The 47,811-nt window shown below is 48.3% G+C and carries 38 protein-coding genes and 2 pseudogenes; 25 read left to right on the top strand and 15 right to left on the bottom strand.

Annotation, left to right across the window (positions count from 1 at the left end):
• Positions 1–743: IS982 family transposase (locus EII32_RS09040; RefSeq protein ID WP_233582360.1), on the bottom strand; the 743-nt coding region annotated here is incomplete at its 3' end.
• Positions 744–1,496: 753 nt separating this feature from the next.
• On the opposite strand from EII32_RS09040, the gene EII32_RS09035 reads away from it, so the two are divergent.
• The 5 genes from EII32_RS09035 (at position 1,497) to EII32_RS09015 (ending at position 6,144) form a co-directional block, all read left to right on the top strand.
• Positions 1,497–2,192, top strand: a complete 696-nt coding sequence (locus EII32_RS09035) for an SIR2 family NAD-dependent protein deacylase (RefSeq protein ID WP_125235102.1) — start codon at positions 1,497–1,499, stop codon at positions 2,190–2,192.
• Between the two features lie 29 nt (positions 2,193–2,221).
• A complete protein-coding gene (locus tag EII32_RS09030) occupies positions 2,222–4,225 on the top strand; it encodes an OPT family oligopeptide transporter (protein WP_125235101.1) in 2,004 nt (667 codons plus the stop codon).
• A gap of 90 nt (positions 4,226–4,315) precedes the next feature.
• Positions 4,316–4,765: a Fur family transcriptional regulator gene (locus tag EII32_RS09025; RefSeq protein WP_125235100.1), complete on the top strand. Its 450-nt coding sequence runs from the start codon at positions 4,316–4,318 to the stop codon at positions 4,763–4,765.
• 189 nt (positions 4,766–4,954) lie between these two features.
• On the top strand, positions 4,955–5,488 hold the full coding sequence (locus EII32_RS09020) for a hypothetical protein (RefSeq protein ID WP_125235099.1): 534 nt from the start codon (positions 4,955–4,957) through the stop codon (positions 5,486–5,488).
• A 236-nt stretch (positions 5,489–5,724) separates the two neighbouring features.
• Complete coding sequence (locus EII32_RS09015; RefSeq protein ID WP_125235098.1) at positions 5,725–6,144, top strand: FMN-binding protein; 420 nt, start codon at positions 5,725–5,727, stop codon at positions 6,142–6,144.
• 73 nt (positions 6,145–6,217) lie between these two features.
• Here the strand turns inward: EII32_RS09015 and serB are convergent, their stop codons facing one another.
• Positions 6,218–7,447, bottom strand: coding sequence for a phosphoserine phosphatase SerB (gene serB / locus EII32_RS09010; protein WP_125235097.1), 1,230 nt, complete (start codon positions 7,445–7,447; stop codon positions 6,218–6,220).
• Positions 7,448–7,590: 143 nt separating this feature from the next.
• On the opposite strand from serB, the gene EII32_RS09005 reads away from it, so the two are divergent.
• Complete coding sequence (locus EII32_RS09005; RefSeq protein WP_125235096.1) at positions 7,591–8,859, top strand: THUMP-like domain-containing protein; 1,269 nt, start codon at positions 7,591–7,593, stop codon at positions 8,857–8,859.
• A 44-nt stretch (positions 8,860–8,903) separates the two neighbouring features.
• On the opposite strand, the gene EII32_RS09000 is transcribed toward EII32_RS09005, so the two are convergent.
• Positions 8,904–10,769 carry a DEAD/DEAH box helicase gene (locus EII32_RS09000; RefSeq protein WP_125235095.1) on the bottom strand — a complete coding sequence of 622 codons (1,866 nt, stop codon included), beginning with the start codon at positions 10,767–10,769 and terminating at the stop codon, positions 8,904–8,906.
• 235 nt (positions 10,770–11,004) lie between these two features.
• Here EII32_RS09000 and EII32_RS08995 point away from each other — a divergent pair, with 235 nt between their 5' ends.
• Positions 11,005–11,535, top strand: a complete 531-nt coding sequence (locus EII32_RS08995) for a TIGR00730 family Rossman fold protein (protein ID WP_125235094.1) — start codon at positions 11,005–11,007, stop codon at positions 11,533–11,535.
• Positions 11,536–11,575: 40 nt separating this feature from the next.
• On the opposite strand, the gene EII32_RS08990 is transcribed toward EII32_RS08995, so the two are convergent.
• From EII32_RS08990 to dapB, 4 genes are all read right to left on the bottom strand, one after another.
• Positions 11,576–12,181: a WbqC family protein gene (locus tag EII32_RS08990; protein WP_125235093.1), complete on the bottom strand. Its 606-nt coding sequence runs from the start codon at positions 12,179–12,181 to the stop codon at positions 11,576–11,578.
• Complete coding sequence (gene lepB / locus EII32_RS08985; protein WP_125235092.1) at positions 12,178–12,588, bottom strand: signal peptidase I; 411 nt, start codon at positions 12,586–12,588, stop codon at positions 12,178–12,180. Before lepB (EII32_RS08985) ends, EII32_RS08990 begins: the two co-directional genes overlap by 4 nt.
• Positions 12,589–12,695: 107 nt before the next feature.
• Positions 12,696–14,132 (bottom strand): signal peptidase I, encoded by a 1,437-nt coding sequence (lepB, locus tag EII32_RS08980; RefSeq protein WP_125235091.1) that lies wholly within the window; start codon positions 14,130–14,132, stop codon positions 12,696–12,698.
• A gap of 49 nt (positions 14,133–14,181) precedes the next feature.
• Entirely contained in the window at positions 14,182–14,949 is a 768-nt protein-coding gene (gene dapB, locus EII32_RS08975; RefSeq protein ID WP_125235090.1) for a 4-hydroxy-tetrahydrodipicolinate reductase, read from the bottom strand.
• Between the two features lie 811 nt (positions 14,950–15,760).
• Here dapB and pflB point away from each other — a divergent pair.
• From pflB to EII32_RS08945, 6 genes are all read left to right on the top strand, one after another.
• Positions 15,761–18,010, top strand: a complete 2,250-nt coding sequence (pflB, locus tag EII32_RS08970) for a formate C-acetyltransferase (protein ID WP_125235089.1) — start codon at positions 15,761–15,763, stop codon at positions 18,008–18,010.
• Between the two features lie 230 nt (positions 18,011–18,240).
• Positions 18,241–18,966, top strand: a complete 726-nt coding sequence (gene pflA / locus EII32_RS08965) for a pyruvate formate-lyase-activating protein (RefSeq protein WP_125235088.1) — start codon at positions 18,241–18,243, stop codon at positions 18,964–18,966.
• A 500-nt stretch (positions 18,967–19,466) separates the two neighbouring features.
• Entirely contained in the window at positions 19,467–20,699 is a 1,233-nt protein-coding gene (locus EII32_RS08960) for a nucleoside recognition domain-containing protein (protein WP_125235087.1), read from the top strand.
• Positions 20,700–20,735: 36 nt separating this feature from the next.
• Positions 20,736–22,226 carry a lipopolysaccharide biosynthesis protein gene (locus tag EII32_RS08955; protein ID WP_125235086.1) on the top strand — a complete coding sequence of 497 codons (1,491 nt, stop codon included), beginning with the start codon at positions 20,736–20,738 and terminating at the stop codon, positions 22,224–22,226.
• 100 nt (positions 22,227–22,326) lie between these two features.
• Positions 22,327–24,453 carry a S46 family peptidase gene (locus EII32_RS08950; protein ID WP_125235085.1) on the top strand — a complete coding sequence of 709 codons (2,127 nt, stop codon included), beginning with the start codon at positions 22,327–22,329 and terminating at the stop codon, positions 24,451–24,453.
• 331 nt (positions 24,454–24,784) lie between these two features.
• Positions 24,785–25,435 (top strand): hypothetical protein, encoded by a 651-nt coding sequence (locus EII32_RS08945; protein ID WP_125235084.1) that lies wholly within the window; start codon positions 24,785–24,787, stop codon positions 25,433–25,435.
• Positions 25,436–25,705: 270 nt separating this feature from the next.
• On the opposite strand, the gene EII32_RS08940 is transcribed toward EII32_RS08945, so the two are convergent.
• Together EII32_RS08940 and EII32_RS08935 are read right to left on the bottom strand one after the other, a co-directional pair.
• Positions 25,706–26,782, bottom strand: coding sequence for a galactofuranosyltransferase (locus EII32_RS08940; protein ID WP_233582359.1), 1,077 nt, complete (start codon positions 26,780–26,782; stop codon positions 25,706–25,708).
• Between the two features lie 35 nt (positions 26,783–26,817).
• Positions 26,818–27,057: a hypothetical protein gene (locus tag EII32_RS08935; protein ID WP_148096822.1), complete on the bottom strand. Its 240-nt coding sequence runs from the start codon at positions 27,055–27,057 to the stop codon at positions 26,818–26,820.
• Between the two features lie 276 nt (positions 27,058–27,333).
• Here EII32_RS08935 and EII32_RS08930 point away from each other — a divergent pair, with 276 nt between their 5' ends.
• The 8 genes from EII32_RS08930 (at position 27,334) to EII32_RS08895 (ending at position 35,187) form a co-directional block, all read left to right on the top strand.
• A complete protein-coding gene (locus EII32_RS08930) occupies positions 27,334–27,984 on the top strand; it encodes a hypothetical protein (protein ID WP_125235082.1) in 651 nt (216 codons plus the stop codon).
• A 5-nt stretch (positions 27,985–27,989) separates the two neighbouring features.
• Positions 27,990–28,289 (top strand): winged helix-turn-helix domain-containing protein, encoded by a 300-nt coding sequence (locus EII32_RS08925; protein ID WP_125235081.1) that lies wholly within the window; start codon positions 27,990–27,992, stop codon positions 28,287–28,289.
• 86 nt (positions 28,290–28,375) lie between these two features.
• On the top strand, positions 28,376–29,458 hold the full coding sequence (locus EII32_RS08920; protein ID WP_125235080.1) for a 4Fe-4S binding protein: 1,083 nt from the start codon (positions 28,376–28,378) through the stop codon (positions 29,456–29,458).
• A gap of 164 nt (positions 29,459–29,622) precedes the next feature.
• Positions 29,623–30,840: a uracil-xanthine permease family protein gene (locus tag EII32_RS08915; protein WP_125235079.1), complete on the top strand. Its 1,218-nt coding sequence runs from the start codon at positions 29,623–29,625 to the stop codon at positions 30,838–30,840.
• 196 nt (positions 30,841–31,036) lie between these two features.
• Positions 31,037–31,780 carry a DUF5020 family protein gene (locus EII32_RS08910; protein ID WP_125235078.1) on the top strand — a complete coding sequence of 248 codons (744 nt, stop codon included), beginning with the start codon at positions 31,037–31,039 and terminating at the stop codon, positions 31,778–31,780.
• Between the two features lie 21 nt (positions 31,781–31,801).
• Positions 31,802–33,097 carry an NCS2 family permease gene (locus tag EII32_RS08905; protein ID WP_199741421.1) on the top strand — a complete coding sequence of 432 codons (1,296 nt, stop codon included), beginning with the start codon at positions 31,802–31,804 and terminating at the stop codon, positions 33,095–33,097.
• Between the two features lie 472 nt (positions 33,098–33,569).
• Complete coding sequence (locus tag EII32_RS08900; RefSeq protein WP_125235076.1) at positions 33,570–34,805, top strand: site-specific integrase; 1,236 nt, start codon at positions 33,570–33,572, stop codon at positions 34,803–34,805.
• Between the two features lie 16 nt (positions 34,806–34,821).
• Complete coding sequence (locus EII32_RS08895; protein WP_125235075.1) at positions 34,822–35,187, top strand: hypothetical protein; 366 nt, start codon at positions 34,822–34,824, stop codon at positions 35,185–35,187.
• Between the two features lie 49 nt (positions 35,188–35,236).
• Here EII32_RS08895 and EII32_RS08890 read toward each other — a convergent pair whose 3' ends face one another.
• Together EII32_RS08890 and EII32_RS08885 are read right to left on the bottom strand one after the other, a co-directional pair.
• Positions 35,237–35,539: a helix-turn-helix domain-containing protein gene (locus EII32_RS08890; RefSeq protein ID WP_004341615.1), complete on the bottom strand. Its 303-nt coding sequence runs from the start codon at positions 35,537–35,539 to the stop codon at positions 35,237–35,239.
• Between the two features lie 37 nt (positions 35,540–35,576).
• Positions 35,577–35,855, bottom strand: coding sequence for a helix-turn-helix domain-containing protein (locus tag EII32_RS08885; RefSeq protein ID WP_008564112.1), 279 nt, complete (start codon positions 35,853–35,855; stop codon positions 35,577–35,579).
• 221 nt (positions 35,856–36,076) lie between these two features.
• On the opposite strand from EII32_RS08885, the gene EII32_RS08880 reads away from it, so the two are divergent.
• Both EII32_RS08880 and EII32_RS08875 read left to right on the top strand, forming a co-directional pair.
• Entirely contained in the window at positions 36,077–36,430 is a 354-nt protein-coding gene (locus tag EII32_RS08880; protein ID WP_125235074.1) for a helix-turn-helix transcriptional regulator, read from the top strand.
• A complete protein-coding gene (locus EII32_RS08875) occupies positions 36,414–36,734 on the top strand; it encodes a helix-turn-helix domain-containing protein (protein WP_125235073.1) in 321 nt (106 codons plus the stop codon). Before EII32_RS08880 ends, EII32_RS08875 begins: the two co-directional genes overlap by 17 nt.
• A 90-nt stretch (positions 36,735–36,824) precedes the next feature.
• On the opposite strand, the pseudogene EII32_RS08870 reads toward EII32_RS08875, so the two are convergent.
• The 4 genes and pseudogenes from EII32_RS08870 to EII32_RS08855 form a co-directional block, all read right to left on the bottom strand.
• A pseudogene (locus tag EII32_RS08870) lies at positions 36,825–42,314 on the bottom strand (helicase-related protein).
• Positions 42,301–42,732, bottom strand: a complete 432-nt coding sequence (locus tag EII32_RS08865) for a DUF1896 family protein (RefSeq protein WP_125235072.1) — start codon at positions 42,730–42,732, stop codon at positions 42,301–42,303. Before EII32_RS08865 ends, EII32_RS08870 begins: the two are co-directional and overlap by 14 nt.
• A 137-nt stretch (positions 42,733–42,869) precedes the next feature.
• Entirely contained in the window at positions 42,870–44,999 is a 2,130-nt protein-coding gene (locus EII32_RS08860) for a type IA DNA topoisomerase (RefSeq protein ID WP_125235071.1), read from the bottom strand.
• Positions 45,000–45,033: 34 nt separating this feature from the next.
• The gene (locus EII32_RS08855; RefSeq protein ID WP_125235070.1) at positions 45,034–46,428 is read right to left on the bottom strand and encodes a DUF3945 domain-containing protein; all 1,395 of its coding nucleotides are present in this window, start codon (positions 46,426–46,428) and stop codon (positions 45,034–45,036) included.
• A 283-nt stretch (positions 46,429–46,711) separates the two neighbouring features.
• Between EII32_RS08855 and EII32_RS08850 the strand changes: the two genes are divergently transcribed.
• Both EII32_RS08850 and EII32_RS08845 read left to right on the top strand, forming a co-directional pair.
• A complete protein-coding gene (locus tag EII32_RS08850) occupies positions 46,712–47,560 on the top strand; it encodes an AraC family transcriptional regulator (RefSeq protein WP_125235069.1) in 849 nt (282 codons plus the stop codon).
• Between the two features lie 96 nt (positions 47,561–47,656).
• Positions 47,657–47,811, top strand: a pseudogene (locus tag EII32_RS08845) (MATE family efflux transporter); the annotation flags it as partial.

Genomic DNA, 47,811 nt, shown 5'->3' with positions numbered 1-47,811 from the left:
CTCATGATGAAATTGTTGACCGACCTGTGCCTTGAGTGTACCAGTTGTGCGGTATTCTTGAGCATGTCATTGATGGTCTCGATGATGCACCTTCTTCTCAGCATCACCTTGTCCCACATGGGCATGAGCCTGTTCTTCATGTTCGTTCTGATGCCCGTGACCAGATGTATTCCATCCTCAAAGAGCATGTCGAAGAGCCTTGGTGATATGTATCCCCTGTCTGCAAAGAGCTTTCCGTAGAGCTTCTTTGCCAGTACAGCCCATACTTTGGGATCCCTGTCATCGACGTTGGCTCCTGTGAAACAGAACGTGATGATCTCTCCCCTGTCGTTGCAGACCGGATGCAGCTTGAAGCCGTGACACCATCCCATCGTTCCTTTCCCGTCGGTAGCCGGGCCTTTGAAGACCTTGTTGGCATAACGTCTGAGATTATGGCAGACCGGAACCATTGCAGAGTCCGCGAAGCTGATGCCTGTACAGCGCCCGAAGGCAGAGAGGTTCAGGAAGAACATCATCCGGAAGAACACGCGGCTCTCGAGTTCCACGAAGCGGTTGTAGGATACGGCATGGGGGAAGGATGTTTTCATGTGCTCCCTGATGAAGAAGAGGTAGTAATGCTTGAAATTGCGGAACGAGCCGAACTGGAACACTATCAAGATGGTCATAATCTCACTGTCGGAGAGGGATGCCTTTCGGAAGCGGCGCGCCTTACCATTAGAGGACATCAGAGACCTTTTATCCATCTGCTTATCAAATTCTTTGCAAAATTCATCCACGGCACAGAAAATTTCCGTAATTTTGTAGTCGGTAATCTGCGGAAATTATTGTATCTTTATAGTCTTCAAAACCAATAAAATACAAACAAAATCCGCTATGATTACCTAGGACAAAGTTTTTCACTTCGTTAAAGGAAACTCCTGACATTTTCTGTTTTATCAATTAATTTAACAAGAATTTTAATGCCGAACTCGCGTAGTTATTACATCTTGAACGACGTGATAAATCGAACGGCAAACCAATTCCGCCGATTTTGCATCGCAATTTCGGCGGAATTACTTTATAAAATCGGTGAAATTGTTGCACGAAAGGATACCAAATTCGGACAAGTTAAAATTTAAGCATATTGCAAAAAGACATTGATCAATGTTGTTGTCGGATAAAAAATGCTTTCATGCGTGTCAAAATCTTATTGCTATGCTTTATTTATCATCAAAATGTTGAAATGTAAACCTTTAAACAAGTATGTGGTAAATGTTACATCGCAAACAGAATTTATGGTGTATTTTTCTTATTGTCTTATCCCCGAAACGGTGTAATGTAATGTCTGATCGCTGTAAATACATGACTTTGTTTTTCCCTGCCGATGAGAAATAAAGCGAGTGTTTGTTTGCTACTAATAAATTTTATCGTTATTTTTGCAAACGGAAAAACATACGGCAGGACTTCCAAATGTTAAGTAGGAAGTGTTGCTGACAAAACAACTTAATTCTGATGATATGAAAAAGATAGTCGTATTGACGGGTGCGGGAATGTCGGTGGAAAGCGGATTGAGTACTTTCCGTGCCGACGACGGACTATGGGAGAACAATCCGGTGTCTCGTGTGGCCACCCACGAGGCATGGGAGAGCGACCCTGAATATGTGAATGCTTTTTATAACATGCTGCGAACGAAATACAACGGTGTCAGTCCCAATAACGGACATCTGCTCGTGGCAAGGCTCGAGGAGAAATATGATGTGACGGTAGTTACGCAGAATGTGGATAATCTTCACGAGGCGGCGGGCAGCACAAAGGTAATTCATCTGCATGGCGAACTTATGAAAGCATGCTCGAGCCGCGATGTGGAAGACACCCGATGCCATGTGCAGCTTGGCGGAGAACGATTGGAGATAAAGCCCGGCGAACTTGCCGCCGACGGTTCGCTGCTACGTCCTTACATAGTGTTTTTCGGCGAGGCGGTACCCAACATCAGTGTGGCTGCAGATTGTGTTGCCGATGCCGACATCGTGATAATAATAGGCACATCGATGGTGGTGTATCCTGCTGCCGGTCTTGTGCGCTACGCACGTAACGGCGTTCCGGTCTATCTGATAGACCCCAACGATGTAATCGGAAACGGGAAAAGTTCCGTCACCCATATTAAGAAAGGTGCATCGGCAGGAATGGAACAACTTTTTGCAGAATTGATGTAATAAAAAGAAACGATAACAAAATAAAAACCATGAACGAAAAAGAAAAAACACAACTTCCCGATAATGCTTTCCGGGAACTGAAAGAGGGTGAAGAGTACACACCGGTTATGAACCCTGACCGACAATATCCGGAGGTAAACGCGTGGAGCGTGACGTGGGGCATAGTGATGGCGGTATTATTCTCGGCAGCCGCAGCATATCTCGGACTTAAGGTAGGACAGGTGTTCGAGGCGGCAATACCCATCGCAATCATTGCCGTGGGCGTGAGTACGGCGGCCAAACGCAAGCAAGGTTTGGGCGAGAATGTCATCATTCAGAGCATCGGGGCATGCTCGGGAGCGGTAGTGGCCGGTGCAATATTCACGCTGCCTGCCATTTATATCTTGCAGGCCAAGTACGGAGACGCTATGAGTGCATCGTTCTTCAAGGTGTTCTTTGCTTCGCTCCTCGGTGGAATTTTGGGAATATTGTTCCTCATACCGTTCCGCAAATACTTCGTTAAAGACATGCACGGAAAATATCCTTTCCCCGAAGCCACGGCGACAACGCAGGTTCTCGTGAGCGGAGAGAAAGGCGGTTCGCAAGCCAAGCCGTTGCTTCTTGCGGGCATCATCGGCGGTCTTTACGACTTCATCGTAAGCACTTTCGGCTGGTGGAACGAGAATTTCACCACCCGTGTCATGGGCTTTGGCGAGACGTTGGCAGACAAGGCAAAACTCGTTTTCAAGGTCAACACCGGCGCGGCAGTACTCGGATTGGGTTTCATCATCGGTCTTAAATACTCGTTTATAATATGTCTCGGCTCGCTGGCAGTGTGGTGGATCATTGTACCGGGCATGGCACTGCTGTTTCCGGACACCGTGCTCAACCAGTGGGATCCGTCGATAACCACCGCCGTGGGCGGCATGTCGCCCGAGGATATATTCAAGGCATACGGCAAGAGCATAGGTATCGGAGGCATTGCGATGTCGGGCGTGATAGGAATAATTAAGAGTTGGCCAATAATAAAGGCTGCTATAATGCGTCTCGGTCCGCAAAAAGCCGCAGCCGCAGCATCGCATGACGAGGGTGCCAAAACTGATGCTGTCGTGGCAGAACGTCGCACAGACAGGGATCTTCCGTTCAAGATAATTGCCGTGGGCACGGCGATAACGCTAATACTGACGTTCATCTTCTTTTGGTTCGGCGTCATGGACAACCTCCTTTTCGCCGTGGTGGGCATCCTGCTCGTTGCCGTAATAGCATTCCTCTTCACCACGGTGGCAGCCAACGCCATTGCAATCGTAGGCTCGAACCCCGTGTCCGGAATGACGCTTATGACTCTCATTCTCGCTTCGGTGGTAATGGTTGCCGTGGGAATGAAAGGTCCCGGCGGCATGCTTGCGGCTCTGATAATGGGCGGTGTGGTATGTACTGCGCTTTCGGTGGCAGGTTCTTTCATTACCGATCTCAAGATAGGTTACTGGCTTGGAACAACTCCGAGAAAACAAGAGACGTGGAAATTTCTCGGCACGCTGGTGTCGGCAGCCACGGTGGGCGGTGTGATGATAGTACTCAACCAGACTTATAATTTCGCATCGGGCGAACTCGCGGCACCGCAGGCCAATGCCATGGCGGCAGTGATAGAGCCTTTGATGAGCGGCGTGGGCGCACCGTGGGTGCTTTATGCCATAGGTGCGGCAATAGCCATAGTGCTCACTTTTTGCAAAATACCGGCTCTGCCGTTTGCACTCGGAATGTTCATACCCATACAACTCAACATTCCGCTGCTCGTGGGCGGTGCGGTAAACTGGTTCGTTACGTCACGCTCAAAGAATGCCGAAGTAAACAGAGAACGCGGCGAAAAAGGAACACTCATCGCTTCGGGTTTCATCGCAGGTGGTGCCCTTATGGGCGTGGTGAGTGCACTGATGCGCTTTGGTGGTGTCAATCTGCTCAACGATGCGTGGCTGCAGAACTCTCTCTCGGAGGTTTGCTCGCTCGTGGCATACGTCTGCTTGATAACCTATTTTATCAAGGCAACGAAGAAATAAAAAGACATTTTTCTGCGGCATAATCCATAAGTCCTCGTACGGGCGAGAGACTTATGGTATTGCCGCAGAAAAGAAAACGAAGATATAATAATGGATAAAAAAGGAGGAAGGCAGTACATCTTGAACGTATTGCTGCATCGCAACATAACTCCGACACCAACTCGTATCCTCATATTGCGACAGATGTACCGCGGAGACGAGATGGTGTCGTTGCCGGAATTGGAGCGATTGCTGCCATCGGTTGACAAGAGTACCATTTCTCGTGCGCTAAACTTATTCCTTGCCCACGGACTGATACATGCCGTTGACGACGGCAGCGGCTCGGTAAAGTATAACGTTTGTCCGGAGGACTGCGAATGTGAAGATATTATCGAGGACGAACACACGCATTTCTACTGCACCGAATGTCATCGCGCATTCTGTCTCACCAATATCCATGTGCCGGTGGTAGAACTCCCGGACGGTTTCCACCTGCACAGTATCAACTATGTGCTGAAAGGCATCTGTCCCGAATGCAGCATGAAAACGGAACACCGCTAACCGTTTTTACGTCTCGTAATGCGATGCTTAATTGCATGTCTCTGCGGTATTTATGGTATTTTGTCGGCAATTATTTTTTGACATTTATTTTGTACTTACGATTTTATTTTATATATTTGCCGAAACAATACCTCGCAAAGTTTGTTTGTGAGAGTAGTATAATGGAATGTGGTTTTAATTTTTTGAGACATGAAGAAATACCTGATTCTTATTGTATGTGCGTTGCTCATGTCAAGTTGCATAGACCGGGACAACCCCATTATTAAGTTTCTCAAGAGCGAGTTCGGACAAAGCGGCGAGGGAGAAAACAAGCGAGCCGCCGAGTCTGTATGGGATTTCTATCTCATAGGAGAATGGAAATACACACAGGAAAACGAGAACGGCGAAACTACGGGAGAATATGCCAAAGGCATCGAGACTTTTGCCGGCGACGGAACATACACCAACACCACCATAGATGCCTACGATGAGAAGGTGGTGCTGAAAGGCACTTGGGCACTGGATGCCGATGAAGACTACACCATAAACATAAAAATCGACAAGCGGATTACTTCCGACGGCGACGAGGACGATGTTGACCTGAAAATGGTATATACCCTCGTGTCGCTCGAACCGGAGGTTTCTTTCAACTACATTACCGACGGTAAGAACCGCTCGGCAGAATGGGTTGCGGGAGAAGGAGGCTCGAATGCTGTTGAAGACGATTCGTACATGTACGAATAACTACCGTAGGATTGTGGGCAACGATAAATGTTTTCCTCTGTAAATGTATCTTTCTGTCACGACAATGGCAGAAAGAATGTCCTTGTGTTGATGTTTTTGTGGTTTCCCGCTCATTATTTGTAGGTATTATGGGTGCAAAAAAGTTTTAAACGCTTTGTCGTGACTTTTATTTCGATTATTTTTGCAACCATGAACAAACCACGCATTGCAACATGCGTAGAAAAAACAAAACTTGTATGAAGAAGAAAGTAATGAACATGGCAATGGCGGCGGCCGTACTGCTGTCATCGGCAACAGTGATGCAGAATGTGCGTGCAGCAGCGTCGCAAGACAAGGTTATGACGAAAATGGCAGACGGTACATTCGTTGTTAACACCACCTCGTTGGCAAAGGACGTGAAAGGCTATAAAGGCACCACACCTCTGAATATACACATCAAGAACGGAAAGGTAGTGAAAGTAGAGGCGCTCGGAAATATGGAGACACCGAAATATTTCGCCATCGTAAAGACAAAGATAATGACGAAATGGGATGGCCAGACGATATCCAAGGCGCGCAAGATGGAGGTAGATACCAAAACCGGTGCCACCTACTCTTCGAAATCTGTGGTTGAGAATGTTCGCCGCGGACTAGATTATTACAACGCACACAAGTAATTTACGTATGTTTAAACGCCGGCCGGGTGTGTCATTATGCAGTTTGCAATCGACACACCCGGCCGGCGTTTTTTCAACTGTCGAGGTACGAATCCTTGAATCCGAGGAAATACAGCACTCCGTCCAGCCCGATGGTATTGATGCTCTGCTCGGCATTTGCCACAACCCTCGGCTTGGCATGGAAAGCGATTCCCAATCCCGACTCGGTGAGCATGGGCAGATCGTTGGCACCGTCGCCAACGGCAATTGTCTGCGCAATGTTCACTTTCTCTACCTGCGCTATGATACGCAGCAGTTCGCGTTTGCGCTGTCCGTCGACAATGTCGCCGGTGTATCGTCCCGTTAGTTTCCCGTCGTTGTCAATTTCAAGTTCGTTGGCATACACATAATCCACTCCCCACCGTTTCTGCAGGTATTCCCCGAAATATGTGAATCCTCCGCTTAGTATGGCAATTTTGTATCCGCAACGTTTCAGCACACTCATCAATCGGTCGGCTCCCTCGGTTATCGGCATGTTCTCCGCAATCTCTTTCATAACGTTTGCATCAAGCCCTTTCAGCAATGCCACGCGTTCGGTGAAACTCTGTATGAAATCAATCTCGCCCCTCATGGCACGCGCCGTTATCTCCTTTACTTCGTTTCCCACTCCCGCACGAATTGCAAGTTCGTCGATGCACTCGGTCTGAATCAGCGTCGAGTCCATGTCGAAACAAATTAATCTGCGCATGCGTCGGAACATGTTGTCCTCTTGGAAGGAGAAATCCATCTCCATGGTATTCGACAGTTCCATTAGTTTTGCCTGCATTGCGTTTCGGTCATTGGCATTACCGCGCAGCGAGAACTCTATGCATGCACGTGCATCTTTGCGCGGATTGCGTATCGAAGGGCGACCTGTCAGTCGGCGGATATAATCGATGTTGAAGCCTTGTTCGGATATGACCCGCGTTGCAGCCTCTATCTTTCGTGCTTCGAGTTGTTTCCCGAGAATTGTAAGTACGAATCGGTTCTTGCCTTGTCTGTTGACCCATTCCTCGTACTGATCATCGTTGATGGGCGTAAACCCGATGTTAACACCGAGTTCGGTGGCTTTGAAGAGCAGTTCCTTCATTACGTTTCCGGAGTTCTGTTCGTCTATGCGGAACATCACGCCGAGCGACAAAGAGTTGTGAATGTCTGCCTGACCGATGTCGAGAACAGTTGCGTTGTATTTTGCCAAAATGCTCATCACCGAGGCTGTAAGACCGGGGAGATCGCTGCCGGTGATGTTTGCCACTATCTGTTCTTTACGTCTTTTTTCTTCCATTATTCCTTAATTTAAGTGGTTGTTTTCAATTTACAAAGATATTAAAAAATGTGTATATGCCCATATTGACACATCATCGTTTAACAATTTTTTATTCTCTGTCGCCATGTTTTATTTCTTGAAATAACTATCTTTGTGCCTGAATGATAAATCAATCGACCATAGATTTTGCACTGCGCCACCGTCTCGACGACCCGAGGAAACTTGCGCTTACGGCAAAACCCGGAGACGGCATAGACCTTATCGCAGCCTTGCAGCAGATTGCGGGTTGGCAGGCGGCACGCCGCAAACTGCCTTCTTGGGCAGCCGTTGACGGCATAATATACCCTCCGCATCTTGCAATGGAGCAGTGTTCGTCGGAAAATACGGCTCGTTATAAGGCACGGGTTGCGGCACGACTGTTGGGACAGGCAGCGGGAAATGGCATCATGTACGACCTTACGGGCGGTTTCGGTGTGGATTTTTCGTTTCTTTCGCCTCTTTTTGCAAAGGCTGTATATGTGGAGCAACAGGAGGATTTGGCAGAAATCGCACGACATAACTTTGCCGTACTCGGGCTTAAAAATGCCGAGGTTCATTGTTCCACGGCTGCCGAAATACTCCATTCCATCGATCATGCGGCAATGATTTATCTCGATCCGGCACGTCGCGACACCCACGGCGGACGCACTTTCGCACTCGCCGACTGCACTCCCGATGTGCTGTCCATGATGAACGAACTGATGACAAAGACCGACCTGCTTATGATAAAACTCTCGCCGATGCTCGACCGGCACGAGGTGACAAGACAGTTGAATGATGTCCGCGAACTGCATATTGTGTCGGTAAGGAACGAGTGCAAAGAGATTGTTCCGGTATTATTGTCGTCTGCCCGCGACCTTTCGCGCGACCGCGACCGCCGCGACTGCTCAGTACCCGCCGTTCATTGTGTCAACGATGACAACGAGTTTGTTTTCACGGCAACGAGCGAAGTCGCACACATTGCCGGACAGGTGCAGGTCGATGCGCCGAACACCGTGGCTGGCAGTTTTCTGTACGTCCCTAATGCGTCCGTAATGAAAGCCGGCTGCTTCGACGAGATAGCGTCTCGATATTGCATAAGACCGCTTTCCGCCAACAGTCATCTTTTCATTTCACCCCGTTTCATCAAGGATTTCCCCGGGAGAACATTCCGTATAACTGCCGTATCGTCCATGAACAAACGCGAGTTGAGGAAAACATTGGGCGGCATAAGGCAGGCCAACATCGCCGTCAGGAACTTTCCGATGACCGTGGAGCAACTGCGGCGCAGGCTCGGGTTGGCAGACGGTGGCGACAACTATCTCTTCGCAACCACGAACGACAACGGAGAACATATTGTTTTACTATGTAGGAAAAACTTTCCGCCCGCGAAAGACACCAATGAAACATAATCTTTTTAGTGCCTTTCGCGAGCGGTAAATATATAAGGTGTTGCCTATTTCTTCTTTTTTGGTCTGCGACGTGCCCATCCCTCTTCCTCGAAATCGGCATCATGTCCCTTCGCAAAATCGGGGTTAAGGAATTTCATCCAGTCTTCTTTGCCGAATTTGGTTTGTTTCTCGCGTTTCGGTTGCGCTCTTTCTTCACGTCTGTTGCTTGGTCTGAAATCACGTTTCTTTCCGTGTGGCTCAAACTGTTTTCTCGACGAAGAGGCTTGTCTGCCTTGTTCGTCGGCATTGTTACAGCGCACTTCGCGTCCCTTATATATAACTCCCGACAGTCCTCTCATTACGCGGTCGGCATCTTCGCCGTCCACCTCGATGAACGAGAATGTGTTTTGCAGGTCGATATGCCCAACTGCCACATGTCCTTTCACGTTGCGGTTTATGAACTGCATCACTTCGCCGGGGAAGAAACCGTCTTTTTTTCCGAGGTTAATGAACAGACGGCAGTAGCCCTCCTCGGTCTGTCTGCGACCTCCTCTGCCTCGTTCCTTGCGCTCCTTTCGTGTCTCGTCCTTGCTCTTCTTTCCCGTCTCTATGCGCACTTCCGGAGCGTTGGCATAATAGGCGAGGAACTTTCCGAACTCCACGCTTACTATTTTCTTTATCAAGTCGTCTTTTTCCACGAACTCGAAGAAACGGTTGATGTCCTGCATGAAGGGTTCGATTTGTCCTTCATCCACGTCTGTTTTGACTATTTGGTCCATCACCTTGAAGAGTTGTTTCTTGCAAATCTCCTGTGGCGAGGGCATCTCTCCTATTTGGAAGTTCTTCCCAATCTGGCGTTCCACCTGCCGTATTTTTCCTTTTTCGCGTGTATGTACTATTGCGATGCTCGTACCTTTCTTTCCTGCGCGTCCCGTTCTGCCCGATCGGTGTATGTAGTTCTCTATGTCATCGGGCATTCCGTAGTTGATGACGTGTGTCAGGTCGTCAACGTCGAGACCTCTCGCAGCGACGTCTGTTGCTACGAGAAGTTGCGTCAGGTGCTGTCTGAATTTCTGCATCGTGAGGTCTCTCTGCTGTTGCGAGAGGTCTCCGTGCAGCGACTCGGCATTGTATCCGTCCTTTATCAGTTTGTCGGCAATGTCCTGTGTCTCCACCTTTGTCCTGCAGAATATTATTGCGAAGATGCGCGGGTGAAAGTCAACTATGCGTTTCAGTGCGAGATATTTGTCTTTTGCACTTACCATATAATATATATGGTTTACGTTTTCCGCCCCTTCGTTACGGCTTCCCACCACTATTTCTTTCGGTTCGTGCAGGTAAGTGCGTGCAATTTTCTCTATCTCTTTGCTCATCGTTGCAGAGAACAGCAGAGTGTTTCGTTCCTCCGGCACTCCGGCGAGAATGGTGTTCAGGTCTTCCGAGAATCCCATGTTGAGCATTTCGTCGGCCTCGTCGAGCACCACGTTACCCACGGCTCCGAGTTTTGCCACACCCCTTTTCATGAGGTCTATGAGTCGTCCCGGCGTTGCCACGATGATGTGTACTCCTTTATTTAGAGCCTTGATCTGTGTCTCTATGTTTGCACCTCCGTACACGGGAATTATGTGTACGTCGGGTATGTACTTTGAGAAATCTTTCAAGTCGTCTGCTATTTGCAGACATAGTTCGCGTGTCGGCGACAGCACTATTGCCTGTGTCTGCCGGATGCGGGTGTCGATGCGTTGGATCAACGGTATGCCGAAGGCTGCGGTCTTTCCCGTACCGGTCTGCGCGAGGGCAATGACGTCGTTTCTTGTTCCTAACAAATAGGGGATAACTTCTTCTTGGACGGGCATCGGTTTTTCAAAACCCATCTCTTCAATGGCGCGGCGAATCTCTTCGCTGACGCCTAATTCTTCAAATGTCTTCATTTATAAATATTACGTAATCATTAGAAGTTTAGGAGTAAAGAACTGCAATAGTAAAGACACCGCCATGCCACACCACCACGGGGAATGCCCTCCCCCGTTGATGCAAAAATTGCCTAAACTTCTGCTCTTCTTAAATCCCGAACATATAATTTGCGGTTGCAAAGTTACTGTTTTTTTTGTATTTATGCTATTAATAATGAATTATTTTGTATTTTTGCGGTATATTTTCACGATTATGAACATAGGAATATTCTGCAGCGCGAATAATAACATCGACAAAATTTATTTTGAAAAGACTCGAGAACTCGGAGAGTGGATGGGTAAAAACGGGCACACTCTGGTGTTCGGCGGCTGCGACATGGGACTTATGGAACACGTTGCGCATGCCTGTCACGATGCCGGAGGAAAAACTGTCGGTGTGGTTCCGTTGATAATAGAGGAACACGGGCATGTCAGCGAGTATGTGGATGTTTTGATACACTGCGACCAACTAAGCGACCGCAAGGAGCTTCTTGTTGCCAAAAGCGATGTTGTCGTGGCTCTACCCGGCGGCATCGGTACGCTCGACGAGATTTTCACGGTGGCTGCCGCCGCTACAATAGGTTATCATCGCAAGCGTGTGGTGCTTTACAACATCAATGGCTTTTGGGACAAACTCATTGCATGCCTCGACGATTTGCAGGCAAACGGCATGATACGCGGAGATTATCGCATGCAGATAAGAGAGGCAAAGAGTATCGAGGAGGTTGTTTCCGAATTGTCTTGACACATCTTTTTTGCGGTTTTCCGGTCTGTCTCCGACTTTCCTAAAGATAAAAAATGCCCTCGTTGCCCATGTTGAACAGCAGGTCGAGTACGCTCAGGTTCGGAATGAAGCCATACCTGCGACTGTAAACCTGATAGTATTGCCGTGGTGCGAAATCATCGTCGGGCATAGGATGTTTCGGTCGGATAACATCGCGGAAATCATCGGTTGTCGCTGTGTCATATCCCGATGTTAGTGCAATGTGCGGTCGCACATCGAGCAGTTCGCACAGCAGTTCGGTCATCTCCATATTGAAATCCAGCAGAAAATCGCGCTTTTTATCGAACATCGGGTGCAAATCGTCGGCGTAATAATCAAAGAACGGACTGTCTCCGTATGCCGTAGCCAGTGCGTTCCAGTGCAGCCGTCTCCAATTGCCGTGGTCGCTTATGCGCACGTCTCGCATCAGACACTTGTCTCCCGGAGCCTTTTCCACCGGTATTGTCAGAGCCTGCGTGCCGTTAGCGGTTGCTATAACACACCGGTTCCGGTATGTCTGTTTTTGGAAATTGTCGTATTGCTCAATCAACACTTTGTCGTATCGGTTGAGTTTCTGAAACCACTGCACCGGCGGGCAGTATGCCGAAGAGAGCAATGCCGTTGTCATTGTCTTGTCAGTGATATTTTGAATGCCTTTCCTATGATGTCGTCTCGATGCAGCAAAGTTCTGCATTTTCCCTGCAACACCATGAACACAGCCTTCCGGCTGCACCCGCATTGCTGGCATCCGCATCGTTCGGGCAGAACAAACATTCTGCCATCTATCGCCACCGTGTCGCCCGGAATGTTCTCCACCATGCCTATGTGTGCCGTCTCTTCGCCAAACACCACCATGTCTCCGCGTGAGAAACGCCCGTATGGCAATTTGTTTACCACTACGCGGTCGTTTTTTTTCAAAACCGGATAAAGGTTGTTGTCCGACACCTTGTATATGGTAAATGCGTATGTCCTCACCACCAACATAAGTACTATTGCTGTTGCGACGGCAAGTATGAACTTCAAGGCATTGCGCATCTTTTTCTTTTTGCTTGGTCAGTCCATTCCGTGCGGGCTGCCTTAAATTTTTAAATTACATGATGCAAGTTGCCGCAGAGCCTCGGTTCGGAGGCTCGCTTGCAGCCTCACTTTATATTATCGACCCATCTGAACAATCTGTTCCAGCGGATGCCTGACAAACCGCTGCGATCCGGGTCGCTGCTCCACCAGATGAATATTGGCTTGCCCACGATATGGTCTTCGGGCACAAATCCCCAGAATCTGGAGTCGGCGGAGTTGTGCCTGTTGTCCCCCATCATCCAGTAATAATCCATCTTGAAGGTGTATTCGTTCGCTTCTTTCCCGTTGATGAAAATCTTTCCGTTTCGCACTTCGAGTTCGTTGCCCTCATATATACGTATCGGGCGTTCGTATATTGCGATGTTGTTCATGTTCAGTTTTATGCTCTTGCCTTTCTGCGGAATCCATATCGGTCCGTAATTGTCTCTTGTCCAGCCGTAGTTTCCGTTCAGCGGATAAAGGTCTCCGGTCACAGCATCGGTGTTTATGGTAATTCCCTCCATTATTTCCCCGTTTCTTTTCAGTGCTTCCACAGCCTTTTTCGTCAGCGGCATGTAACCATTTTGGCTGAGGCTTGCAATATCCTCCATGCTGATGCCCAGTTCGTATCTCATCTCTTCGGGCAAGTCTGCACGTCTCTTCATTCGGTAAGTGTATTGCACATTGTCCGGCTCCTTGTTCGGTTTGCCGTCGAGATACACTATCCGGTTCTTTATCTGCAAAGTCTGTCCGGGCAGTCCCACGCACCTTTTCACATAGTTTTCGCGTCGGTCAACCGGTCGCGAGTCAATGTCTCCGTAGGTGTTGCGTTCCATCCGTATGTATTCGCGTCCCGTGGCATACACCTTGCGGTAATAGTCCCACAACTGTTGAGGCGTGAGCGAGTCAAGTTCCACCTTGATGTTGTAAAACTGGTAGCCGTAAGAATAGCACATTTGGTAATAATCCTGCGCCTGCCACTGCGACGCGCTGCATATAGTGTCGCCTGCGGGGTAGTTGAAAACAACGATGTCGTTCAGTTCCACCTTTCCGAGTCCGTCGACCCTGCGGTAGTCCCATTGCGGGAACTCGCAGTACGACTTGCATTCGAACAACGGCAGCGTGTGCTGTGTCAGCGGCAGTGTCAGCGGTGTTTGCGGTATTCGCGGGCCGTAACTCAGTTTCGACACGAAGAGATAATCCCCCGTCAACAGCGATTTCTCGAGCGACGACGATGGGATTACATAGTTTTGGAAGAAGAACAGATTGATGAAATAAACTGCCACGAGCGCGAACACTATCGCATCTACCCACGACATGATGAACCGCGTCGGTCCCTCGGAGTCTTTCCACCACTGCCATCTTATTTTCTTGGTTATATAAACGTCGAATATGAACGGCAGAACAAGCAATCCCCACCAACTCTCCACCCAGTAGAGAAACAACAGGTAGAGTACGGCGATGGTAATGAATTTTGCCCACTGCCATTTCATGTTAAGTTTTTTCTTTGACTTGTCAATCATATCTTTTTCTGTTTAGTTTTCCTTTTTTTGTCGAGTTGTTTTTCTCTTTTTACCATTTGAACATATCGTCTATGGTAAGCAGTCCGCTGTGTTCTTTGGTATATTCCGCCGCCAGCACGGCTCCCATGGCAAACCCTTTGCGCGAGTGTGCGTCGTGACTTATAGTGATGCAGTCTGCCTCCGAGTCGTAGCGCACGGTGTGAATGCCCGGCACTTCGCCACGACGAATCGAGTCGATGCGCAGCATTTTCGGGTCGTACGGCATGTTTTCCTGCCCTTTTACCCAGTCTTCCTTGCGGTCGAGTCCGTTCAATATTCCTTCTGCCAGCGTTATGGCAGTGCCGCTCGGAGCGTCCATTTTGTGAATGTGGTGTGTCTCTTCAAGGTGTACGTCATACTGCCCGAAGCCGTTCATCAGTTTTGCCAAATAGCGGTTTACCGCGGAGAATATTGCCACTCCCACCGAGAAGTTGCTCGCCCAGAACAGAGTCTGTCCGCTTATTGCATCGCCGCTGCCGGCATCCTGCCCTTCCTTTCTCGGGCTGCACATGCGTCTCACATCGTCTCCGTGTTCCTCGAGCCATCCGGTACTGCCGCTCACCACCTTCACATTCTTGGCGAACGCTCGCAAAAAATTGTCGTATGCAGCCTGCGGAGTGGTAAACTCGATTGCCACATCTGCATTTGCAAAAGCGTCACTGTCAAAATCTTGTCGGTTCCCGACATCTATTATACACACTATTTCATGTCCGCGGCTCAGTGCAATCTGTTCTATCATCTTGCCCATCTTGCCATAGCCTATCAATGCTATTTTCATATTGTTGCAACCTAAAACTCTGCAAAGGTAAAAAAAAATATGTACATACGATTGATTTTCAACTTAAAATAACATTTTATAATCCGTATTATGGATAGGGGATCCGCCTTACATGCCCAATGTGGATTATGTCATGCACGCTTGCCTTGCAGAAAATGCAAGAATGTATAACCCGGTTAAACCCACAAATGGCATGGAGTTTATACCCCCGCTGCGGGATAATATTTTACATCGGGAAAAGAATATATGCTTGATTTTCATGACAACCGAAAATTTCAAGTGTGGGATTGATAACGCGATACACTGCCTCACATGCAATTTTTCCACAAAGATGTTGTCGGTGTTGACAACATACAATTTGTTGCTCCAAAAGCCGTAAATGAACATGCAAATCATTGATATAAGAAAAGTAAACATATAATTCTTATATATAAGTTGCATTTACATGTCACGTAAAATGTCGGACGGATTGCAATTTCGGTGATTTTCCGGAACAAATTCGCCGAAATTGAACTGCAAAACCGCCGAAATTGCTTTGCAAATCGGGCTGTATCGATTTTCGGAACCGGTGGTTTCGCATGCCGGGCAGCAGCCCTCCTGAAACGAGACCGGCATGAATTATCGCGTGATTTATCGTAAATCAAGCATGAATAAAAAAGCGGATTTCCTTGCAAGAGACATGTTTTCGGCACCTTTATGTTACAGATAATTATTTGTAGGTATTGTGAGGGAAATATAAAAGTCTTACCTTTGCACCCGAAAAAGGTAAAAAGGCATTATTTAACCGTTAATTAATATAATTAATTATTGTATGAGACAAGAATGGAAAGGTTTCAAAGGAAACAAATGGACAGAAGATGTTGATGTCCGTGATTTTATCCAAAACAACTACGCTGCTTACGAAGGTGACGAGAGTTTTCTCGCCGACCCGACGGACGCCACCAACAAACTGTGGGGAATCTTGCAGGGTTTGCAGAAAGAAGAGAGAGCCAAGGGCGGTGTCCTTGACATGGAGACAGAAATAGTTTCGAGCCTTACGGCATACGGTCCCGGATATATCAACGAACAGACAAAGGACTTGGAAAAAATCGTAGGTCTGCAAACCGACAAGCCGCTGAAGCGCGCTTTCATGCCATACGGAGGCATCACCATGGCAGAACAGGCATGCACCACGTACGGATATGAACCTTCGAAGGAACTGCATAAAATTTTTACGGAGTATCGCAAAACCCACAACGATGGGGTGTTTGATGCTTATACCGACGAGATGAGGCGGGTTCGTCACAACCATATACTGACGGGACTGCCCGACACATACGGCCGCGGACGCATCGTGGGCGACTATCGGCGCGTGGCTCTCTACGGCATAGATTTCCTTATCGAGAAGAAAAAGGAAGACCTCTCGTATGTAGGATGCGGCACAATGACGGAAGACATAATACGTCTGCGCGAGGAAGTGTCGATGCAAATCAGGTCGTTGAAGCAGATGAAAGCCATGGCGGAAATCTACGGATATGACATATCGCGCCCCGCAGAAAATGCCCGCGAGGCTGTTCAATGGCTCTATTTCGGATATCTTGCGGCAATAAAGACACAGAACGGTGCCGCCATGTCGGTGGGACGAATATCCACTTTCCTCGACATTTACATTCAGCGCGACATCGAGGCAGGCACACTCACCGAGGCAGAAGCACAGGAGTTGATTGACCACTTTGTGATGAAATTGCGCATGGTGAAGTTCGCACGTATCCCGTCCTACAACCAACTTTTCTCCGGCGACCCCGTATGGGCTACGCTCGAGATGGCAGGAATGGGCATGGACGGTCGTTCGATGGTGACGAAGAACGATTTCCGTTTCCTTCATACGTTAGAGAACATGGGACCGTCTCCCGAGCCCAACCTCACCGTGCTATATTGTTCGCGCCTGCCGGAGACCTTCAAGCGTTATGCCTCGAAAATATCCGTAACCACCAGTTCGATACAATACGAGAACGATGATGTGATGCGCCCGATTTGGGGTGACGACTATTCCATCTGCTGCTGCGTGTCGGCTACGCAGACGGGAAAGGAGATGCAGTTCTTCGGAGCGCGCGCCAACCTTGCGAAATGTCTCACCTATGCCATCAGCGGCGGTGTTGACGCGAAGACACGAGAGCAATGCGGTCCCGCATTGCGCCCGATTGAAGGCGATGTGGTGAAATATGAGGAGTTCATGCCGCGCTTCATTGACATGATGGATTGGCTGGCAGGAGTATATGTCAACACGCTGAACCTTATTCACTACATGCACGACAAGTATTTCTACGAGGCTGCCGAACTTGCTCTCATAGATACACACGTGCGCCGTACGTTTGCCACGGGCATCGCCGGATTCAGTCATGTGGTGGATTCCATAAGCGCAATAAAGTATGCCAAGGTGAATATAATCCGCGACGAGACGGGCTTCCCGCTCGAGTTCAAGACAGAGGGAGACTTCCCGCGCTACGGCAATGACGACGACCGCGCGGACGAGATTGCGGTATGGCTGCTCAAGACATTCATGAAGACAATACGCAAGTATCACACCTACCGCAACTCCGAGCCTACTACAAGTATCCTGACCATAACCTCGAACGTGGTTTACGGCAAATATACCAGCAACATGCCCGACGGCCGTCCGGCAGGAACACCGCTCTCGCCCGGAGCCAACCCATCTTACGGGGCAGAGAAGAACGGTCTGCTGGCATCGCTGAACTCTGTGGCGAAACTGCCTTACGAGTATGCCCTTGACGGTATCTCGAATACGCAGACCATCAGTCCTTCCGCACTCGGACATACGCAGGAGGAGCAGACAGAGACGCTGATGCGCGTGATGGACGGATACTTTGACCGCGGCGCACACCACCTTAACGTGAATGTGTTCGGCGTAGAGAAACTCATCGATGCCATGAATCATCCGGAGAAAGAGGAGTATGCCAACTTCACAATACGCGTGAGCGGTTATGCCGTGAAGTTCATCGACCTGACCAAAGAGCAGCAGATGGACGTCATCGCACGTCAGGCTCACGAGAAATTAGCATAACACATAAAGGCCAACGAAAGAGAGGGAGCCGTAAGATGATGCTTGCGGCTTTCTCTCCGTTGCTAAGTAGGTGCTCAAAACTAATAGTATATATAGATGTATTGCTTTATTCGTTTCTTATTTTATCGGTATCTTCACACCTGTTTTATGTCGGTTGCATAAAGAATTTGTTCTTTCTTCGGAGTACATATACGGGTAATTAATTCTTAACACTTACTTACAGAAACATCATGATAAAAGCCGCTGTTCACTCAACAGAATCTTTCGGCTCGGTAGACGGACCGGGCATACGTTTCATAATCTTCCTGAAAGGCTGCAAGATGCGATGCCGCTACTGTCACAATCCCGACACGTGGAATCCCCGTTCGGATGATTTGCGTACAGCCGACGAACTGCTTGAACAGGCCGTTCGTTTCAAAAGTTATTGGGGTAAGGACGGGGGTATAACCGTAAGTGGCGGCGAGGCGTTGCTACAAATGGATTTTATGATAGAACTGTTCGGGAAAGCAAAGAAGTTGGGTATAAACACCTGTCTCGACACGGCGGCACAACCCTTTACCCGCAAAGAACCGTTTTTCTCCAAGTTTCGTGAGTTGATGAGCTTAACCGACCTTGTACTCTTGGACATAAAGCATATAGACCCGTCTGTACACAAGAGTCTCACCGGCTGTACGAACGACAACATAATCGATTGCGCATGCTATCTGTCGGACATCGACAAGCCCGTGTGGGTGCGCCACGTACTCATGCCGGGCATTACCGACGAGGATGCCTCGCTGGTGCGCTTGCACGACTTTTTGGAAACGCTCGGCAACATACAGAAAGTCGAGGTACTGCCGTATCATTCTCTTGGCGTGCAAAAATGGGAGATGCTCGGCATACCCTATACACTCGGCAATGTGTCGGCTCCGACCCAGGAGCGCGTAGATAATGCCCGTCGCATTCTGTGCCGATGAGGCATCACACTTTAAACATCCGAAGAAATTGCGCTCCGGTTTTGAATTTTAACCCAAACCGGTCATTAGACCGCATTTGCTTAGATTTGCCATTGCCGTTACGCTTCCCGACTGCTTTAGCCCGCTTGCTGCCATCTGCGCAGCCATTACATCTCGACGCAGCCCGTCACTCCTTCGATTAAACGGCTGCACATCTGCTCAACAATCGGACAAAATCGGTTGAGGGTTCTAATGACCGATTTGGGTTTAATAATCTGTCTTATCCGTTTTAAGACTCATTTCCCAATCGCTGATATTGTGCCGTCAGTCTGTTTGGTATGCCCGTACATGCTCACTTTGTTCCTTGTGTTTTTGGTTTTTGCATGATGTTTTGATGACTTCTTACGGTATTATTCGTAGGTTCAATTAAGAAATACGACTTTTGGAAATAAAAACAAAGGAGCAAAAAATGTTGCGTTTACTTTTTTATTTGCCTGCCTTGCAGTATCTTTGCACTCGGTATGGTGCTGAATTACATTTGGATTGCGTTTTTCCTCATCGCATTTGTCATCGGATTAGTGAGACTTGTGTTCTTTGGTGATGTGGAAGTGTTTCCTGCGATGATGGATTCCACATTCTCATCGTCGAAGACCGCTTTCGAAATTTCGCTCGGTCTCACCGGCGTACTGTCGCTGTGGCTCGGTGTTATGAAGATAGGCGAGAAGGGCGGTGTGGTCAATGCCTTTGCACGTGTGTTGTCGCCGGTGTTCACGAGGCTGTTTCCGGATATTCCGAAAGGGCATCCCGTTACGGGAAGCATATTCATGAACATTGCGGCGAATATGCTGGGGCTTGACAATGCCGCAACGCCTCTCGGCCTTAAGGCGATGGAACAGTTGCAGAAACTGAACCCGAAGAAAGACACGGCGAGCAACCCGATGATAATGTTTCTTGTGCTGAACACCTCGGGGCTTACCATAATCCCGGTATCGGTGATGGTGTATCGGGCGCAACTCGGTGCCGAACAGCCCACCGACATATTCATTCCGATACTGCTGGCGACATTTTTCTCGACGCTTGCCGGCATAATAATCACGTCGTTATATCAGAAGATAAATCTGCTGAACGGTGTGATGCTTGCCACGCTCGGCGGACTGTCGCTTGCCGTGGCTGCGATAATATGGGGCTTCTCGGAAATGGACAAAGCTATGATGAACATCGTAAGCACATCGGTGGCGAACATTCTGCTGATGACCATAATAACGGTGTTTGTCATTGCCGGCATGGTGAAGAAAACCAATGTGTACGAAGCCTTTGTCGAAGGTGCGAAAGACGGCTTTACCACCGCCGTGAGAATAATACCTTATCTCGTGGCGATACTTGTGGGCATTGGCGTGTTCCGTGCCTCGGGAGCCATGGACATGTTGATTGACGGCATGGAACGGATAGTGAGTTTTTGGGGAATGAACGGCGATTTCATTGCGGCTTTGCCCACGGCACTTATGAAACCGCTCTCCGGAAGTGGTGCGCGAGGAATGATGGTGGATACCATGACCACCTACGGCGCAGACTCTTTCGTAGGTCGTTTGTCGTGCATATTCCAAGGTTCGACAGACACCACGTTCTATATTCTCGCCGTATATTTCGGCAGTGTGGCAATAAGAAACACGCGGCATGCCGTTGTATGCGGATTGCTTGCCGACCTTGCCGGAATCATCGCGGCGATATTCGTGGGCTATATGTTCTTCGGGTGAGCAATTGACCGGAGTTGATAAATAAGAGAAAGATAAATGGCTAATCTGAAATCACTGGCAAAAGATACTGCCATATACGGGCTGCCGAGCATCGTGGCGCGGTTCATAAACTATCTGTTGGTGCCGATACAGACGGAGTGCTTTGCCGCCTCGGGGGGAGAGTATGGCATAATAACGAATGTGTATGCCTATGTGTCGCTTATGATAATACTGCTCACATACGGCATGGAGACGGCTTTTTTCCGTTTTATGACAAAGGAAGGGGAGAACCCCGGGCGCATTTATTCCACAACGTTGCGCATGGTGGGCTTCACATCGCTCGTGTCAACGGCACTCGTCATGCTGTTCCTGCACCCCGTGGCAGCGGCAGTGGGATATGCCGATCATCCCGACTACATTGCTGTGATGTATGCCACGGTGGCAATGGATGCTTTTACGGCGATTCCGTTTGCATACCTGCGCATCAAGCACCGACCGGTGAAATTTGCCGTGTTGAAGATTGCCAACATCGTTATGAACATCATTCTCAATCTGCTTTATCTCATCATTCTGCCGGCGTTGAGACTTAATCCGTTCGGAATTTACGACGACGAGTTCACCCGCGACGTGGCTTTCGTGTTCTATATTAATATATTGTGTTCTGCTTTCACACTGTTGTTGCTGCACAAAGAATTGCGCGGCATAACCCTCGGGTTCGACAAAGGTGCGTGTCAACGCATGCTCTCGTATGCATGGCCGTTGCTCGTTATGGGACTGGCGGGGCAACTCAATCAGGCTGCGTCACAGATATTGTTTCCGCATTTCTACGACGGCAGCGTGGCAGAAGCGCGTGCGCAACTCGGTATATACGGCGCAAGCATAAAGATAGCGATGATAATGGTAATGATAACGCAAGCATTCCGCTTTGCTTACGAACCGTTCGTTTTCGGAAACAAAGATGCCGACAAACGCGAGACGTATGCCAAGGCAATGAAATACTATGTCATATTTACGCTTCTTGCATTCCTTGCCGTGATGGGATACATGAACATTCTGCGGTTCATCATAGGCAGGACATATTGGGAGGGGCTGCGCGTGGTGCCGATAGTGATGGCGGCGGAGATAATGTTCGGCGTGTTTTTCAACCTCTCGTTTTGGTATAAACTTACCGATCGAACCATTTGGGGAGCATATTTCTCAGGCATAGGGGCGGCTGTACTCATAGTAATTGATATTTTGCTGATACCTCGTTTGAGTTACATGGCATGCGCGTGGGCAGGCTTCGCGGCATACGCCGTGTCTATGTTGCTGTCTTATTTCATTGGACAGAAATATTACCCCATCAACTATCCGGTGCGAGAAATCTTGTTGTATGTCGGCATCGCCGTTGTGCTTTACGCTGCGATAAGTGTGAGCAACAGTCATTTGCCTATGTGGGCGGCACTCGCCGCGAACACCGTTGCGGTAGTTGTATTTGCCGCAATAGTGGTAAAACGAGACTTCCCGCTAAAAAATTTGCCAGTGGTAGGGAAGATGTTTGGAAGATAAGGATATGATTCTTTCAGAGTTCACGGGTCTTCCCAAAAGTTCACGGATTCCTTTCCGGTTTTTTGAAATAATGAATTTATTAACAATTAACAAATAAAAAATGAAGAAATTATTATTATTAATCTCAATGGTGACCGTATTCTCGTGGCAGCAGGCACGCGCCGACGAAGGTATGTGGACACTGTACAACCTGCCGTGGGCAGTGTATGAACAAATGAAAGCCGAGGGCTTCGAAATGCCTTACAATGCACTCTACAAAGGAGAGGGCGCGCTTAAGGATTGTGTAGTTAATTTCTCGGGATTTTGCTCGGGAGTGGTGGTAAGTCCAGACGGACTGGTTTTTACAAACCATCATTGCGGATTCGAGAGCATTCGCAGTCATTCGACGGTGGAACACGACTATATGCTGAACGGATTTTACGCAAAAACCTATGCAGAAGAACTGCCGAACGAGAACATGTTCGTAAGTTTTATGATTGACCAGTGTGATATTACCGACCGGATTAACGCCATTGCAAAGGCTAAAGGCATCGAAGAGAGCAAGTGGGACGAAATAATCGACTCGCTGGAGAACGTTATGAACGACTCGGTAAAGAACATCGACAAGACATATCACTTGGAGATAGCCGCTTTCTATGAGAGAAACAAGTATTACGCAACAACGTATCAGATGTTCAGCGACTTGCGACTTGTATTCACCATACCCAAATCAATGGGTAAGTTCGGTGGCGAGACGGACAACTGGATGTACCCGAGACAGACCTGCGACTTCGCCGTATTCCGCATATATGCAGACCCTAAGACCAACGGACCGGCAAAATACAGTGCGGAGAATGTGCCTTATCGCCCGAAACGATGGGCAAAAGTGTCAATGGACGGATACAAAGAAGGCGATTTCGCCATGACCATCGGCTACCCGGGAAGCACAAACCGCTATCTGTCAAGTTTCGGAATACAGGAGAGACGGGATGCGGAGAACGCCGTGAGAGTACAGGTGCGCGGAGTGAAACAGCAGATAATGAAGAGACACATGGACGCTTCGGAAGCCGTGCGCATCAAATATGACTCGAAATATGCACAGAGTTCGAACTATTGGAAAAACTCCATCGGAATGAACAAGTGCATCGACTCGGTGGGTATCGTTAACCTGAAACGCGGGCATGAGGCGAAAATACGCGACTTCCAAGAAAAGACCGGTTTCCTGAAAGGGGAACTCGACATAGACGAATTGGGACGGTTGTACAAAAAGCGGTTTGAGACTAAACGCGCAATGACATACTTCTTCGAGACGTTTTACCGCTCGAACGAACTTGTGTCGCGGTCGCTGAAAGTTAATTCGATGCATGTGGAGATGCAGGGATCTGACGACAAACCGGAAAAACAATACTGCGTGCTTGCCGATAACAGCAAGGAATGGGACGCGCCGCTTGACAAAGAGGTGCTGGCTGCACTGCTGAAAAATTACCGCGGACACGTTCAAGAGAAATATCTGCCGGAGTTCTATGCCACCATTGACAAGAAATTCGGAGGCGATTATGCCAAGTACGTGGACTTCCTTTACAAGAAATCGGTGTTGATGAAAAACGGAAAGAAACTGTATGTCAACAAAAAGAACTTTCATAAAGACCTTGCCGTGAGCATGGGTATCGACATTCTCGCGGAACTTGCAGTGATGTCTGCCGAAATAAGCGACATAAACGAGAAGATAGACAGGCAGGAGAAATTGCTGTGTGCGGCAAAACTGCGCATGGAGGAAGACATGCCGCACTACTCCGATGCAAACTTCACGATGAGATTGAGTTACGGACAAGTGGGAGGATTCATGCTCAACGGCTCGCCGACAGGGTATTACACAACAGCGGAGAGCATACTCGAAAAGATGAAACGTGCAAACGAGGTGCCGGACTACTATGCCGAGCCGATAATGCACGAACTGTTCAGCAAGACAGACTATACACCTTATTCTGACAAGACCACCGGCAAAATGCAACTGTGTTTCCTGACAAACAACGACATAACGGGTGGAAACAGCGGCTCGCCAATGTTCAACGGTAAGGGAGAACTCATAGGACTGGCATTCGACGGTAACTGGGACAGTTTGTCGAGCGACATCTATTTCGACACGGAACTCGCACGATGCATCGGTGCCGACATTCGCTATGTACTCTACATGATGGACAAGTGGGGACATGCCGACCGACTGCTGAAAGAGATTAATGCACAATAAACTTTACGTTCTCCGGGTTTCATTAATGATGAAATATACCGGAGAACGTTTGCCATCAGTTTTACCGCCGAAGTGGAAACCGCTTTGCCAAAGCGGTAAAACTGATATTTCAAACATTTGCTCAAAATTAATTAGTAGTGTATTCACGTTTGTTTTTCAGTCTGTTGGTTGCATGTAAAAAGGAGTGTGCCAGACAGTATTGATGATACCTGCCAAGAGAATGAATGGAACAATACGTTAAGATACGGGTAAAAGAGTGGCAGATAAAAACCATAGATATACAAAATTAATTTTTAATACAGACTTAAATAAACCTATAATATACATTATTATGAAGAGAATATTGTTTTTAGTTTTCTGTGTGGGATTGATCACGTCATCATGTAATATCGTGAAAGGAGGTGACTTTAAAACTTCCGACCTCATGCTGTTCGAACTAAAAGGGCATGTCAAGACGCTAAAATACAATCGTACCGATCCTTATGTTGTCACTTTCGATGAGAATGGCATGGTTACTTCGTGTCCTTGTTATGACCAAAGTTCCAACTTTAATTTTAAGAACGGAAAGGCTGTGGGCAAGTATTTCTCGTCAAATCGCAACGCAAAAGGGCAACTTACCAAATATGCTTATGAGCCTGTGGGCAACAATTATTGGCGTCTTGATATGTATGAGATTACCTATAACGACAACGGACAAGCAGACACTATTGTGCATACCGGTTGGGAATCTCAAAGCGAAATAAAATGTAAATATGACGACAAGGGGCTTTGCATCGAAGAGGTGGAAGATTATTATATGGCATCAATCGTTGGTAAAGAAACCAGAACTTACACTTACATCAAATTCGACGACAACGACAACTGGATAGAGCGTAAGTGCAAGAAACACAATGTGGAATGGGAAGAAGATGATAACTTAAATAATAAAATGGCACGTGATGAAGAATATGTCGAGACGCGAACCATAACCTATTACCAGTAAAAAACAAACAAGGATTTAAGATTAATTTAAACCCAAATCGGTCATTAGAACCCTCAACCGATTTTGTCCGATTGTTGAGCAGATGTGCAGCCGTTTCATCGAAGGAGTGGCGGGCTGCGTCGAAATGTAATGGCTGCGCAGATGTCAGCAAGCGGGCTAAAGTAGTCGGGAAGCGTAACGGCAATAGCAAATCTGAGCAAATGCGGTCTGATGACCGGTTTGGGTTAAAGGGCGAGAATATAAAATCAACCACTGCCACTAAACGGTTTGTTACTCTGTGGTTTCATTAATCTTGTCCGTCGCTTTTTCTACAGCCTTGCGCATCGACATTCCGCCGGCAAGGTTGTGGGAAACGCGTTTCACGTTGTCACGCATCTTCCTCATCTCGTCCTCGGTGATGTTTTTAATACGGTCTTCTATATCGTCTATTCTGTCTGTTGTGATTCCTATTCCCTCACGTTCAACAATATTTGCTATGGCAGACCGGCTCCAAACGATTAACGGCATGCCTGCACGCAGGTAGAACGATGCCTTGTGCGGAGTGTTGATACGCAGATACTCGCCAAAATCGCCGGTGCAAGCGGTGAGCGAGTCGCCGTCCCACACCAATCCGAAATCGCCCGTCGCCGTGGATATAAAGTCGTCAGACTCCATCGGTTCGTGAAGAATCAGATTCCGAGCCGGTTTCAGTTCGGCGATATGATTGCGTCCATACACATGTATCTCGCAATGTTTTATACATCCGGACAGTTTTACCAAGAACATGTTTTTACGCTCTGCTATTGAACCGGCATAGACAATTTTGTGCGGAGGGAATGTAGTCGGTTTGTCCGTTGTTTCCGAATTCGAGAGATAATCATGCAGTCCCATGCCGTGGCATGGTCGTTCAAGTCCGTGTTCCTTTAACCATTCAGCCATTGTGTCGTTGGCGGCTATGATATAGTCGGAGTTCGACAGACGGCATATTTCCTGCTTCACGGTGAGCCTCTTTCGGCGGAAAGCCCCGAGGTCATGGACAAACGCCATGGTATTTGCGCCTCGCCACCTCGCCACCCGGCACATGAACGAGAAATATTTCTTTGTCGGGTATTGCAGGAAAACCACGTCCCCTTTTCTCACCGACAGCGCATACGTCACTATTCCTGCCAAGTCTGTGAAGAAAGCCGCAATGCGTTCCTTGCAATAGGTGCGCCTGAGTCCGAGATTGTGCGCCCCCGTTTGTGCCAATATATCCTCGTAATCTCCCTTTGCCTTGTTTCCCGCGCTGTGTCGTCCCTTGTAATTTCGCGATACATAGCACAGTCTTCTCCCATTTGTCATGTTGTTGAGATGTTTGTATTTACACAAGTTGTTTGCCGCTGCAAAGGTAACAAATAATCTGTTCAAATTAAAAAAACATCGGGCGTATCTGTTACCGTAATGCTTTTTATTAGTTCTACGGCAGTCGGAAACAGATTGTCTTGATACGCTTTATCCTCTTCTTTGCGAATGAGGATGGAAAGCGGTTGTTCCCACGTCCAAGTCTCCATGAGGTCTTCATGGTTGTCTTTATTTGCTCCTTCCCTGCATGTTATGTCAACGTTCTTATATTTCTTGCCGTCAATTTCGCCGATATTACTCACCAAAACCGCCGATATTGGGAAACAAATTCGGCGGTTTTGGTTTATTGTCGAATATAAAACCGGTAATATTGAGCAAACAAATGACAAACCATTGTTTACAACTCGTTTTTGATGCGGTAAATAATGGCGGATAGTTAAAAACAGAGCATGAAATGTTAAAATATCCTTTTACACTCAAATTGTTTACAAAACGATTTGGTTTACATTATAAACTTATTTATCTTTGCAATGTGATCACAAGTTCAATAGTATAAAACCTTTTAATAAACACGAATTATGGAAGAACAGAAAAACATGACTGCCGAGCGCAGTTTGGAGATTATCACTCACAGTATCGAACAATCTCGCCGCGATATAGAGCGTGGAAGTTGGAAGTACATGCTGCTGTGGGGCGTGTCCGTGAGCGTCATAGCCCTCGTTGTGGGGCATCTGTGGAAACATTACCCCATAGGTCCCGGAGCCAATGGTCTGTGGGGATTGCTGGGATTTGTGGGAATATATGATTATATAATGCAGAAAAGACAACCGCGCAAGCCTCTGACCTTTATAAGCAAGAACATCAATTATGTTTGGAGTTGCTTCGGGGTGATGGCAGGAAGCATTGGTTTCACGTTAGGATTACTCGGAGGTTCCGGTTTGCTTTCTCATACTACTTCGGCGCCGTTACCCCCTGGTGCGGAGGTGTTGGTATATTATATCCCTATAACATGTATAATTATTTTCTCGATGGGAGTGGCAGGTATGATAACAGGTTGCATGCTGCGCAACAAGTTGATAGTGGTAAGTAGTTTTCTTTCGGGAGCCATCGGCAGCATACTCTCGGTAATGTTTGCCGGTCCGAATGAAATGATAGTACTTTCGGGAGTGTCTGTATTGGCATTGATATTGCCGGCATTGGTAATAAGGTTTAAGGAAAATGGAGAGTAAGGCTTATGTTTGATAAATTAGACCCGTTGCTGCACAGCGAGCTGCGTTTGGCAGTAATGTCTATACTTATTAACGTGGAGGAGGCCGATTTTACATATATCCGCGAGCAGACCGGTGCCACGGCGGGCAACCTCAGCGTGCAGATAGACAAACTGCAACAAGCAGATTACATCGAAGTAAGCAAGGGTTTCGAGGGCAAACGCCCGAAAACCACTTGCAGAATAACCGCCAAAGGGTTTCGTGCCTTCGAAGGTTATGTCGATGCTTTGAAGGGTTACATACAGTATCCCGGAAAAAAGGAATAGTTTGAATGAATTGAAAAAAACGACTTGCGGAGCCTCTGCGATAAGAATTTTTTCAGTAACTTTGCATTGAAAAAGGGAAAGAAAGAATGAAGAACAGAGATTTTTTGAGACATGTCGTAATGTTTCTAACGTGCTTTTCGATCCTGCTCGTTGTGTCGGTAAACCGCGACGGCAGGATTTTCGGAAATAGTTTGAAATCGGAAAAGAAATCGGTCACGGACGAAAAGACAGACACCATACGAACAATGGAGGACGGTACGGTGGTTGTGAACACCGCCGGGATAGGCAAGGATATATTGGGCTACGGCGGACAAGTGCCCCTCCGCATATATATAAAGGAAGGACGCGTGGCAAAGGTGGAAGCACTTGATAACACAGAGACACCCGATTTCTTTGCCGATGCTTCCAGTCTGTTGACCAAGTGGGACGGCAAGACAACGGAAGAGGCGTTGGCAATGAAAGTAGATGTGGTGTCCGGAGCCACTTACTCATCGCGGGCGATAATAAAAAACGTACAGGCAGGATTGATGTATGCTCGCGAAAATGCTGTCGGAGAGTCGTTTTTCGACAAATTGGATTTGTCGGCAAAGTTGCTTGCGGGGCTGGTTGTGGTACTCATGGCTGCCGTCATTCCTTTGATTACACGCAACAAGCGTTACCGCACTCTGCAACTTGTGCTTAACGTTGTCGTACTCGGTTTCTGGTGCGGAACGTTCATCTCCTACTCACTTCTTGTCAACTATCTGTCAAACGGCATAGATATATGGTCTCAACTTGTACCCGTGATAATGCTTGTAACGGCTTTCGTGTATCCTTTCTTCGGAAAAAAGAACTACTATTGCACACATGTCTGTCCGTGCGGTTCGTTGCAAGATTTGGCAGGTAAGGCGCGTGTGAGGAAACTGAAAATGAGCCGGCGTACCGTGAAATGGCTCGATGATTTCCGTAGAATTTTGTGGGTGGTGTTGATGTTTCTCATGCTTGCAGGCGTTTTGACAGAGTGGATGGACTATGAGATGTTTGCTGCGTTCATCTTCACGAGTGCTTCTGCTGTTGTTATTTCTATTGCGGTTGTCTTCGCGTTGCTATCGGTTGTGGTTCCACGCCCGTATTGTCGTTTCGTTTGTCCTACGGGAACATTGTTCAAGTTGTCGCAAGGCATTAAGTGAAAAATAGTCGCCACGGGTGGAATGTTGATGAGTCATGGAAACATTTTTTGTAATAAGTGTTATAAATATGTAAAAATAATGTTGGTGTTTCAACTTTTCTTTGTAATTTTGCGCAGCCTAAACGGCATCATTGCTCGGAGAAATCTTTATCATTATAAATAAAAATGAGAACAGAAACACTTTCAAGTACCAAAAAGACAGTTGTCGGCGTGCAATTTCTTTTCGTTGCATTCGGCGCGACGGTTCTCGTACCTTTGCTCGTGGGCATCAATCCTTCAACAGCCCTTTTCACCGCAGGTCTGGGTACATTCATCTTCCATTTCGTCACAAAAGGCAAGGTTCCGATATTTCTTGGAAGTTCGTTTGCTTTCATTGCGCCGATAATCGCTGCCACCGAACAATGGGGACTGCCCGGCACTTTGGCAGGACTGACCAGTGTTTCGCTGGTATATTTCCTGATGAGTGCGCTTGTCAAATGGCAGGGAAGACATTTTCTCAACCGTGTTTTCCCTCCGGTGGTAATCGGACCGGTGATAATCCTCATCGGTCTTTCGCTTTCCGGCAGTGCGGTAAACATGGCAAAAACCAACTGGTTGCTCGCTTTCATCTCGTTATCCACCGCCGTTCTCGTTCTCACTTTTGCCCGCGGGCTGATGAAACTGGTTCCGGTGATATGCGGCATCATAACCGGATATGTTGCCGCCGTAATAATGAAAGAGATTGATTTTGCGCCGGTTGTTGCCGCACCGTGGCTTACCAACCCCGTCTCCGTTGACACCATAACCAATTTTCAATGGGCACCGTTCTTGTATATGATACCCGTAGCCGTGGCACCGGTTATCGAACACATCGGCGATGTCTATGTTGTAAGTGCCGTTGCGGATAAGGATTTTGTCAAAGATCCCGGTCTTCACCGCACCATGTTGGGCGACGGACTGGCATGTCTTGCATCGGCTTTCCTCGGCGGTCCGCCCGAAACCACCTATTCAGAAGTAACCGGTGCAATGTCGATAACCAAAGTTACCAGTCCTGCGGTAATCCGAATATCGGCGGCAACGGCTCTCGTGTTCTCCGTAATAGGCAAGTTGAGCGCGCTGTTACAGTCTATTCCGCAGGCTGTGTTGGGTGGTATCATGCTGCTGTTGTTCGGCACCATAGCGAGTGTCGGCATCAACAATCTCGTTCAGCACAAAGTTAACATGAGCGAGACACGCAATGTCATAATCATATCCGTCACTCTTACAATGGGCATCGGGGGTGCGGTGTTGTCATTTGGCGACTTTGCCTTGTCCGGCATAGGTCTCTCGGCAATCGTCGGGGTGCTGCTAAACCTGCTTCTGCCAAAGACAAAGACTGCCGCGGAAGATGCCCGGGAAAAATAACCGTCCTTTCCCGTCATTACGCCGTTTGTTGTCTGTCGTGCAGTCCGCCACAACCTTTCTCCATGCAACGGATTGTCTGAAAAATAAACGTAAAGATGCAGGTAATCGATTTTGAACACCTATTTGTTGAATGAATCATAATCGAGTGTATGCTGCGAGTATATACCGTAAACTTTTATTTTTATAACTTTAAACCATGAAACGCTTTCTACTTATCTGCACAGTCATTGCCGCATTTGCGGGAATCGGCAGTGCGCAGAATGTGCAATTGCACTACGATTTGGGACATTCGGCAAACAAGGACTTGTCGTCGCGCCCGAGTGTTACCACAACCGTCGAGATGTTCAAACCCGACAAATGGGGCAGTACGTTCCTGTTTACCGACATCGACTACCAGCGCGACGGGGTTGCCGGAGCATATTGGGAAATATCCCGCGAGTTCAATCTTACTGCCAACAAGCAATGGGCGGCACATGTGGAGTACAACGGAGGACTTGCCTCGGACGAGAAAACGTGGAACGCCACCCGCTTCCGTCACGCTTTCCTTGCCGGCGGTGCATGGAACTGGCACTCTGCCGATTTCTCCAAGACCTTCTCTTTGCAGGCAATGTATAAATATCACTTCAAAAGCAGACACTTGGACGCTCGTCCTTTCAGCGGATTTCAGGTGACGGGAGTGTGGAGGATACAAATGGCAGGCAACCTGCTTACGTTCAGCGGTTTCTGCGATACATGGTACGACCCGGACGTAAAGGGAAAACTCATTGTGCTTTCAGAACCGCAGTTGTGGCTCAATCTAAATGCCGTGAAAGGCATGGAAGACCTGAACCTTAGCATAGGAACCGAGGTTGAACTCTCCAACAATTTCGTGTGGAACGACAAAGGGCGGCACGACAAATTCTACGCCATACCCACCATTGCCGCAAAATGGACATTCTGACAATAAAAGAATTATATTGACATGTTGAACAAAATACTGGGTTTCAACCCCAAGACAATGAAGATGCGCACCGAAATAGTTGCCGGTGCCACCACTTTCCTTACGATGAGCTATATCCTTGCCGTAAACCCCACGATACTTTCTTCGACGGGGATGGACAAAGGAGCACTGTTCACTGCCACTGCCATAGCCTCTGCCATAGCGACTCTGTTGTTGGCATTCATGGCGAAACTGCCTTTCGCACAAGCACCGTCTATGGGACTGAACGCTTTCTTTGCCTATACATTGTGTCAGGCGATGGGATATTCGTGGCAGCAGTCGCTGGCAATAATGCTCATAGAGGGCGTGCTGTTCATAGCCATCACCTTTTTCAATGTGCGCGAACTGATACTCGACAGCATTCCCCGTAATCTGCGCTTCGCCATATCGGCAGGAATCGGAATGTTCATCGCATTCATCGGACTGAAGAACGCTAGCATCATCGTTGCCAATCCTGCAACCTTTGTGTCGCTGGGCAACTTCACTCCCACGGCAACTCTCGGCATCATAGCCATCGTTCTCAGCGGAGCACTGATGGCGCGGCGTGTGAAAGGTTCGCTGTTTTACGGCATAATCATTGCCACCATCGTCGGAATACCGATGGGAGTGACCGAGATTCCCGACGGATGGCTGCCCATGTCGGCTCCGCATTCTCTCGAACCGATATTCTGCCGGTTCGATTTCGACGGCTTCTTCACACTTCAGACATTCCTTGTACTGTTCTCTCTGCTTATGGTAAACATCTTCGACACCGTAGGAACGCTGCTCGGTCTTGCCGAGAAAACGGGAGTGGTAAAGCCTGACGGCAGCATTCCTCACGTCAAGGAAGCCATGATGAGCGATGCCATAGGCACAACCTGCGGCGCGATGCTCGGCAGCAGCACCATAACGACCTACGTTGAGAGTGCGTCGGGAATAGCCGAAGGAGGACGTTCGGGCATGACATCTTTTGTCACCGGAATACTGTTCATTGCCGCATTGCTGTTCTCACCGGTGTTTTTGCTTATTCCCGGCTCGGCAACCAGCGGTGCTCTGGTACTTGTGGGAGTGCTTATGCTCGACTCTGTGAAGAAAATCGACCTCGGCGATGTCAGCGAAGCATTCCCGGCTTTTATTACAATGATAACCATGGTACTGTGTTACTCCATTGCCGACGGCATCTGCCTCGGAATTCTTAGTTTTGTGGTCATTAAGATATGCACCGCACAATGGAAGGCTCTCAACCCCACGTTGATAGTACTTTCAATACTTTTCGTAATCAATTTCGTATTTAAATAAGCATCGTGAATAATATGTAGAAACGTGGTTAAACAATTTATCGTGCTGCGTTTTTTGTAAACTCGCATGATAATTTGGAGATAACAAAACAACTTTAAAGTGTTTTTATCGAAAATCTATCCCCAAGGTTCAAGAAAAGGCGAAATAGCGTGAATGATTTGTGACACAGTCAGTTCTGATTTTTGAGCCTTTCGGCGCAAAACCTCGAAAAGACGGGTTTATACCAACTTCGGACAGAGCAGCGTTACCAAAACATTACCACCTCCTTTGCAAGTGAGGATTGGGAAAAGCGGTAACGAACAGTGCAAAATCCGACCTGAACTTCGGGGATTACCTCCTGCAAAGGTACTTCGATGAAAGGAAACAGGCAAATAAATTGCGGACCGTTTCTTTACCATTGAACGACAATGTTTTGCATAGCAACAAATAACCTGACAATGAATAGTTTTGTAAACCGTAAAAAGTCAGAGTTATGCGTAGTACGTTTAAGGTTCTGTTCTACCTCAAAAAGAACGCCCCCAAGAAGAACGGTTCCGTTCCCGTGATGTGCCGTATCACCATTGACGGTACGATAGCCCAGTTCAGTTGTAAAAGCGACATCCATCCCGATTTGTGGGACATCAAGAGCAATCGCGCTTCGGGAAAAAGTACCGTTGCGTTGGAAACCAATCGTTTCTTAGACAAGATACGTGTCGGTATCAATACCAAATACAAAGAGATTGCCGAAAGGGACAACTATGTCACAGCGGAGAAAGTAAAGAACGCCTTCTTGGGTTTGGAAATGCGACACGAAACCTTGCTGAAAGTCTTCGCCCGGCACAATGAAGACTTTGCCAAACAGGTCGATGCAGGCTTGCGATGCCCATCGACCTACCATAAGTATTGCACGGTCTATAAGCATTTGGAGGAGTTCATCAAAACCCGCTACCGTGTCAGCGACATTGCTTTGAAAGAACTCACTCCGGCTTTCATTACCGACTTTGACATCTTCCTGCGTACCGAAAAGCAATGCTGTAACAACACGGTATGGATTTACATGATGCCCCTGCGCCGTATGATTACCATTGCCCAGAATCACGGATGGATAGTCCGTGACCCGTTCGTGGATTACAGCATATCCGCCGAGAGTACCGATAGGGATTATCTAACGAAAGATGAAATCCGACAACTATTGGACTTCAAATTCCACCGCAAGTCGATGGAGCTGGTTCGAGATTTATATGTCTTCTGCTGCTTTACGGGTTTGTCCTTTACCGATATGAAGAACCTGACCAAGGACAATCTTCAAACTTCCTTTGACGGTAAACTCTGGATTATGACCAAGCGACAAAAGACGGGTGTGGAATCCAACATCATGCTTTTGGATATTCCGAAGCAGATTATCGAGAAATACGATGGTATGGCGAACGGCAACTTGCTTCTGCCCGTTCCGACGTATATAACCGCTTGCAAGAACATCAAGAAAATCATCGGACTTTGCGGTATTGAAAAAGAGATTACGTGGCATACCAGCCGCCACACGATGGCGACGGAAATCTGCCTGACCAACGGCGTTCCCATCGAGACCCTTTCCAAGATGCTCGGGCACACGAATATCCGCACCACGCAGATTTATGCCAAAATCACCCATGAAAAGGAAAGTCGGGACATGGCGGCACTCTCCGATAAGTTGAGTAAGATAGAGCAGTTCAATGGTATCACGATATAATCAAGGAGGAGGAACAATGAAAAGAGAAATCATAACCATTGGAGAGAATGGAAAAGTACATACCCCGACAACTACTCCCGTTTGGATGTCGGCTTGCGAAATAGCCGATTTGTTCGGCGTGTTCTCCGGTAAGGTAAACAATCACATCAAATCTATCTTCAAAGAGGGTTTACTCAGAGAAGATGGAGTGATGAGAACCTTATCTTTCAAGGGAGGAGCGGTGGATTTATACAATATTGAGATGATCACGATGCTGGCGTTTCGCTTTACCTCTCCACAAGCCAAGAGTTTTCGTCAATGGATAATCGGAAGACTGACCGAAAAGAAGAGAACAAGCCCTCCACTATTGATGTGCTATAACAAAGACGGATGGTACAACTGAATATGAGAACAGGCAGTAAGAAGCATTTTTCTTACTGCCTGTTTCTCCGTCAAGGCTTCTCAAACCGAGGACGGTAATTCTCCTGCAACAGCTTTTCCACATCTTCTTCCCGGTAGAGTACCTTTCCTCCTAACTTGATAAAGGAGATTCTCCCCATATTGCGATAATCCTGTAACGTGCGCCGGTTGATATGCAACAGGCGGGATAACTCATCATCCGTCAGATAGCGATGCCCGTTAAGCAGAGGTCTGTTCTTTTTCCGCAGGACATCTATCCCTTTTATCATACGGTCGCTCGCGTTGAGAAAGTGCGCAATCTCTTCGTTGTTTTTGGTCTTTACATCATTGTCCATATTTTATATCGGATTTAGTGGTGATATTATTAGTCGGTTATAAAGCGGAGGATTGTTCGAGCAGTTTACCAACATCCTCCGGCTTGTAGAACATCTTATACCCTATTTGCGTGTAGGGCAGCATTCGGTTGCTGCGGTAGGTTTGCAGGGTACGCAAACTGATGTTCAGGATTTGGCAGACATCCTGATTGTCCAGCCACCTGCCCATACGCTTTTCGTCACATTCCCGACACAAGGCATCCACTTTGGCGGTCAAAATGCGGAAACGTTCCATCATGGCTTCATACGTTTTCTTCTCGATTGTTATTACTTCCATATTTCTGTCCGTTTTAATGTTACACTTTGTGCAAATGTACTTACGGAGTAAGTGTTCAAAACCAACATTTCCTTTACTACGTACTTGTGGCTTCAATATGGATGCTTTTGTCGTATGGCTTTTGAAATAAGACTGAAAAATCTCTATTCAGTACATATTTAGCATACAATCCGGACGGTTTTAACTCCCGAACTTTGCAGCATAATCAAATTCAAAGCGTCATGGATGTCATAACAATCGAAAGCAAAGCCTACCATGAACTGATGGGCAAGATAGAAAAGATTCTCCGTTATGTGGAGAAAGAGGAAAAGGCAAAGAGAGAGTATGAGAACCGCCTTGTCACCAACGATGAGTTAGCCGAGATACTCGGTATCAGCAAGCGTACCCTTCAGCGTATGCGCAGTACGGACAGAATCAGCTACAAGTTGATTTATGGACGTTGCTACTATGACCTGCACGACATCGAGGAGGCGATACGTAACAGAAGTCTCTATTGTAACCCGAAGAATATGGAAGAACTACGACACAATTTCAAACTCAAAAGCAGGAGGATTAAGGATGGAACTATTGGATAGAGAGACCTTTCTTGAATGGATGGAACGCCTCATGAAGCGTTTCGATGACTTGAAACGGACGACTCCCGACATCCCCCAACGTCCGATGATAAATGGTGAACCGCTGCTGGATAACCAAGAGGTGTGCCTGATGTTTCAAATCAGCAAGCGTACCCTGCAACGATACCGTGCATCGGGTACGCTTCCTTTCCACATCGTTTACCACAAGACGTGGTATTTGGAATCGGAAATCCTTGCCTTTATGCAAACTCATTTTACTGAGAACCTCAAGCGGAAGAGAAACAGACATTCCCAAAGTGAGTAAGCCGGATTGTGCGCAATCGGTAAGCCCCCGTTTTGTCGTGATGACAAGGCGGGGGTTGTCCGTTGATTTGGGTTGACTATACAGATAGGGCTAAAATTTAGGTCTGACGATAAACACCTTTTCGGCCAAAGACGGAGGTATTCCGTCCATTGCGGGCTGTGTATCGGAGATACTTTGCCCGTTGCTTTCCAACGGCCTGTCGGTTTGAGCCGTGGAGGTGCCTACGGAAGTGGCGGTGACTGTCGGCTCAATCGGATGTGACCGTTCCATTTCTTCTCTCGTTTTTTCACCATCTTGCATCATTTCCTCCTCTTGCGGACACTCCGACTGCTCAATCGGCTTCAGGGAGAGCTGTATCTTGCGGTCAAGGGCGGCGAGTTCCGTTTTGAGATCTTTGAGCTGCTCTTCCTTTTTCCAAGAGCCGTTCACCACCTCCTGCAATACAGGAATATCCTTGGCTATCTTCTCCGTGTCAGCCTTAAACTTCTCAATCAAGCCGGGTATCTTCTCCAAGGCGTTCAGGAAGTTCATGCAGGCGAGTTGCGGGTCTGCCGCTATCCTGCCGTTGTTGTAGCTGTACTTCATTCCGCTTTCTCCCATCACGAAGAACTTGTTCTGCGAAAGGTCGAAAAGGTCCTTGGAGGAAGACTCCGTCTTGACCACGAGGTTAAATCCGTAGAGTGTTCCGATATTGAAATACTCTCCCCGTGTGCAGGCTTTCTCGTTGATTTCCGAAAGTTTGGCGGCAATGCGTTTCGGGTCACTTCCTTCCACCCCTTTGAGCGTTATCGGATTGAGAGTGTTTCCCTCCTTGTCTTTCTGCACACGGCTTTAGTACAAGTCCCAGTCGCTTTGAAAACGGGCAATCAGCTCCTTGTTGCCGTCCACCGTCCGCACGACTTCATCCAATCGGCTTCGGGAGGATGACTTACTGCGAATGAATGCCTGCCGTTCGCTGTCCAAACCGGCAATCTTCTTCTCCAACTTTGCCTTTTCCAACAAATCGGTATTTCCGGAGAGGATGGCGACGTATTCGGAAAAATTCATTCCCGACTTCTCGTCCATACTTCCCTCGTCGATGGTACGGCTGCCCATACGGTTGTTTTTGAGCTGTTCGATAAAGAGTTGCTTGTTGTGTAGGAGATTGAATTTATAGCTGTCAAGCGACTTCTCCACCGCATAGATGATGACATCCACCTTATTGTCGGCATGGTACTTGGCAACCTCATTGCCCTTACGCACGGCTCTGCCGTCCCTCTGCTCCAAGTCGGAAGGACGCCACGGCGTGTCCAGATGATGGATGGCCACGGCACGCTTTTGGGCGTTCACGCCCGTGCCGAGCATACTCGTAGAGCCGAACAACACGCGTATTGTCCCCTCGTTCATTCCAGCGATGAGCGTCTTTCGTGCCTTGTCGGTCTTGGCTTCCTGAATGAAGCGTATCTCCTGAGCGGGTATGCCATGGTCTTCCACCAACTTGCGCTTGATTTCGCTGTAGGGATTCCATTCGCCCGGCTTATATGTGCCGAGGTCGCTGAACACGAACTGCGTTCCTTTCTGCTCCTCGAACTTGCGGTAGTACTCCGCAATCTTGGCGGCACAATGGGAAGCCTTGTTATCCACATGATCTCCGTACTTGTCAGGGTCGATGAGCCTCAGATCCAAGCTCATCTTTCGAGCCATATCCGTTGCTATGAGCATCTTGGCTTTCTCTTCACTTTCTGAGAGTTTGGGACGTCCCAGCAATTCTGCATTGCCCGTCTTGGCAAACTCCACCAATTTGGCGATAAACTCCTCCTGTTCGGGTGTGGGCGGTATGTTGTGCATAATCTCATTCTTTTCGGGTCGGTCGATGCCGATGTCCTTTGCCGTCCGATAATCGGTGATTTGGGCATAGAAAGCTGCCAATTCAGGCACTTTGATGAAATAGCGGAAACGCTCCTTTTGCACGATTTCATTGGTGACGGAGAACTCATAGTCCACCGACTTCTTGGCGAAGATGGCAGCCCACGCATCAAAAGTCCTGATGTTCTGTGCTTCGAGGGCTTGGGGACGCAGGTACTTGAACAGCAGATACAATTCCGTGAGTGAGTTCGATATGGTTGTACCCGAAAGGAAGGTTGCTCCCAAGTCTTTCCCCGTCCGCTCCTGAATGGTGCGGATGGCAAAGAGCATATTCAAGGCACGCTGGCTTCCCTCACTGTTGCCCAATCCTGCCACACGATCGTGGCGGGTGTTGAACATCAGATTCTTGAACGTATGCGACTCGTCCACGAAAAGGTGGTCTATACCCATTGTCTTGAAATCCACTATATCGTCCTTGCGGTTCTCTATCTTGAACTTGATTTCATCCAGCTTTGCCCGTAAGTTCATCTGCCGCTTGACAAGCCCTTTCTCCATCGAACGGGAGATGCTGCGTCCCTGCTGACGCAATACTTCCAAGTTCTCTTCCACGCTGTCCAGCTCGTCCTGAATAATTTTCTGCTGTATCTCGTCCGACTGCGGTATCATGCCGAACTGGTCGTGCGTGAGGACAATACAGTCCCAGTTGTTGTTCTTGATGTCGTGGAAAATCCGCTGTCGCTTATCGGGCGTGAAATCGTTCTTGCCCGGATAGAGCAGCTTGGCATTCGGGTAAGCCGTTTGGAAAGTCTGTGCTATCTCCTGCACGTTGGCTTTGAGAGCGAGTATCATCGGCTTGTTTGCCAAGCCGAGCCGCTTCATCTCATAAGCAGCGGTGCACATGATAAGCGTCTTTCCAGCCCCTACCTGATGATCACAAATCCCTCCTCCGTTAAGTTTCAACATCCATACGGCATCCTTCTGGCTGTCGTACAGACTTTCGATGCCCAAGCCTTTCAGGTTGAGGTCGGGGAATGTCTGATGGGAACCATCATACTGGGGACGCACAAAACAATTGAAAGTGTCATTGTAGAGTTTCTCCAACCGCTGCTTGAACTCATCGCTCTGTTCGTTCAGCCAGTCGGTAAAGCCGTTTCGGATCTCGTCGATTTTGGCGTTTGCCATCTGTATGGCTTCGGTATCCCGTATCTTGACTTCCTTGTCTCCGACCATGATTTTCTTGGTAATGTCGGGCGTCGTATTCAGCAGGGCATGCTTCATCAGGGCAATGCCGTCGTATCGACGATGCTGTCCCCGTACACAGAACCTGTCCCAGATATTGGCATTGTGCATCCGTGCCTCCACGGAATACTCGTCCGCACTTGAATTGTAGCGTATCGTCACCTCCGTGTCGAAAAGGTGCGAGGCATAATCGGAGTAGAGATTTACGGGAATCCATCGCTCCCCGAAGTTGAAATCCAAGTCCACGAAAGGAATCGGTTCGGGGATGGCATCTTTCAGTGCCCGCAAGGAGGCTTGCGCCCTTGTGTCTTCCGGATGCTCCAAGAGATAGAGTTCGATACGTTCTGATGCGGCAACCACATTGCCCGATACGAACTTCTCGGCGATTTCATACTCTCCCTCCAAAGGATTGTAGTAAATCCTGTCGTGCAACTCGGAGAGCATCTCTTCCTCTGAGGTTTCAGGGAGCAAAGAGAGCATATACCCGGTGTCCACCGCTCCGAACTTATTGAGTGAAGCCGAGAGAGCCTCTTGGGCATTGCTCACCTCTGTCACTTCGTGCAGGCTGAACGAAACGGGTTGATGGAAAATGTCGGCTTTGAGCGTTTCTTTATCCACCTTCCGTTCCAAGAAAAGGATTTCCCTGCCACCGGCATCCATCAGGATCTGCTCGTGGTTCTTGCGGTCGTTCAGATACCCGTACAGTCGCACGAAACGGTCGTACAGTTCATTGAGGTTCTGTCGCAGGGATTCATTTTCTGCCTTATGCTCCGCTTCATAATCATAGAGCGCGTGGTAAGCATCCCGCAGGTCTATGTAGAGTAACATTTTCTGTCGCTCTTGGGACGGGAGGTCTATGGGTTGGAATATTCGGTTGTCCTCCATATCGCGGACAAGCATTCCGACCTGAAAGTCCGAGGCAAGCAGAGAACCCTCTCTGAGGTGTTCGTGCCATACTCCCTCATAGGGACGTGTCAGCATTCCTTTTTCCTTATCCTGCTGCCACCACAACTCTCCCGTGTCCCGTAACCTCATAGCAGTTTCTTGTGGCTTTATTTCGATAGTGGGAGAAGGAGTGGAAACCACAGCACGTTTCACAGTGGCGGTTTTTCGTTTGGGCTTTTCCTCCGGGATAACATTGCCGAAAAGGTCGAGCAGTTGTACCTGAGGAGCGACACTGATTCGGGACTGCTCCATCGGCTGTTCCTCTCTCGGTTGCACCACCTCTTTGTGCGGTTGTTCTTCTTTCGAAGCTGTTGGCGTAAGCGTTGGCTCTTGCTGCTTTATTTCGGGAGGAACGGAAACGGCAACTTTGGGCTGCTCCTGAATGAAGATATGCTTTTGGTACAACGCCATATCCAAGCGTTTGGCTAAATCAGCCCGCAGGATTTTACCCATATCGGTGGCGATGCCTTCCGCTCCGCCCTCGTGATGGAACAGGATGGCAGGCTTGCCGTAAGGGTCGGTATCCTGCTTCCACTCGGTGTGCACGATTTGCGACATGCTTCGCAGATAGGTATTGAACAGCACTCCGCTGGGGCGTTTCTCGCTCTTGATGAAACGCTGTTCCTCTTCGGTCAGACTTGTCTTATCGCTCTGCTTTTGCAGGACGATAAGGTCACTGCCCACTTCCGTTCCTGCATTCTCCGAGAAGAGATTGTTGGGCAGGCGGACTGCCGAAATAAGGCGGGTATGGCTCATCAGCCACTCCCGAACAGGCTCGTTCGACGGGGCATTCATGATGCCTTGCGAGGTGATGAAAGCCAGCACGCCGCCTTCACGGAGCATATCCACGCCCTTGACGAAAAAGTAATTGTGCAGGGACATGCGGGCGACCTTTCGTGCAGGTTCGTCCGTCTTACTGAAAATGGGGTCGAAGACGGCCACATCTCCGAAAGGAATGTTGCTGCTGACCACATCGAAATAACCTCCGAATTTGGATTCGATTTCCTCGAAGCCCCGGATGCGTATCTTGTCTTCGGGATGCAGGGCGGAGAGCATCTGTCCCGTAAGAATGTCTTTCTCAAAACCGAAGGTCGTATGCCATTCGGCTGCAATGCCGTCAAAAGAGCGGATAAACTCGCCCATCCCCGCCGAGGGGTCAAGGATACGCTTGGGGACGATGCCTGCCTCCTGTAAGGAAGCGGCAATTTCCCGCACTACGGGCGCAGGAGTATAAAAAGCGGTCATCACGGAGTTTTTCAGGCTCTGTACATAACTCTTGTATTGCGACTCGGAAGCGGTGTTGTCCCGAATGATGCGATGCAGTTCCATCACCAAGGGGAAAAGCTCCAGTTCCGACTTGTTCCATCGGGCGATGTCTTCCATCGTGTTGGCAGGAGAAAGGATACACTTCAGTGCACCGAAGCCCGTATAGGCCGCCAATATCGTGCGTTCTTCGGGCGTCGCCGAGCGTTGTTCCCGATGCAGGGCAAAGATCGTCTTGATAGCTTCTATATTCGCCCTTAGATGCTCTTTCTTATTATAGCTTGCCATCTTCTTCGAGTTTTAGTTGGACAAAACCTGTAATCTCCGTGTAGAGGGAGTTGTATTCGGGCATGTAGGCGAACTCGTCCGAAATCGGATACTTGGCGAAAATCTCTTCCAAGAGAGGGCGCAGGCGGATGGCGGTCTCCCTGACCGCTTCGAGCGGTACTTCGGCGGAGAACTCATTCCAAAGAACAGAAGAGATAGTATCGTGACAAGAGAAGTGCAGACCCGCATAGAGCGTCTTATTGGCAATGCCGATACATTCAGTTATGGGAAGACCGGCATCGAAGGCTTCGGCATAGGCTTCGGAAGCGGCTGCCGCACGTTCCTTGACAAAAGGAATCTCATCGGCTTTTTCGGGATGGCTTTCCCGAAGAAAAGAGAGCAGGGATAGCTCGTAATAGGAAAATCGAATGGCTGTCATATCTGTGATTTTAACAGGTGTATAATGCAAAGGCACTCGACGTCCCCGCCGAGTGCCACCACTAAAATCCGCAGTAAAAACAAGATGATTGTTTATGACCGCATCATTCAGTGGCAAAATTAGCAATTTACGGGGATTTACCTTCGGGATTTGCCCGTTTTCTTGCGTTCGGGGAAGACAAAGACCGTCTTGAACTCTCCATCCAAGGAGAGCGAAGCCTCAAAGCTCTTGCCCGCTTTGGAGGTGAAGCCCTTGATGATGCCTGTCTCCCCGTTCACCGCCAATTGCGTCAGCTGCTCGTCCGTGAGGTTTTTGCCTGCCACGCTGCGAAAAAGCGTCAGACCGCAATCGGGATCGGAACATTTGGCACATCGGGGATAGAAGACCAATGATCCTTTGCCGCATTTGGGACAATGGATGTCGCTCTGTTTCTTGGGAAAGAGGATTTTGGAGGAGAGTAGTTCGTCGGTAATCTGTGTGGCATAGCTTTCGATGCCCTTGCGGAAATCCCGCTCTTTCAATTCTCCCCGTTCGATTTTCGCCAAGTCCGCTTCCCACTGTCCGGTCATCTCGGCATTGCCGATTTTCATCTCCTTGACGATGGAATAGACGGCAAGTCCTTTCTCCGTAGGGACGAGCGATTTCTTTTGGCGCACCATGTACTCGCGGGCAAAGAGGGTTTCGATGATGGCGGCACGGGTAGCAGGCGTGCCGATGCCGCAATCCTTAAGCTGTGCACGCAGTTCCTCGTCCTCCAACTCCTTACCTGCCGTCTCCATAGCAGCTAACAGCGAACTTTCCGTGTGCAAGGGCTTGGGCTTGGTCGTACCCTGTGCCAACGAACAGGCACAGAGCGGAAGTTGCTTACCTTCCTCCCATTGGGGGATGATGATGCCTTCTCCGTTTTCCCGACTTTCCCGTTCTTCGGCTTCCGCCTGCTCCTTGTCTTTTTTCTTGCTGTTTTTGAGAACGGCACGCCAACCCTCTTCCTTGATGATTTCACCTTTGAGGATAAACTTCACATCCTCGCAGACGGCAGTAACCGTACTGACATCTTTCACGCAACGGGTGGAAAAAGCTTCGAGCATACGTCCGGCTATCATATCGTAGATGACCGCTTCCTCTCCGAACATGTCTATCGGCTTCTTGCCGGTGATGAGCAGGGCGTGGTGGTCGGTCACTTTCTTGCCGTCCACCGAATGTGCATTCGGTTCGGTCAGTTGGCGGGCATGGACACCCCAGACGGAATGGTCGTGCAAAAATGCTATCAAAGCTGGAATTTCGGCAAAGACATCTTCGGGGATATGGCGGCTGCCCGTGCGTGGGTAGGTAATGTATGCCTTTTCGTAGAGTTTCTGAGCCAAGGAAAGGGTTTGTTCTGCCGTGTATCCGTATCGGCTGTTCGCTTCTTTCTGCAGGGTTGTCAAATCATACAGAAGCGGTGGCTCCTGTTTGGTTTCCTTGCGCACAACTGTCTCTACAGTGGCATAAGGAGCCTGTTTGAGTTTCTCGTACAGGGCGGTGGCTTCCGTCTTATCGAACCAGCGGTCGGCAGAGGAGAAACGGAAGCTCTCATCACCCTCCCTTACGGCAAGGCTGAGTTGCCAGAATGGCTGTGGTTCGAACTTCTTGTTCTCCAAGAAACGGGAGCAGACCATACAGAGGGTCGGGGTCTGTACCCTGCCTAATGAGTAAGTACCTCTTCCTGCCGCAATGGATATGGCTTGTGTGGCATTGATGCCCACCAGCCAGTCGGCTTCGCTGCGGGCACGGGCGGCATAATAGAGGTTGTCATACGCCGCGCCGTTTTGCAGACGGGCAAGCCCCTCTTTGATGGCTTTGTCTGTCAAGGAACTGATCCACAGACGGTCGAACGGACGGGGAATGCCCAAGTATTCGTAAATGAACCTGAATATCAGTTCACCTTCCCTTCCTGCATCGGTGGCTACGATAATGCCTTCGCACGCTCGGAAGAGTTTTTCGATGACTTTCAATTGGGCTACTGCCGCAGCATCGGCTTTATAACCTTTCCCTTCCTTGATTTGGCGGGGAATAAGGGTGAAGACGGGAGGAAGAATCGGCAGGTTCTCTTTGTGGAACCCCTTGATACCATAGGCTTCGGGCATGGCTGCCGTTATCAGGTGTCCCAATGCCCACGTGACAGCATAGCCGCCTCCTTCGATATAGCCGTCTTTCTTGTTGGTTGCCCGAACAACACGGGCGATTTCACGAGCTACGCTCGGCTTTTCTGCTATAATGACTTTCATTTGTTCTTACTTTTTGGATGTTAGTGGTGGCGGATTACATTTTCATTCCCTTGGAACGCTTCTTCTCTTCTTCCTTCTGTTCCTGCTGGGCGGTAGGCTCTGTCTGTCCCTGTTTGAGTGGCTCTTTTATATGCTTGGTAGCCTCGTTGGTCTTGCCTTCGGAATTGACGGCGACCTGCGTGCGGGAAGCGTTGTCGGGAATGACCTCTTTGGTTTGAGACTTGTCGGGATTCCATTTGAGGAAATCGAACTTGTTCTGCTCGAAATTCGGACGCACATAGGCATTGAAAGGTTCTCCCCTCTTGTCGATAAGCCCGGTCATATAGACCGTCTGCCCTGCTTTGAGCTTCGCTTGTTCTTCGGGAGAGATGTCGCGTCCCAGCATTTTCTTGGGGACACGCAGTTCTTTCTGCTCTGTCTGTTCCTGCCCTTCGGGAACTTGTCTTTGTCGTTGTCCCTGCTTGGGGGAACCGAAACGAAATTCAATCGACCGCTTGTCGGCATTGAATTGAAGGTTGGCATTGAAATGCTTTCCCGTTTTGGAGGTCATACCCTCCACGTAGATGCTTTTGCCTTCCGAAAGTTCCTTTTTCTGCTCGTCGCTCAGCTTCACGCCCTTGATTTCATCTGGGATGCGTACCCGGTCGGCACTCAGGGCGATGATGTCGTTCGTCAGGCGATCGATGCTTACGAAACTGCGGGTCGGCTCATCTTTGCCGGGGAAGGTCAGCTCCACGGTACGACCGAGGTTGCCCGTTTCTCTGAGGGCTTTCTTGTCCTCGTCGGTGAAGGTATGCCCGAAGAACTCACGCTCCAATTGCGGCTCCTTGCGGATGGCATGGACAACGGGAATGAATGTTCCGTCTCCGGAGGCTTTCAAAGAGAGACGGGCATCGGTATAGAGGGAAACTTCTCCGATTTTGATACTGATGGGAACAAGCGGAGTCTTGCTGTATTGAAGCAGGTCATCAAGATGCTTGCCCTTTTCCAGACTCTCACGGCTTACGCCCATCTGCTCGAACTGCTCCCATTTCACCTTGTCGGGATCTATGCCTTGAAAGGACTGTTTCTGATCCCCTGCATAGTCCGAAGGATTGACACGGGCGGAGTCCAGCATCTCCTTATTGGATGGGACATCCGGTGCTTTGAGCATCTCAGAGAGTACACGGGCACTGGCAACGGCACTCTCAAAGGGAACCCTGAAGAAAGTCAGCGGTGTGGGGTGCTTGAACTGCCGCATGAAATTGGAAAGGAAGTTCTCCAGTGCATTGCTGTGCTTGTCGAACTTCAGGAAACTCTGTTCATGCTCGGCGGTAGGCGGAACGGTTTTCAGTCCGCCTTTCTCGTCCGTTCCTGTGACGGCTTTGAGATTTTCGCCCTTTTGATCCTTTACCAAAAGGACTTCTTGGTCTTTGATTTTTTCGTCCATATTACAATGTATTTAATGGCACCAACAGCGGTGCACGGACAAAAGTAAACCAAAGAAACAGTGTGCGTTATAGGTTTGGGATAACTGCGTACTTGTGGCTTCGATATGGATAGAAGTGGCAAAAGAAGTATGGTGTTTGAGCCATACCTTCATATTATCAGTTCTCTTTTTAATCGTATTGACGTGTAGTTCGAGTTAAAATATACTTTATAATTCATTATTCTGCATTATTATGATTAACTTTGTAAGTTTGATAATCAAAAAAACAATACCCGAAAGATATATGTCTCGGTTACCTATCCATAGAAGTTCACAACTCTCAGATTTCGGAGTCTATCTGAAGACTGTCATCTCTCGGACATCGGCATCTTCAGACAGATACGCCTTTTCTCATACCGATGATTATTATTTCTTTGGCTTCATAGAGGGTGGGCAATGCTGTCTGAATATTGATTTCGAGGAATACACTTTCGAGAAAGGAAGTCTGGCTATCATTCTACCCGGGCAGGTACATCGTATCATCGACGCTTCCAATCTTTCTGCAAAATTTCTGGTTATCGACTCGGTATTGGTGGATAAGGAGGAAAAACGAACGCTTGAGAGATACGGTCGCCCTCAAATACAACTATCCGACATATCGGAACAGAAACTATTATTATCACTTCTTGACTGCAAACTGAGTGGCATGGAAAATCCATCTGCCAAAGCAGTCGTTCAGCGACTGGCCACCGTCATTGTAGGGTTAGTCGTGGAGAATATAGTAAATGCAACGATAGCTCAATCCAGATTGCAGGGGACAGTGACCAGACACAAGGAAATAGTATGGGAATTTCGGGATTTGTTGGAAAGCAATATCCGAAGCAAACGTTTGCCATCATTCTATGCCGGGCGGCTGAACATTACCGTTGCCTACCTGAATGAAGCTGTAAATTCTGTTCTGGGGACAAGCGTGAGCCACCATATCCAAAACGAGATTATTTTGTTGGCTAAACGTCAATTGGTCTATACTACAGATTCCATCAAAGAGATTGCATATAGTTTAGGCTTTAACGATTACTCCTACTTCACACGGCTGTTTACCAAGGTTGCAGGCGTTTCTCCCACGCTCTTCAGAAGGATGTACCACGAATAGTGCTATCATTACCATTGTCCGTCTATTGTGACAGCCTGTATCCCACCGTACCTTTGCAGCGAACTTTATTCACTTAAAAAGATACGGATTATAAGGATGAACAACGCTGTAAATATTTTGCGAGAAGGAAGTATGATGAAAGCCCTGACAAAATTGGGGATACCTATTGTCATCGCAATGCTGATTATGGCAATATACAATGTGGTAGATACTTTTTGGGTTGCACGTCTTGGAACTCTTCCTGTCGCCGC

The sequence above is a fragment of the Prevotella sp. OH937_COT-195 genome (assembly GCF_003932845.1).
In the GTDB taxonomy this organism is placed as follows: Bacteria; Bacteroidota; Bacteroidia; order Bacteroidales; family Bacteroidaceae; genus Prevotella.
The sequence above is the reverse complement of the archived record's forward strand: the minus strand, read 5'-3'. Positions and strand labels throughout refer to the sequence as shown.

What these genes read in the sequence shown, in the direction of transcription:
- EII32_RS09015 (WP_125235098.1), top strand. Translation starts at nt 5,725, where the DNA reads ATGAAGAAGAAAGTAATGAACATGGCAATGGCGGCGGCCGTACTGCTG.
- EII32_RS09030 (WP_125235101.1), top strand. Translation starts at nt 2,222, where the DNA reads ATGAACGAAAAAGAAAAAACACAACTTCCCGATAATGCTTTCCGGGAA.
- EII32_RS08955 (WP_125235086.1), top strand. Translation starts at nt 20,736, where the DNA reads ATGGCTAATCTGAAATCACTGGCAAAAGATACTGCCATATACGGGCTG.
- EII32_RS08960 (WP_125235087.1), top strand. Translation starts at nt 19,467, where the DNA reads ATGGTGCTGAATTACATTTGGATTGCGTTTTTCCTCATCGCATTTGTC.
- EII32_RS08910 (WP_125235078.1), top strand. Translation starts at nt 31,037, where the DNA reads ATGAAACGCTTTCTACTTATCTGCACAGTCATTGCCGCATTTGCGGGA.
- EII32_RS08990 (WP_125235093.1), bottom strand. Translation starts at nt 12,181, where the DNA reads ATGACAACGGCATTGCTCTCTTCGGCATACTGCCCGCCGGTGCAGTGG.
- EII32_RS08995 (WP_125235094.1), top strand. Translation starts at nt 11,005, where the DNA reads ATGAACATAGGAATATTCTGCAGCGCGAATAATAACATCGACAAAATT.
- EII32_RS08850 (WP_125235069.1), top strand. Translation starts at nt 46,712, where the DNA reads ATGTCTCGGTTACCTATCCATAGAAGTTCACAACTCTCAGATTTCGGA.
- EII32_RS09005 (WP_125235096.1), top strand. Translation starts at nt 7,591, where the DNA reads ATGATAAATCAATCGACCATAGATTTTGCACTGCGCCACCGTCTCGAC.
- EII32_RS09020 (WP_125235099.1), top strand. Translation starts at nt 4,955, where the DNA reads ATGAAGAAATACCTGATTCTTATTGTATGTGCGTTGCTCATGTCAAGT.
- EII32_RS08945 (WP_125235084.1), top strand. Translation starts at nt 24,785, where the DNA reads ATGAAGAGAATATTGTTTTTAGTTTTCTGTGTGGGATTGATCACGTCA.
- EII32_RS09000 (WP_125235095.1), bottom strand. Translation starts at nt 10,769, where the DNA reads ATGAAGACATTTGAAGAATTAGGCGTCAGCGAAGAGATTCGCCGCGCC.
- EII32_RS08865 (WP_125235072.1), bottom strand. Translation starts at nt 42,732, where the DNA reads ATGACAGCCATTCGATTTTCCTATTACGAGCTATCCCTGCTCTCTTTT.
- EII32_RS08950 (WP_125235085.1), top strand. Translation starts at nt 22,327, where the DNA reads ATGAAGAAATTATTATTATTAATCTCAATGGTGACCGTATTCTCGTGG.
- lepB (WP_125235091.1), bottom strand. Translation starts at nt 14,132, where the DNA reads ATGATTGACAAGTCAAAGAAAAAACTTAACATGAAATGGCAGTGGGCA.
- EII32_RS08895 (WP_125235075.1), top strand. Translation starts at nt 34,822, where the DNA reads ATGAAAAGAGAAATCATAACCATTGGAGAGAATGGAAAAGTACATACC.
- lepB (WP_125235092.1), bottom strand. Translation starts at nt 12,588, where the DNA reads ATGCGCAATGCCTTGAAGTTCATACTTGCCGTCGCAACAGCAATAGTA.
- EII32_RS09025 (WP_125235100.1), top strand. Translation starts at nt 4,316, where the DNA reads ATGGATAAAAAAGGAGGAAGGCAGTACATCTTGAACGTATTGCTGCAT.
- EII32_RS08915 (WP_125235079.1), top strand. Translation starts at nt 29,623, where the DNA reads ATGAGAACAGAAACACTTTCAAGTACCAAAAAGACAGTTGTCGGCGTG.
- EII32_RS08890 (WP_004341615.1), bottom strand. Translation starts at nt 35,539, where the DNA reads ATGGACAATGATGTAAAGACCAAAAACAACGAAGAGATTGCGCACTTT.
- EII32_RS08875 (WP_125235073.1), top strand. Translation starts at nt 36,414, where the DNA reads ATGGAACTATTGGATAGAGAGACCTTTCTTGAATGGATGGAACGCCTC.
- pflB (WP_125235089.1), top strand. Translation starts at nt 15,761, where the DNA reads ATGAGACAAGAATGGAAAGGTTTCAAAGGAAACAAATGGACAGAAGAT.
- EII32_RS08905 (WP_199741421.1), top strand. Translation starts at nt 31,802, where the DNA reads ATGTTGAACAAAATACTGGGTTTCAACCCCAAGACAATGAAGATGCGC.
- EII32_RS08855 (WP_125235070.1), bottom strand. Translation starts at nt 46,428, where the DNA reads ATGGACGAAAAAATCAAAGACCAAGAAGTCCTTTTGGTAAAGGATCAA.
- EII32_RS08885 (WP_008564112.1), bottom strand. Translation starts at nt 35,855, where the DNA reads ATGGAAGTAATAACAATCGAGAAGAAAACGTATGAAGCCATGATGGAA.
- EII32_RS08930 (WP_125235082.1), top strand. Translation starts at nt 27,334, where the DNA reads ATGGAAGAACAGAAAAACATGACTGCCGAGCGCAGTTTGGAGATTATC.
- EII32_RS09035 (WP_125235102.1), top strand. Translation starts at nt 1,497, where the DNA reads ATGAAAAAGATAGTCGTATTGACGGGTGCGGGAATGTCGGTGGAAAGC.
- serB (WP_125235097.1), bottom strand. Translation starts at nt 7,447, where the DNA reads ATGGAAGAAAAAAGACGTAAAGAACAGATAGTGGCAAACATCACCGGC.
- EII32_RS08860 (WP_125235071.1), bottom strand. Translation starts at nt 44,999, where the DNA reads ATGAAAGTCATTATAGCAGAAAAGCCGAGCGTAGCTCGTGAAATCGCC.
- EII32_RS08900 (WP_125235076.1), top strand. Translation starts at nt 33,570, where the DNA reads ATGCGTAGTACGTTTAAGGTTCTGTTCTACCTCAAAAAGAACGCCCCC.
- EII32_RS08880 (WP_125235074.1), top strand. Translation starts at nt 36,077, where the DNA reads ATGGATGTCATAACAATCGAAAGCAAAGCCTACCATGAACTGATGGGC.
- EII32_RS08920 (WP_125235080.1), top strand. Translation starts at nt 28,376, where the DNA reads ATGAAGAACAGAGATTTTTTGAGACATGTCGTAATGTTTCTAACGTGC.
- pflA (WP_125235088.1), top strand. Translation starts at nt 18,241, where the DNA reads ATGATAAAAGCCGCTGTTCACTCAACAGAATCTTTCGGCTCGGTAGAC.
- EII32_RS08925 (WP_125235081.1), top strand. Translation starts at nt 27,990, where the DNA reads ATGTTTGATAAATTAGACCCGTTGCTGCACAGCGAGCTGCGTTTGGCA.
- dapB (WP_125235090.1), bottom strand. Translation starts at nt 14,949, where the DNA reads ATGAAAATAGCATTGATAGGCTATGGCAAGATGGGCAAGATGATAGAA.